Here is a 57671-nt window from a genome sequence, read left to right as displayed (position 1 = left end):
TAATGTTGAAAAGCCTTTACAAGACAATGGGTACTCTACAACCATTTATACCGATATTGCTCCTGAGCCACCGCTCGCAATTGGTGAAAAACTAGTTGATTTTACAAGAAAGCATCATTTTGATTTAGTCATTGGTCTAGGGGGAGGAAGTGCATTAGACTTAGCGAAACTTGCCGCTGTTTTAGCAACACATGATGGAAAAGTGGCAGATTACTTAAATTTAACGGGAACAAAAACTCTTGAAAATAAAGGGTTACCTAAGATATTAATTCCAACTACATCTGGCACAGGTTCAGAAGTGACAAATATATCCGTACTATCACTTGAAACAACTAAGGATGTTGTTACACATGATTACTTATTAGCAGATGTCTCCATTATAGATCCTGCGTTAACGATTTCCTTACCACCAAAAGTGACCGCTGCTACAGGCGTAGATGCTTTAACACATGCAATAGAGGCTTATGTTTCTATAAATGCCAATGAAGTAACTGATGCACTTGCACTACAAGCCATTAAATTAATTAGTGGCTCTATTCGAACTGCAGTGCATGACTCTCAGAATAAACAGGCTCGTTCGGATATGAGTTATGGCAGTTATTTGGCAGGCTTAGCCTTTTTTAATGCTGGTGTTGCAGGAGTACATGCTTTAGCTTATCCACTTGGTGGCCAGTTCCATATTGCTCATGGAGATTCCAACGCAGTGCTATTACCATATGTAATGGGCTATATTCGTCAAAGTTGCGAAAAACGTATGAAAGATATTTTAGATGCAATGGGTATTTCATCTGCGTATTTATCGCAAGAAGAGGCTTCCTATAAATGTGTAGATGCATTAAAGCAACTTGTTCACGATGTTAATATTCCGTCAACATTAAAAGGATTCAATATACCAGAATTAGCACTGGAACAACTAACTGGTGATGCGACAAAGCAAACAAGAATCTTAGCACGTAGTCCGATGCCGCTTAAGCGAGAAGATATCTATACTATTTATCGAGCTGCATTTGATGGAGAAGTTCGAGAACCTCATCTACTATAATGAATAAAAGAGAAACGTTGATTGCGGGCGTTTCTCTTTTTTTAGACTGTTTTCTCAAAGATTGTTTGGATATTTCTTGAATCGAAAATTTAACTAAAGTCCCTGTTAGTGAAATGACTATATACTTTCAGGTAAATAATGTTTATACATTTCCAATGCATCAGTATGCTCTTTTAATACAGCAATGGTTTTATGGTTTGGTTTTGCAAAAATAATAGAATAATCCTCTTCGTTAAGTTCCTTGTTAATTGAAAAAGCTAATTTTTCTTCATCTAATGAAAATTGAGCATTAACACCTGTTTTGTTTCCGCGAGCATCTAATCGTATCCACTTATTATGGGACTTTAAATAAACAGCATTCAAAGCGTGAATCGAATAGCCTTTTTCTGGAGTATCAAACAACATTAAACGCTGATAACAAAAACCTGTTGGAATTCCTTGCGAGCGTAATAGTGCTGCCAAAAGGTTTGATTTTGCATAGCAAATACCTTGTTTATACTTCAATACATCTGATGCGTGACAAGTAACTTTTTTCCCTTGAATATCCCAAGAATGTGATATTTCATCACGAACAAATTCAAAAGCAATTTTTGTTTTTTCAATTTCTGTTTGAGTTGACTTAAAAAGTTCCTCAATTTTTTCTTTAATAATTGAATTAGAGTAATCAACCACATCTAATTCAATTAAATAATCACCTAAATTTTCAGATTCAAATACAAAACCCATAAACCACCAACCCTTTCTGTTGAATTTTTATTTGTGGTTAAGTATTAATATACAACGAAGATAGGTGGTTAGTATATATTTTTCAACTGACGGTACAGTTTAGTTTAATTAGAAAAATGATATATACCATTGCCGAGGAGATAAAATAGAGGGTAGATTGAATCGAACTATATCTAAGAAAACAAAAAGGTCTGCTTTTATGAAAGCAGACCTTTTGTATATGCTAATGGTATTTATATTATCTTATATCGCTATTATAGCACGCATTGTTTTGAATTATAAGACTATTTATTCTGTTGTACATAATATACCATAATATGGAATGCGAAGGGAGGGGAAGGCAATGATTTTTGATCAGCTTTTATATGAGAGGCCTAACATCGTAAAATTTGAAGAAGTGGTATTTGAACTATTAGGAAAGTTTGACTCTGTAAACTCATTCGAAGAGCAATTTAAGCTAATAGATAAGATTAATTCGCTTAGAAATCATGTTTTAACAATGATGACTATTGCGGAGATAAGAGCACAATTAGATACCTCAGATAAGAATTATCAAGAAGAGCAAAAGTTTATCAATAAAAATTGGCCGGTATATGAAAAAGTTGTAGCGAGTTATTATGAACGCTTAATAAGGTCCACATTTAAAGAACAAATTAAGCAAAAGTATGGAAAACAATTACTGAATCTTGCTGAAATTAATGTAAATACTATTGGTTCATCAGTTATTGATAAATTAAAAAGAGAGAACAATCTTATAAGTGAATATACAAGATTGATGGCAAATGCCAAGATTGAATTTAAAGGAGAAGAGAGAAATCTATCTCAATTAGATAAATTTGTTTCATCTCCAGATAGAATGCTTAGAAAGCAGGCTATTGAAAAAAAATATGAACTATTGGAGCAATACGAAAATAGAATTGATGAACTTTTTGATTCTTTAATTCAAGTAAGAACGCAAATAGCAAAAGAGCTCGGTTACAATTCTTTTGTGGAACTTGGATATGCTAGACTTTCTAGGGTTGACTATGGTCAACAAGAGGTGGCTGATTTTAGAAAAATGATTTTGAAATATATGGTTCCTATATCCGAGAAATTAAGGGAAAAGCAACGGATTCGGATTGGGATTGAGAACTTAACCTACTATGATGAAGAAGTGAGGTTTAAAACCGGAGAGGCTATCCTTAAAGGAGATTCTAATTGGATGATAGAAAAATTTAAAACTATTTTCCAACAATTATCTAATCAACCTGGTGAGATTTTCAAGTTAATGCATGAGAATAAATATATGGATTTAACCATTAAAGAAAATAAAGCAAGAGGTGCTTATACTACTTATTTATGTAATGAAAAGATACCATATATCTTTGCAAACTTTAATGGATCAAGAAAGGATGTAAAGGTACTGGCACATGAATTTGGTCATGCATTCCAAATGGCTATTTTTAACCAAAATAACAACATACCAGAATTTATACTTCCCACTAAGGAAGCTTGTGAGATTAGCTCAATTACAATGGAATTTCTTATTTGGCCTTACATGGAAGAAATATTTGGGGATGACGCAATGAATTATAGATATTCACACTTAGAAGATGCTATCTTTGCAATGCCTTATAGGGCTAGTATTGATGAGTTTCAACATTTTATCTATACAAATCCTAACTTATCATCAGTGGAGCGAAAGAAAAAATGGATTGAAATTGAACAAAAATATATGCCATATAAAACTACCTACAATCACTCTTACTTAAAAAAAGGGAACTTTTGGCACCAACAAACTCATTTATTTAAATTTCCATTTTACTATATCGACTATGCAATGGCTCAAATTTGTGCCTTGCAGATTTGGTCAATCGCACAAAAAGATATTTATACTGCTTGGAATGTATATATGGACATATGCAAACAGGGGGGACGTTTATCTTTCCTAGACTTACTTGATCATTCAGGAATCGCCTCACCATTTAAAGAAGAAGCATTTGAAAATATGATAAATTCCATTGATACATGGTTTAGTAAGAATGATTAATTACGACAAAATGCCATTAAAGAATCCCTATATAAAATAATTATAATATCTGATAAAAGTAACAAGTAACTTCTTAGTTAAACGAACGGGGCAGATTAGTTGAAGATAATATCTATATATAACTAATAGCATTTTGTTAATTTTTACATTTTGCTTCCTTATACAAAGATAGTACAATTTCAGTAAGGCTTATATAAACAAGAAGAGTAAGCAATTTTATAAACTTGTGGTGAGAAAATGTATAAAATTAGACATATTAATGTTCCCGTGGAAGGCTCGGATCTATTCGTTACAGCTGAATTCGAAAAGAAAGTTACACTTTGGTCATGGGCTACCAAAAAGAAATTGTCAGAATTTGAAACTATTTTAGATTTTGGTGGGCAAAGAATGTTGTTAATCCCTTTTCCTAGTCCAATTGTAGTTACAGCGGCGTACTCTCGTAAAGGTGTTGCTGCTTACGATGCATTAACTGGAGAAAAATTGTGGCACCGCAAAGATCTTACAAAAGTACAAGATGTTGATAGATTAATAATAGAGGATGAAATAGTTATCGGTTTAGGACGTAGCCAAGGTCCTTATACGATAGTAAATATAAGAGATGGTTCTACTAAGGAACAAATAAGAGGTGTTAGAAGGATCTTTACAGACAACGAAGGTTTAAAAAGGTTTGTTGTAAAAGATTCTCAAGATCAACTTATTGATGTTACCAATAATAAAGTTCTATTTAAGGATAAAATCAATCCTAAAAGCGTTGAATTCCTAGATGAACATTTTGTAGTTAACACATATGAAAAAATTGCTTGCTACGACTTTGAGGGTCAAATTGTATGGCAATATAACTGTCCTGAAGGGCATATTTTTCATAATTTAAGTAGGGATGTCAAAGAAGATGAGTGGCTATTTATTCTCTGGAATTGCCAAACTGGGGGACCAAAATCTATTTGTAGAATAAACGATTCTGGAATATTAGTAAGTAATAAAATTCTGGGTAATGTATTTCTATATGAATTCATAAAGCAAGGTGAATTTGTGATCACCTCTGATGGTGAGGTAAGAAATACGGATACACTTAGTGTTGAATGGAAGTTCTGTAATAAACTAATACAAAATAGTTAGTAATATCATTTATATTGCCAATAGGATGAGAATAGTTTTGGTCTAATTTCGTTAGTGCAAAATGTGAAATGTAACACTTAAAATAACGAGTGGTTTAGTTAAATATTCGATTTACGAAATATCAAACATAAAAACAGAGTTGATTCTACACATTTTGTAGATTGACTCTGTTTTTATGTTTTAACAGCAACAATAATTGATTTATTCTATCCCTTGATTCTTTGCATTTCGGAAGTTTTTCTAATAAATTTCATCACCATAGAGAATTTCTGCAACTTGGAACAGAGAATGCAATGACTGTTAGGATAACCCTTGGTATTTGAATAATATATCTCCATCTATAACAAAATTTGACGCTGTTTCAAAAAAGATATATTATACGAGTAAGACAATTGACTTAAATGAAAGGGGTGAGTAAATATGAAAAAATTGCCTGAAGCAGAATTTGAGATTATGAGGATAGTTTGGGAAAGTAATCCTCCAATTACTACAGGTATAATAATGAGAGAAATAGGAAATGAGAAAGGTTGGAAGATCCAAACCGTAGTATCCCTTATGCAAAGATTAACTGAACGTGGATTTCTTCGCAGTGAGAAAAAAGGTAAGGAGAGATTTTATTACCCTATAGTAGAAAAAGATGCCTATCTAAGTTTTGAAACAGAGCATTTTATGAAGCTCTACCATAAAAATTCCTTTATGAATTTAGTGGGGACACTCTATAAATCCGATACTATTTCTAATGAAGATTTAGCTTCATTAATTAAATGGGTGGAAGAAAAGAGGGATTAATATGCACAGTATCATGGTAGGTTTATTCTTTAAATCAGTAGTTATGTCCTTTATTGGACTACTCTTTATAGCTGTAACGCCTTCCCTTTTAAAACGGTACAGTGCTAGATGGCTTTATTATGGCTGGTTCGCTATCCTTGCAGGTTTTATTTTACCATTTTCAATCAATAATATATCGACCCCAGTTTTCAATCTATCAGAATCGGTGCAAGTACCATCTAAAGAACCTGTTCCAACTAACAGTAGTCAGATAACGCTTGTGTCCTCATCTGTAGATACAGTGACAGCACTTTCTGTTTGGCAGATGGTGATGATAATTTGGATTTTAGGAATCGTTGTATTTTTGGCAGTTCATCTTGTAAGACATTATCGTTTTATGTACATGGTGAAAAGATGGGGGCAAACGATAACTGAACCGAAAACCCTTCATTTACTTGAAAAAGTTAAAAGTGAAATGAATATCACTAAGGAAATCGCATTGAAAGAATGTAGCTTTATCCATTCCCCCATGTTAGTGGGATTTACTAAAAATACTATCTGGCTACCTAATAATGCTTATCGAGAAGAAGAACTAAACATGATATTGAAGCATGAGTTAGTTCATTTAAAACGAAAGGATTTATGGTATAAAGCTTTTGTATTGCTGATTAGTAGTATTCATTGGTTCAATCCATTGTTCTATCTATTCGCTAAAGAACTGGACAACCTTTGTGAACACGCTTGTGATGAAGAAGTAGTAAAAAATACTGACATCCAACTTAGAAAAACGTATAGTCAGACGATACTACATGCTGAGAAATTAAAAAGAGGAGAAGGTGTTTTATCTACAAATTTTCTAGGGAGTACACAAATTCTAAAAAAGAGAATACTCTCCATTATGGATATGAGTAAGAAGAAATCCGGAATCGTTGTGATGGCACTATTAATTTTACTTTCAACAGGTGGAATGGCTGTCAGTTCAGCATTTGCTATTTCCAGTAAGCCGTTGAACTATTTAGACGAAACATTTATGAAAGAATCCATTTTAAATGGTGCATCAAGAGGCAACTTTGCATCAGACAAATTTATTATTTACCCAAAGAATATGGGGGATAGAAAAATTGTGCCACCTGAGCCTACTATAAACAAAGAGCTCTATCGTGATGTGTTTTCAGCGGGTGTCATTGGAACTGAAGCAAGATACCGATACCCGATTGAAATTGTGCATAAACAGAATGGACAAAAATATACAACGGTAATTCATATTGAATATGATTATGAGCTACTAGCACCTGTTGAATATGATGAGCTCAATACCCTTATCGAAGCCTATTTGTTGCCTTTTAATGAGTTAAAGTCTATACCATATGCAGATTTCATCACACCAAATTACCTAGAAAATAGATTGAAAGACTATATGCGAGATATTGATACACAGAATACAGACGCACGAGTGGAATTCACATTTCGTTTTGGTGGCTGGGTAACGAACAATGATCATCTGCCTTTCTCAAGTCAGAATCCTATAGGTACTACACCACGATATATGAAGTCTACACCATAGAAATCGTGTTGTATAGCTGAGTGATGTAGGCTTCTCCCTAATATTATTAAGAAACTTAGCATCTCTCGAACTATCACATATTAAGGGATGTGATACCACCTTCGAATCTAAGTAGAAATAGTTAAAAGGTTGTGTTCACCTTGTTCAACTCCCTTGAAAGAACTTAATCATCTTTTATCTTCTATGGTGAAGTGCTAATTTTTGCGCTACATGGGTGGCTAACGGGGTGCTGTAGTTAAATATTCGATTTACGAAATATCAAACATAAAAACAGAGTTGATTCTACACATTTTGTAGATTGACTCTGTTTTTATGTTTTAACAGCAACAATCATTTAAAAGCCTTTTTTAATATTTCTATGAAGTAGTTTTGGATACAGAATTATAATGAAAAATGAAATTTGTTACAATTGATTAAATTGTTGAAAATAAATCGAACGAAATTGGCAGCTCGACTGTCTAATAAGTAGAAGGGAGTGAATGTGATGGATGAACAAGCATTGGTGAAGCGTGCGATAGCTGGGGATGAAGATGCTTTTTTACATCTAATAAAACAATATGAACAGACGATGTACCGTATGGCATTCGCCTACTTAAAAAATGAGCATGATGCCATTGAAGCGGTACAAGAAGCTACATATCGAAGCTTAAAAAAGATACATACCGTAAAAGAACCAGGTTATTTTAGTACGTGGCTTGTCCGAATTTTACTCAATATTTGCCATGATATGCGTGAAAGAAGCAGACGTCTTGATTTCCAGGAAGACATAGAAATCAGCGATAACGCTCCCAATCACGAGCGCTTTGAAATGACAGATATTATTACAAAGCTACCAAAAGAGCAGCAAGAGCTTATTTTTCTAAAATATTTTCAAGATTATAAAAATCGAGATATTGCTATGTTACAAAATATTCCAGAAGGAACTGTGAAGTCAAGGTTACATGCGGCATTGAAAAGACTTAAACTATATTTTACGGAGAAGGGAGAGCTATAGATGAAACAGGTAGAAAAGCATGACTATGATATTTTTGTCAAAGAACTAGCGAAAATTGACATACCACATGAGCAATTAGAAGAGTCGCGTAGGAACAGTGTCATACGCTTCCAAAAAGAAAAGCGTAATCGACAACGTACATGGAAAAGCATTGTTGTTACTTGTGCATTATTGTTACTTTTTGTAACGTCTATTCGTGTATCTCCAGCTTTTGCTAGTGCCATCGCAAAAATCCCAGGCTTTGCTCCATTAGTTGAGATGATTACGTATGATAAAGGGGTCAAAGATATACTCCATAATAACTATTATGAGGATCTAGGACTGTCACAAACGAAAAATGGTTTATCATTTACACTTCAAGGAGTTATTGCTGATGAAACAGGTATGATTTTGCCTTATACATTTTCAGCGCCGTTCGATGTTCATGATTTAAAGACTAAGAAAATGGAGCTCCGTCTAAATGGTGAGGTATTACCCGCTGGAATAAGTTATAGCTGGTATAGAGAAAAAGAAACATCTTTAATTGAAGATAAATTTGAGTTTTCATTTGAAAATCCTATAAATTATGACAATGCTAATTTTGAATTATATATCCAATTTGCAGATGAAAAACAAACAGAGTTTACGATTCCATTCTCACTTAAAAAGCCAATAGCGAAAACGAAGTCCTATGAATTGAATGAAAAAATGAGCTTTGAAGGACAGCAAATCACCATCAAGTCTGTCTCTATTTCACCGCTCCGTACAGGTGTTACAATCGCTCTCGATCCACATAATGATCAGCGAATTTTAGGATTTGATGATATTCGTCTATTGGATGAAAAAGGGGAGGAATGGACGACAATCAATAATGGCTTAACAGCTACAGGTAATCTAATAGATGGCGAAGAAACATTCTTTATGCAAAGTAATTATTTTAGGGAGCCTAAAAAGTTAACATTATCCATTGGAAAAGTAAAAGCATTGCCAAAAGGTCAGGATTTTATCGAGGTAGATTTTAATCAAAAGAAAGTGCTTTCCAAACCACCTCTCTCTGGCTTAAAAGTTCAAGTTAATAAGCACATGGTAACAATAAATGTTCCAACTTCTTATGAAAATAAAAATATCAGTTTACTTGGTACAGCAATAGATGCAAATGGTGAAACTGTTTATAGTAATTCAGGAAGTTATCATAGACCTGATGATTATGTAATTGAACAAACAGAAACATATGATATAAAGGGAGTTGCCAATCCAGTCCGCATCTATTTCTCACATTATGAAAATTTTTTAGATGGAACTCAAACGGTTGATATTCCATTGAAATAGTCAAACAAAAAAGAATCTGCTCATACAGATTCTTTTTGTTTACATTAAATTTTAAGCTTCAGCATCTGGTGTAAATGAACGTGTCGCTAATTCAGCGTCAAGCATAAAGATTGCGTTAGAATCATTTTCTATGCGTTCAATTTTACGGATTAACGTGTCGAATGTTGATTCTTCTTCCACTTGCTCGTCAATGAACCATTTTAAGAAAGCCATTGTTGCATGCTCGCGTTCGTCTAAAGCGATATCCGATAAATTATAAATACGGCGAGTCACTTCTTTCTCGTGTGAAAGGGCAGTTTTGAAGGCATGTAAAATAGACTCGAAATGATTATCTGGGCTATCGAAGCCTTGGATTGTTGCACGGTAGCCCATATCACTTAGGAAATTATAAAATTTCATCGCATGGAAGCGCTCTTCTTCAGCCTGTACTAAAAAGAAGTTGGCAAAACCATCGTAATCTTGATCTGTGCAATATGCCGCCATCGCCATATAAGCATGCGCAGAGTAAAATTCAAAATTCATTTGTTCGTTTAGTGCTGTGTGTAGTTTTTCAGATAACATAAAAGTTTTCCTCCCTTTGCAGTAAATACCTGCTGCTATTCTTATAGTATACAGCGAAAAAAGGCAATGTTGCAAAACTTAATTGATGTTTATTCTCAATTAGGGAATTTAATCAAATATTTTTTTTATGCGCCAAATTACTTCTAAAAGATTGATAAATAAATTAATGAAATCTAAATAAAGATTTAAAGCCATCCCAACGACCTCAGCATCTGAAACGTGATTATGTCGGATTTGGTTAAAGTCATAAACAGTATAGAGACTAAAAAGTAGTACAGTAATTCCTGCAATAATTAATCCGACCATATTGCTAACCGGTATAAACATAGAGATTAATGAAAATACAATAACGACGATTAATACGGTGAATAAATAGCTTCCCCAATTGGAAATGTCTTTATTCATCATCATACCAATCAGTGCTAACACAATAAAAATAGCTACAGTCGCTACGAAAACAAGTAAAACAAGCTGTTGTCCTAGCTCCGCAATGTAAAATTGTGTTGTCCAAAATAGTAAAATTCCCATTAAAAAGGGGATTGTATACATAATGGAATTAGCAAGCTTCAGGTTTCGTACAAAGATGACAATGATCAGAAGTACAAGCGCAATAATGGATATTGGCATGACAATTGCAGGAGGTAATAATGTTGCTATGTACATTCCGACAACTGTTAATACCCACATAAAAGCAAAGTGTTTTAAGATTTTATTTAAGTTTTGATTTTTAGCATACGCCATATAGAAAAGTCCTTTCTTTTGTAAAATAACTTTTATATAGTAACATACGAATCAACATTGAAAAAGATTCAATCATAAAAAATATGTATTATTATCATAATGTGGTGCTCACTGGGTACCAAGTATCCTGGTTTGGTGAGACAAACAATACCCGGCCTTCGCTAGGACCGGGTAATATTTTTGGGCATTATTTTACATTTTTTCTTTGGTTTTTCACACCAACTAAATAACCACCAAGGGCAATTGCAACTAAGACAATCCAGAAAATGGCCTTCCAAAGTGTTGAGTGTGGAAATTCATGTGGAATTATACCTAGTTTTTCGTGTGCTAATGTTAGAACAGCCAGCTTTACACCAACCCAACCAACGATTAAGAAGGCAGCTGTTTCAAGTGATGGAAATTGATCGAGTATTTTCACGAACCAACGAGCAGCAAAACGCATCATAATAACACCGATAATACCACCTAAAAACATCACGGCGAATTGCCCGGCATTAATGCCGCCAACATCGAAATTTCCGATATGAGGTAGTGTAACTGCAATGGCGACAGCAGCTAATATTGAATCTATGGCAAAGGCAATGTCAGCAAACTCAACCTTCAGTACGGTCATCCAGAAACCAGATTGTTTTTTATTCTCATGAATTTCCTCGGGATTTTGTTTGGCTTTTCGGGAATCATAAATATGCTTCGTCGACATAAATAATAAATAGGCAGCACCTAGAGCTTGAATTTGCCAAAAGTTAACGAGCGTTGTAATAAGAAATAGTGCCGCAAAGCGAAAAACAAATGCTCCCACTAAACCATATAGCAGTGCTTTTTGCTGTTGATTTTTTGGTAAATGCTTAACCATAACGGCCATAACAACGGCATTGTCTGCAGCTAATAAACCTTCCAGTACAATTAATACGATGAGGACCCATGCGTATTCTAGTAAAATTGCCTCCAAGTGTATTTCCTCCTTTATACTTTGAACAGAAATGAATAAACTGCCTTTAACGTATTCTTTGCTTTTTTAGGCAAAATAAAAAGACCCATGCCTAAAAAATAGGCAAAGGTCTTGCTAAGCTGATTAATTGGTTGTTGCACAGAATATCTGTACGCCAAGATATGCCTTCACACCCGATGGTAATAACCATGTAATGACGAATGTGAAATCAGATGCTTTGTTCACATCTGCTAGCTACTCCCCTTTGACATAATTGTCAAAAGCTATTCAATTCTTTATACATGAATTATAGCATGCTGATCACCAATTGCAAATCAAAATGTAAAGCTATGTTAAAAGTTCGGAAAGTTGTTGCTAGGAAAAGCTATTCTACAGTATTCTATTTAAATGATTTTTTGAGGATTGGATAAAAATAAGCATTCAGTATATAAATAACTATAAAGACAATAGCGCAGGATATTTCAAAGGGGATATATATAAACAAAAAGAGGAAGTTATTTGATACATTATCTCATCACCATAACATGTGGTTGATTTCCGTTCCGACTGGGCAATGGGGGTGTCCGGTTCTGAGCCGTTTCACTCGCTGCAAAGTTTCCGGGCTAGTGCGATATTGATCACTCAGTCGTGTGTTGTTGTTGCTGTCGCTGCGCTTTCGCACAAATCAATTGCCACAGGACGTGGCGCTCTTTAGACTGAGTTCCTCTATAATCGGTAGGTGTTTGAATAACCACTGAAAAGGAACTACATCCACATTCATCTTACCACCTTTGGGAGTTTTCTACTGAATGAAGATAATTGGAAAATGTTTTAACAAATATATTCCGCAATTTTTGGTGATGAGTCGATAAATTAAAATATCCTCTTAAATAGTTATGTACATTTAAGGGGATATTTTTAGTTTAATCATTAAATGTTCCCGTAAATGTTTTACGGCCAGAATTTACTTGGTTAACGTCTATTTCTAATTTACTAATAGAACTGGGCGTTAATGGGATCTTTCCATCCTTCTCTAGTCTTTTCCATACTTTCACATTTTTTCGGTATAGATGTTCAGAAAGACGATAAATATCAATATCTTTCGCTAATGCTTCTTTATACGTTGTTCTAATTTCTTTCTTCACTTCTTTTATAATCTTTTTTCTTATTTCATCTTCTGAAACATTAGTTTTTAACCCATTTAAAGTTGCATTTAATTTTACAACTACTTCAAATGTAACTTGATTATTTTTAACAAGTGGTTCAATATCTACCTTTATTTTTTCCAATGTTACCGTTAAAAAATCTGTTTCGTCATCTAACTTAAAGGTTATTTCACCTCTGTGCGTTCTATTATGCATCCATTGCATGCCTCTTGCAGCATCATTCTTAATTAAGCCTTTAAACCCACTTTTTGAAAGAACCCCGACCCCTATAAAGGTAGTATCCTGTCCTTGTTGCTCTGCCGTTTCCCAGTTTTTATTGATCGTTACATAAGGGATACCAATTTCGTGATTTGGTTCATTTAAGCCAATAACTAAATTACGGAAATTAACAGGCTCAACGAATGTTTCTTGATCATCTGTATCTAAAGGCGTACTAAGCTTTGATGATATAAGAGATTTATTCAAAATCGGCGTTAAAAGAAGGATGTCTTTTATAGAATCTTGAGTACAATAGGTCCATATTTGATACCTCGTTTCCCTATACCGCAACACAGTGTCTATAATGGAGAGGGCATTTTTATCTTTCAGTGCTTCCTCGGAGAAAATTATAAATGTCATATGCCCCCAAAACACTTTTTGGTCAATGGATCGAAATAATTTAAAAAGTGCTTCTTCCAACGTTTTTCCCTTCGCTTGTCCAACCTCTGCAGGTACTGTTTGAGGATTAGGATATTCGGATTTTGCAACATTGGTGAAGTTAATTAATTGCAAATATATTTCATACTGACCATCTTTATAATCAATACCAAGTCCATCTACATAATACATTCTTTGAGCTTCATTAATATCCCAACATCCTGAAAGAAGTAGTGAAGTAGCTAAGCCTGAAAGTAAAATGAATTTTTTCTTCATTGCTTCTTCCTGCTTGAGGTACGCGTGTTATCCTGGGGTGCAAGTGCTTTATTGCGCTCAGTGTAGCCCTTTGGTGATAAGCGGAAGATCGATTTTTTAATTGTTGCCCAGTTTAAATCTGTGGCAAGATTCATGTAAGAGTAACCATAAATCCGGATATTACATAAGTAAAGAAGTGTAAAGTATAGTGAGATGAAAAATCCAAATAAACCTAAAAATGCACTAGCAATAATGAACGTAATACGCAATATACTGATGGTTGTGACAAGGGATTGATTGACAAGGGTAAATGATGCAATTGTAGAAATCGCGATAACTACAATCATTTCTGGACTTGTCACACCTGCGCGAATGGCTGCATCACCAATAATTAAACCTCCAACAACGCTTATCGTACCTCCAATAACAGAAGGCAGACGTAAGCCAGCTTCTCGAAACAATTCAAACATTAGTAGCATTATTAGCATTTCGAGAGAGGAGGGGAGAGGTAGACCTGTTTTTGCCTGGACGACTGTTGCTAAAAGTTGGAATGGCAATTGATTTTGGTGATAAGTCGTCAGAGAGAGCCAAAAGGCAGGTAACAGCAAACCAATTAATATGCCAGTAATCCTTAAAAGCCGTTCTATAGAACTGAAAACGATGGGATATTCATTATCTTCAGCGGATTTTAATAATAAAAATAAATTTACAGGTGTGATGACGGCATATGCTACACCATCGACAAAAATGAGAAAACGACCTCTTACTAGAGCCTGAATAGCATAATCAGGTCGTCCGGTATAATCAAATTTTGGGAAAAGCTTCGAGTTTTTGTTAATTCGCTCCATCAGGATATCCCCACTAAAGACAATATCAGTATCTACAGCGGCCAGTTGCTTTTTAATTCCGTGTAAAATATCCATATCGACAATATCGTCAAAATAAAGAATTGCCACTGTTGTTTTCGAACGTTTACCAAGCTCTACTTTTTCTACACAAAATGAATTCGTAGGTAAACGTTTTCGCAATAGCGCAATGTTGACGCGGATGTCTTCAATAAAGTTATCCCTTGGCCCCTTAACGATAACCTCCATCCTCGTTTCTTCGGGATTTCGATTGGGCTTTTTAGCAATGTTACTAGCGTATAAAAGTTCTTCCTCTTCAAAATAAAGCAGTAGAAACCCAGTATATACAAAGGTAATGGCTTCTTCTTTATCTTTGATTTTTTGAAGAGTTGGGACATGAAGTTGTTGTGTAATATTTTCTTCAAAGGTTGTATCAGCTAAATTGTCATAAAGAAATTGAATACGCCGAATAATGACTTCGTTTAGCAGTTGCTGGTCTATCATCGCATCACAGGTAATGAATTGCACCTTTTTTTGATTAAATGTATATTCCTGAAATTGAATATCTGCTGATTTTTGAAATAGTTTTTTTAAAGTGTTTAGGTCTATCGCCTTCTCCTGCTGAGGCATTATGATTCACCACTTTCCATTTCTTGTTTTTTAGGTTTATCCTTTTTAGAAGACTTACCTGAAAAGAAAGCTACTAGTACGAAAAATATGGACAAAAGGAAAAAGAAAATAAAAGTAATTGATAATATATAGTTCCCTTTCACCTTCAAAAATATGTTTTCATTTAAAATAATTAGCGGTAGACAAAGTAGAAAGAAGGGGGGAGCAATCATTTTCCATATTTGCTTCGGATCCCCAGTCATCTTCAATAAATCTGCTATAATATATAAGATGAAGCTAACTCGTATAAATGTTCCTGTAAGCCATTGGTAAATAGAGAAAAAGTCAAGATGCTCAATATAGCGACCAATCGATACTAATCCCCATTCCTCGTAGGCAGGATATCTTTGTTTTGCAGCTTCGGTTGGACCAAATTCAGCAACTGCGGCCACTAGTGGTCCTAAAGTAAGCCCCATTAAAATGATAAGCATGATGCCAAAATGATACCAACGAATGCGCTCTTTAAATTGGTGCTGTAAAAATATAAGCATTAATAATTCAATAAATCCTGATGCCGGGTAAATCATCCCTTTTATAACAGGTTGGAATCCGTGCTCAAAAAATGGACGTAATAACTCGTAATCTTTAACCTGTATATTTGTAAATGCTACGAAAAAACCAAAGACTATTACACCGAATAATACAAAGACATTTAAAATAACAATGGTTTGTAAGCTTGTTGTAACGAGTAAAAGACAAAGAATCGTATAAATGAGTAATAATACAATGACCGGTGTTTCAGGTAAAAACGTAGTGTTTACCCATTGCAATGTTTCGACCATCGTAAAAGCAGCTAGAATGAGTAAAAAAATAACTATAATATAGATGACAATTGTAGAGCCCATTTTCCCGATTTCCCCATCTAACCAGTCTCTAATAGGTTCCTGATTCGTCTTTTTTTGTATATAAACTAAAAGAAATAGCCAGAAGAATATAATAAATGCGGCCATTAAAACAGATGCCCAACCATCTCTCCCTACAACGCCGAGTAGTGGGGGTATAATTGTCACGTGATTTTTTAAGCCGATAACAGTCATAGATAAGAAGACAACATGTAAAATACTAATTGATCCTACACCTTTCATATAAAAACCCTCTAACGTTAATTGATACACTTTAGCTTAGACAAAAAGTGAGGGGATTATAAGTATGACAAACTACTCTGAATAGAGATTTTTAACTTCTTTCAGCGGTTGATAGCGACAGCTACAATTATGCCGAGGCATAATTGATATCGTTCATGAAAAAATATTTTATAGAAAAAAACGAGGTAATTGACGGTTCAAATACCTCGTTTTTTAAAATTATATTTTAAAGGGCAGTAAGTCTCCCCCATAAAGAAGTGAGGTGAGAGACTTACTGCCCGTAAAAGCCCGATTGGTGAAGATTAATAATCCGTGGATATAGAAACCCCCACGGATTTAGGTTTCACTTTATTGCAAATGATTAATGAATATAATTAGAGCTTACAAGATCTTTTTTAAGGACATCGGTTGGGATTTCGAATTCTACAACGCCCATATAGCCAGGTGCCACTTCATATTTATCGAAGGAAATCACAAGTTTCCCTTTATCAGAAATATAAAATTGCTGGTCTGCTTTAATAGCTGTAAAGTTGTCCGTAACTTCTTCATCTGGAAGCCCTGCACCTTTTACCCAGTATACTTTATCTGAGTCAGATGCAGCTTGTTTACGCATCTGTTCAATAATGTTTTCGCTGATCGATTTAATATAACGATCGTCTTTAAATAGCATTGGTAGTGTAATTAAAATTTCATTTTGTTTATCAATTGTATCGTAGTGCATCGTTGTAGAAGATGATGCAACTGTATTGACAGTATAGCGACCAATCGACAAGATTTGGTCATTATCTGTTTTTACGTCGTAGCCACTATCTACACCTAGATGGCCGCCACCGTTAGCCTTTAAATCACCAACTTCGGCAATAAAGTCATTATAAAGAGCTTTGCCTTCTGAACGGTATTTCTCATTTAAAGCATTAGCAAGATCTTTATTTTCTAAGTTTTCGATAGAAGGTACCTTAATGTCTGCATCATACGTTTCTTCTTTTACTTCATATTCAGTCCAAGTTAAGACTTTTACGACACTACCAACAACAGGAATATCTGAAAGTGTTCGTGCCATTGCCGGACTGACATTTAAACCAGCTGTAAAAAGCATTGCAGCTGCCGCAGATCCAAGTAACCATTGTGGTGCTCGTTTTTTTCTTTTCTTTTTACCTTGTTTTAAAGCGTTTTCAACCACAAAATCAAGCTCCTTTGGGATAGATACCTCATTATATTGTTTTTCTAATTCTTTTAATTTTTCATCCATGTGCTGTTTCTCCCTTCACATCTTCTAACTGTATTTTCAATAGTTTTAACGCTTTATAAAGACGTGATTTAGCAGTACTCAGCTTAATGTTAAGGATATTTGCAACATCAGCGAGTTTTAAATCTTCAAAATAATGTAAAATAACAACTTCACGATACATTACGGGTAAGTCATCTAACGCATGTTCTAAATCAACGTTTTCGTAGACATCCTCTTGTGCAGGTGTTAAAAATTGCAATGTATCATCGTCTGTCACTTGTAAGCGTTTATGCTTACGTAAAAAATCTATAGATGTACGTACGACGATTTTGTAAAACCAGCTTTTCATATACTCGACATTTTCTAATCGATCTAGAGAAAGCATTGCTTTTTGAATACTGTCTTGTACAACATCAAGTGCGTCCTGTTCATTTTTCGTATAGCTATACGCGAGCAAATAAAAACGCTCTTTCTGTTCACGAATTAACTGGACAAACACCTCTTCATGTTGAAATGCATTTCTTGTTTTCATGTCCAAAGAAGCTCCTTTATAACATTTTCAAATTGTATACAACTACTAGACGTGTGAAAGGGGAAAAAAAGTTTATCGCATAAAAAACTTATCTTATTTTTGTTAACTTCAAAGATAAGTCATTGGTACTTGGTAATTTACCCCGCATAACTGTCAGTAAAAAATCGATTTGTAATAATCATCAGTGCGGATTAAGAAATCCTCCACTGGTAAAGTTGCACTATGCTGTACATTTTACTGTGGTGAAAAATCATAGCAAATTATAATCCTTTTACAATTGCTTAGAAAGGGGAAAGAGTAAATTGGTCACAATTACAAATAAAATTGGCTGGGGGAGGAAGAGCATCTGAGTAGCTGGAATTGCAATCGAAGAAAATATCCTAAAAATATGATTGAAATGAGAAAGTGTCTCTGGAATTTTTTCTACATGAACCATCTCGTACATATAGTAGAGTGAAAATACAAGCAATTACTCCTTTAGCTGCTTTTTGGCAGGATTTCTTTTATGTATGTTGATTGTATATCTTTCTTTAAGTTTTGCTCTTGGCCCTGGAATAGGTGGAATTTTTTCTCAGAAAGGAACATTAGGTATGAAAAAGTCAAAAGACGCTAAAGATTTAAAAGATAGTTTAATACCATTGGGAATCATTTTTGGTAGTGCTTTCGGTGAGATTTTTGGCATGTACTTCAAACCAAACTTTTTAGTATTTACAATTAGCTTGGGGGCTGGAATAGGTTATTTATTTGGAGTTATTGCTTATGGAATTTATAGTAAGAAAGAATAATTATAGACAGAGAAGTATGAGTAACTGAACTTTAATAGAAGCATGCTGTATTTTTAACATGCTTCTATTTGGTTGATAAATTGATAACTTCTTATACAATTTCATTAATGAAAAATGCCACAGCTAGTTTGATCTTCATTATAACTGCATGGAAAAATTGATAGATATAAGGAATCAATCATGAAAAATAGTCATATGTATTTTTCAAAAGTAATAGAATTGTCACAACGATAAATAAATTACGCACGTACCCGCTACCACGTTTAATGGCAAATTTAGAACCAACAATAGCTCCAGCAATTTGCGCAAGTCCCATTGGTAAACCATAGGCATAATTTATTTGCCCTAAGTATATAAACATAAGAAGGGCGGCGATATTACTTCCGAAATTTAAAAACTTGGCATTTCCCGCAGATTTTAAAAAGTCAAAGCCAACAATTAAAAAGGCAAACAGTAGAAACGAGCCTGTCCCTGGCCCTAAAAAGCCATCATAAAAGCCGATTAAGGTAATGATCACCACGAAAAATGCGTAGCGTTTAGGTGTCAATTTTTTATAGGTAGAAATGCTACCCCAGTCTTTTTTGAAAATAGTATAAATTGCCACAGCTGCTAGCATGACAAGCATAAGTGGCTTTAATACGCTGGGATCCATAAGATGGACAATCCATGCACCAATCATGGAACCTATAAAAACAAAAGGGAACAATTTATAAACGGCTTTAATATCCAATTTTCCGGAGCGATAAAATGTAATGGTGCTCGTTAATGACCCCATGGTGCCCGCTAACTTATTGGTAGCCACGGCTGCAGATGGTGGAAGACCAACAAACATAAGAGCTGGTAATGAAATTAGTCCGCCTCCTCCTACAACAGAATCAATAAATGCAGCTAGAAAGCCCAAAATAATAAGAATGAGTAAAATGTTTACATCTAAATCAAAAGGCACGGTGGTCATCTCTTTTCTATAATAATATTCTGATAGTAGCGAAATGAATCGTGACTGTAAATAGCTCAAATAGTATTTCTCTATTAATTTTGAGAATTAAATATTTTTAAATATTTTAAAATTCTACAAAAATCAAAAATATTCTACTTTGTGTATATATTTTAATGTATTATGTAGGTGATGATGTTTTTTGCGTAAAGGGGACGTGATAGCATTTGAGTTTAGGGAATCATGTAAGAGTATTTATTTGTGTTGTGTTTATGGGGCTACTTGTCGGATATATATATAATGCCAAAAAAGATATAACTGATAATGAATATATCGATACTGTAAAAGAAGGGTATTTGGGGGGTTTTTCAGAAGTATCTGTGCGTAATGCATTTAATTATGCATTTTTCGAACCATATTGGCGATATTATCAGGCAAAAACAGGCGAGCATGTTGTCGAATTATCAGGTGATATTACATTTGAAGATGAAAAAGGACATGCCATTTTACAGTTCGTAGTGGATGAAAAAACAAAGCAATTTTCTATTTATGCAATGAAATTTAATGATGTCGTATTGAGTCCCAAACAAAACCGGTTGCTTATTGGCATGGTTTATGACACATGGCATGCAAATCGGCTTGCCTATGAGTAAGGTCTTTTGCTTTGTAAAAAGAACTTCCTATATTACAGTAAGGAGGAATGCTTAGACAGAGAGGGTGTTTTCAATGAGATTAAGTATTTTAGATCAAATGCCTATACCAAAAGATCATACTGCTGAGGAGGCTTTTCAGCGTACAGAACAAATAGCGCTCTTAGGTGAAGAACTTGGCTATCATCGTATGTGGTTAGCGGAGCACCATAATAGCCATTCACTGGCAAGTTCAGCTCCCGAGGTTACAGCTGCTTTCCTAGCAGCGAAAACAAAACGTCTTCGTATCGGTACTGGAGGCGTGATGATGATGCACTATTCTCCATATAAGCTGGCAGAGGTTTTTAAAACATTAAGTGGCTTAGCGCCGAACCGTATTGATTTTGGCGTCGGCAGAGCCCCTGGTGGTGACCATGCCTCTATTTATGCACTAGCAGAGGGAAGAAGACAACGTTTTACAGAGCAATACGATAAGCTCGAAATAACTTTAAAACTGATGAATAATCAAAAAACAGGCGAAGATGTCTATGATCAAGTGATAGCGGCCCCAGCTAATATCCAATTACCTGAGGCTTGGTTACTTGGGTCTAGTGGTCAAAGTGCTATGCAGGCAGGAAGATTAGGTGTGGGCTATTCATATGCGCAATTTTTCACTGGCAACATGTCAAAGGATATATTTGATACGTATAGAGATTACTTTATACCTTCCTATTACATGGAGAAGCCACAAATTATCGTTACTTATGCGGCGACAGTTGCAGATACACTAGAGGAAGCGGAATATTTGGCAAAGCCGATTGATATTACACGCCTCCATCTCATGAAGGGACAAATCATTCAAGCGATGTCGCCTGAGGAAGCAAAAGATTTTCCACTTACGGAGTTGGATAAAATGACAATCGCTAATAATCGAAAAGCCAATCTTGTCGGAACTCCTAAGGAAATTGCTAAATTTTTAGTAGCAGAGCAAGAGCATTATGGATTTGACGAGGTAATGCTAAACTGCAATCAATACGCACTAGAAAGTCGCATGAATACTTATAAGCTAATTGCAAAGGAATTAATATGAATCACACAGTGTTAGTGGCATTAAGTAAAACCTACTAAACAACAAGAGAAGCTCCTAATTTGCTAGCGAAAAAACTATATGAATCTTGTAAAAGGCAGTACTGCAAATAATCAAGAAAAATCGAGTTGAATTCATGTGGTAGTAAAAATATAAGAAGTTTTTATGAAAAATAACATAAAAGAAGCGATGTTTAGTTCGGAAACATCGCTTTTTTCATATAAACTTATTTGCCTTCGAAGACTTTGTGTAGGTCTTTAAAGAAATTCATGATTTTATAAATAACAAAATACGTTTTGATGTTATAAAGAGGTTTAGTAGTGCGTCCATGCTATAATGTTAGTAATAAAAAAGAGGTGATCTCTGATGAATCGAAAAGCAATACGAAGAATTCCGTTAGAAAAGTTTTTTGATTTAAAGGTTGATTTTGCCTTCAAGCAATTGTTCGGTAATAAAAAGAATAAAAAAATTACTATTGTCTTTTTGAATGCGATTTTAAAACTTACCGGACGAGATACTATTAAAGAAGTAACGTTCATTCAGCAAGAATTGGGCGGTGAATTTCAGAATGATAAACAATCTCGGCTCGATATTCTTGTGAAAACACAAAATGGTGACTTTATCAATGTGGAAATTCAACTATCCAATCAGCAAGATATGACAAAAAGAACGCTATATTATTGGGCAAAAATGTATGAGTCACAACTAGTTAGAGGTATGGGCTATAGTGAATTACGTCCAACCATTACGATTAATATATGCAATTTTACAATGTTTAAAGACAACAAAAATTATCATAGTACTTATCATCTGTATGAAGACAGAACATTATCAAGGCTAATGCCAGAAGAAGATGTGCTGGAAATTCACTTTATAGAAATGAACAAGTTTATTGCTCTTTGGCATGAAGAAAAATTGGATGCTCTTGATGACATATTAATTCGATGGTTGTTATTACTTGGTATGGTCGATGGTCGCAAAAAGAAAGTATATGCAGAGATTTATCGTGAATTGGAGGGGTTAGCGATGAAGGATGAAAACTTACGTGCAGCATTTGATACATGGGAAGAAATTAGCCAATCCCCTGAAACAATTCTTGCTTACCAGTCACGCTTAAAGTATATCCTAGATGAAGAAGCCCGCTACATTGATGGAATCAATAAGGGAAGAGAACAAGGATTAGAACAAGGTCGTAAACAAGAACGAATAGAGTTAGTGAAAAAATTACTTAAACGTCATGAACCGATTGAAGAAATAATGGATTTAATAGGCTTATCGAGAGAAGAAATTGAAAGAATAAAAAGTTTAAATTCACCTCAAGAATAAGCACAGAAAACCATTAAAAGGAAATTAGTAAGTTTAAATGACTCTTTTCAATGGTATGCTTTAATTATATAAGGATATGAAAAATCACACATATAAAGGATCACTTTTTCTTATAGTTGTTGGCAAGGGAAAGCTATCGACATCAGGACTTAACAGAACATATATTGTTAAAGCAAAAATATCATAAATCCTATAAAAAATGTCCAATGCAAATGTATGCATTGGACATTTTTTCTTTTTACACTCTAGCAGAGCCACTAACAAACTTCGTATCTTTATAATACATATTTTGAACAAGAACGTTAGGACCTAAGCATTTTACTGCGGGACAGTGACAGTTTAGTGATTTCGCCAAATCTGTTGCCATCCATTTATCGAAAATCGCTGGTAATTCGTCGTTTACAATATTGCCTAGCGCAGGTGTGTCGCCAAAGTCTGTTACAATGACATCACCTGTAAAGATATTGACATTTAAGCGAGAGCGACCATCTGGGTCATTACGCATCGTCACGTTTTTTTCTTCTCTTAGTCGTTTTAGAAGCTTTTGATCTTCTTCATTCATGCTGCATGGATAGAAAGGTAACGTACCAAATAGCATCCAAGTGTTTTCATCTCGAACATCGAGTAGATGATGAATCGCCTCACGAGTTTCCTCAAGTGATAAAGATGTAAGGGCACTAGCAAAATCTGAAGGGTACATCGGATGTACCTCGTGGCGTGCGCATTTCATTTCGTTGATGATTTGGTTATGGATATGCTCTAAGTACGGTAGAGTTTTCTTGTTTAACATTGTTTCCGCCGATACCATTACGCCATGTTCTGCTAGCATTTTTGAGTTATCAATCATGCGTTGGAACAAAGCTGCACGTTGTTCATAAGTCGGTTTTCGCTCCATCATGGCAAAGCCTGTTTCAACGAATTCATCGATAGTACCCCAGTTATGTGAAATATGTAGTACATCTAAATATGGTGCAATCAGTAAATAACGTTCGGGTTCCAATGTTAAGTTGGAGTTGATTTGTGTTCGCACGCCACGTTCATGCGCATATTTCAATAAAGGCAATACATAGTTTTGAACGGATTTCTTAGACATCATCGGTTCTCCACCAGTGATTGAGATTGTTTTAAGGTGTGGAATTTCATCGAGACGCTTTATGATTAGCTCAATTGGTAAAGCATCTGGATCTTTAGTTTGTAAAGTATATCCAACTGCGCAGTGTGAACAGCGCATATTACAAAGAGTCGTTGTTGTGAATTCAATATTAGATAGGGTCATATGCCCATGTTGTTCAACATCTAAATACGCTTCCCATGGATCAAAGGCAGGCGTAATTTTTTGTAGAGTCGTCATAATTCGTACATCTTCCTTTCTAGCATTCTATTGTCTCATATTCGCTGTTATTTTCAAATACGAAATTATCGAAAGGGCTATTTTTAGGCAAGATGATCATTTTTGTTACTCAATGAAGGAAATATTTTTAATAACTTACCTTCATCTAAGATTTCCTAAAATTCTGTAAAATAGAGTGATAGATAGATTTGCTGTCATTTTTCTCAAAAAACGATATGATAGAAGGAGTGAAATGGTAATACAGCACCAAAGAAAGTAGGAAATGACATGACTAAGTATGAAACATTATTGTTTGACGTGGATGACACATTATTAGATTTTGACTTAGCTGAAAATGCAGCACTTGACCGTTTATTTAAGCAGGAAAATATTGCAGTAACTCCAACGATGATTGCTCGTTATAAAGAGATTAATGAATCTATGTGGCGTGCTTTTGAACGTGGTGAGGTGTCTAAAGAAGCACTACATAACACTCGATTTTCAATTGCTTTAAAGGAATTCGGCGTAGAAGTAGATGGAGAGTATTTTGAGGCAATTTTTCAAAAATATTTGAAAGAGGCACATCATTATGTAGACGGTGCCTACGAAGTAATTGAACAGCTTGCAGATAACTATGAGTTATATGTCGTTTCAAATGGTAAAACAATTACCCAAAATAAACGACTAGAGGATGCAAATTTAGCACAATTTTTCAAAGGCATTTTTGTCTCGGAGCAAACAGGTTATCAAAAGCCAATGCCAGCTTTTTTCGATTATGTTTTTGAACGTATCGATCATATAAATAAAGATAAAACCTTGATTATTGGTGATTCCTTAACATCTGATGTTAAAGGTGGACTACAAGCTGGAATTGATACATGCTGGTTTAATATACGTGATATAGAAAATACAAGCGATATTCAACCACAATATGAAATTAAAAAGCTTCATGATTTACACTTGTTGTTAGATAACAAAGTGGCGATATTTTAGGTAAATATTTATACTACGCTTCAACTGTTCGTAAGCTCGATCAATTGAAGTGTAGTTTTTTGGATAGAACAATTCTCTGAAAACACTATATTCTTGATAGTTAAATCCAATGTGATTGTAGATGAAAAGAAGGGAGAAATAAGATGAAGGGGAAAATTTCAAAGGGTGTATTGGTTGGATTGTTAGGCGTATCATTGGCCATTCCAATGCAGGCATATGCCTATCAAGAGCCAACCAGTTATGTACATATGAAAACGCCAAATATGACGGTGTACTCTGCATATGGTGCTACAATTAATGCATCAGAAAAAGGAGATATTTTTAGTATTAAAGCAAATATTGTCAATAACCGTCAGCCATTAGAAGTGGAAATTTTTAAGAATGGTCAGGATGGGGTCTTAAAACAAGTTGCTAAAAAAGGAGAATTGGAGCCGGTTGCTTATCGAGATTTAAATGACCGAGTCATTGCCACTATTCATAATAATGCAGAATTGAAATTTGATAATTCACCGCCTAATTATTTTCGTGATATAGGGAGATCATCGTATAGTTCGTATATTACTACTTTATCGAATAGGGGTATAGTTCAAGGCAAAACAGCTGATAATTTTGGTGTTAATGATTCGTTAACACGTGCTCAAGTTAGTGCATTATTAACTCGTGCATTCAGCTTTCAACAAGTACAAACAAAACAATTTAAAGACATTGATGTCAAAAAATCTTGGTATGGAGGTTATGTTGGTGCCTTGCATTCGTTAGGAATCATAAACGGAAAAACGCCAACTATATTTGATCCAAATGGAAAAATCACACGCCAGCAGGCAATTTTAATGCTTGGTCGAACATTAGAAGCTGTTGATTTTGTCCAAGAAGAAGAGTATGTGATTTTACCGTATCAGGATGGCTACTATCTTCATGAGGAAGCATTGCGTCACACTGAGACTTTGTATGCAATCGGTGCTCTAGATATCAATACAAATCTATTACCAAATCAATTTATTACCCGTGGAGAGTTTGCAAAAATGTTAGCAGTGACTTTACTCGCAGCTGGAAGATTGTAATTATTTACAATCAATTTCGCCTTGGCGTAATCGTTGCTGACGCTTCGCTTTCGCACAGAAATACTTACTGAATAAAGATAAATTTTGCCGAGCGTAACAACGTCTCGGCTTTTTTTGTTGAGATATATTTTCAATGGAACGGATAGAAGAACTAGAGCAACGGAGCGAACGTCAGAGGAAGCTAGACATTGTGCTCATGTATAAAAATCTATAGAACGGGCAAAACCTTTTATGAGACTAGTTTCTATGGAAGGGGAAAATACGATGAATACTGTTTTAACTGTAAAAAAACGCGATAAAGAGCGTCAATCATCATTAACTCAACTTAGACAAAACGGTGCTATTCCGGGCGTTGTATATGGCTATCAAATGGAATCAACAGCAGTATCACTGGATGCCAGACAATTTGCAAAAATGTTAGCTCAATTCGGCAATAAAAATGTTTTTCAATTAGATGTAGACGGTAAACAGATCAACGCAGTGTTAACAGAAGTACAACGTTGTGCGTTAAAGGGTAATGTTAAGCATGTAGATTTCAAGTCCATTAATATGGCAGAGGAACTAGAGGTTGATATTCCTGTAACGGTTACTGGTAAAGCTATTGGAGTTGCAGATGGTGGATTCCTATTACAGCCTAATCGTGAAGTTCGCATAAAAGTAAGTCCAACAGAAATCCCTGAAACAATAGAGGTTGATGTGACTGATGTAGCCATCGGGACATCACTTTATGTAGGAGATATTCGCGAAAAGTTTACCTTTGAAATTTTACAAGAAGATGATTATACATTAGTGACGATTACGCCGCCTGCTGCTGAAAATGTGCAGGAGGACATAGTAGATGGAACCCCTGAAGTAATCGAGGCTACTGGGAAAAATACAGAGGAATCGTAAAAAGAAAAAAGCTACATCATTCCATCAGATTCGCCTAATGGATGATGTAGTTTTTATTATGTGTTTTAACAGATTTTTTAGATTTTATTTATATAAATAGGTTTACTGCATTCAATACTCTAGTTTTGTATAATGGAGGAGAAAGGGTGTGATAGTATGATAGAACAATTTTTGACTTCGTATTTTGTCAAAAATGGGGAACACCTTGAAGTATCTCCAAAGTATATTACAGATACAATTAAGCAGTATACGGTAGTAAAACAAACTGCACGAACGTATCGCAATGTATCGTTTTTAAAGGTAGGGCAACTAACAAAAACAAAGCCATCACAAGAGCTTCTAAATTATAAATTCACAAAAAATGCAAAGCGAAATCTAACAGAAGATTTTTCTACAATTCAAAGCTGGATAGAGGAAGGGTGGATTATAGAAGAAATTGTTTTTGCACAAGATGGACGCACCGCAAAAGCAATCCATTACCGAATTGGACCAAGTTTAAAGTGCTATTTTGAAGCACAGAACGAGCAGCAGACGCAAAGGCTAGAAAATTATGCATTGCAGTTGCAAAAAAGTGCTAACATACTACCGATAAAAGAACTTCAACATGCTGTGCAACAATTAAATGAATTTGTATCAATGCCGATTGAAAAATTAGCACATACGACAAAATTAATGTCCCATTGGTCGATTGAAAAACGATTGCGTTTTTTACATTTTTCAATCGGCTTTTTCCAATTGGCAAATGAAGGAGTACTGTTCGATTTTAAAGAAATAGGTGCAACGCTTTTTGATAAAATTGGTGGCTCAAAAGTTTTCGACCGTGAGCAAAAGGAATTTATCGAAGAGCTAGAGCGTGTCTTCTCTGTACAAACAGGCGATTGCGGATTAATTAGTTTAGGTAAAATTACTCCTGTCTTTTTTGCAGGTGAGTTAACGGGGACATTTAGCCATTATCAACAAGGCGTTATTCATGCATTAACCGATGACGCCATTCTAAAAGATACTTATAAAACAGAGGCGAACATTATTTGGCTTGTTGAAAATAGAGCTATTCTAACACGAATGGCAAAGGAAACGAGCTTTTTGCAGATTACTAATTCATTTATTTTATGTTTAGATGGTCAAATAAGATCTGCGCATAAAATGTTGATTCGTCAGATAGTCGCCACTCAAACTGTGATTGTTTGGACAGATTTTGATAGTGCAGGCTTAACAATAGCTATGCATGCAGTACAAATGATTAATACACCGTATAAAATCATTGCTAGGGATAATCAGATTTTTTCTGATATTGAAGTCTATAAAAATTGGCTACTTGGTGAGCTTGAAGTAGCTGAACACGAACAAGAGCAGCAATTAGGAGATGTAGAACAATGGATGAAATGGATACAGTAAAGCGTGCACCAATCTCTATTTTTAATGTTGAATCGAACACAGCTGAGCTTAAAACATCAATGCGTGATATTGCCTCATTGGCTGGAGTATTAAACGAGCTTGGGAGCCAGCAAATTTATGAGTCACCGCTTGAAATCTTGCGCTTTCTGAATACGATTCAGCTTTTATATGAAGAATCTTTAGGCTTAGCAGACGTAATTGAAGATACAGAAATGCTGTATTATCGCTATCGCAATACATATATCGACGATGCACCACCAACTATTAAGCAGCTTGATCACATAATTTACATTTTGGCACGAAATAGCTGGCTTACAAAGCAAACGCGTCAAATAAAATTATTAGACCGTGGTAAACGGATGATGGATGCACTTATTCGTCTTGCGAACGATTCATTAGCCTATTATTTACAGGATGATATTGGACGATCACTCTTTCAAGCACGTCGAGATGCGGAGCTTAGTGCAGCTTATGATGATAATGGAATCTCAGGTGGCAATAAAATTGCATCTATGATTCACAATGTTGAAGATGCAATTCAAAAACTGGAACATCGTCAATTAGAATTTTTTGCTGATCGAAATGCTTTACCACAGCTTGAAATTATTCATCAGCTAATGCAGGAACTTGAAATAAAAATGCAAGAGCGACTTAGTCAATTCCAAACAGTAGAAGAGAGCTTAGTGATGAGTGATCTAGTACAACGTGGGACAACAGTTTTATCAAAGGGAACAGCGCTTAGTCTAGGAATGCTTACGAAATATATTCGCTTTGTAACGATGCAGGATACGCCTCTCTCAGATTCGATTTCACCAGAAAAGATACGTACTTTTATATTAAATATGTACAACCCACCAATCGATTCAAATATCCCAAATGCGTACGATTTATTTAGTTTTATGGAGCAAGCACAGTATAAGGATGAGGAACTGGACGGTATTTGGATGCCAATTAAATTTGCAGCTCCAATAGGTGGACAAGATATTGATGAAGCTATTCACTATTTAGAAAACTATGAGCCAAAAGTAAATGATCCAATAGAGACTGAGGAGGAAATCGACATCGACTTTGAAGAAACGTTTGTTAAAGGTGAATCCGTTCAACAATTGTTTGAAGATGCAGCTTGGCAAATGACGAAGGCGGTTATTAATACGGATGTAATCGAACACTATTTAGACGTACATGGCGAAAGTGAACTAGAGGAAGTAATAATTGAATCCAGCTCTGATGAATGGGGAGACGCAATTCGATCACTTTTAGCTGTATCAGCTTTAACGAGTAAACAAAAGGTGAATATGAAAGAAGTATCGGATACAAAACAATTCGATAAACGATGGGAGTGGGTAGAAGATGACGACAGACGATTTACATTACAACAATATAAACGCACAACTCGCGACAATGAGTAATTTACGCGCCTACTTATCGGCAGAGGAAGAGCTAGCATTCATGCAGTTATTATTTTCATCCTCTGCAAGTGTCCTAGGCAGCAATTATGGTTTACGGCGTAAGGATTTAGAAAAGCTATTAAACATAAAAAATGATGACAATGCTTTCTATTCTTTTATCGAGCGTGTAAATGCAGCAGTACATCGCTACTTTCGTGTAATTTATGATGAAAAAAGAACGCGCGTGATCGTGATGATGCGAGTTTCTGCTAAGGATGCAAAGTCGACATTAAGCAAAGAGGCACTGGCCATTTTACTGTATATGTTTTATCAGCAGGAAGTGCTAAATCATGAATATACATTAGTACAGCAAATATTAACAGATTTCGGACATGAGCTGTTAAATGCAAGTGCTAAATTATTAAAAAACATCGACCAACTGAAAAAAATCGGTGCAGTAGAAGAAAATGACATTTCAAAAAATGAAAAAGCTTACTCGTTAACAGCGATTGGTGTACATATGTTTTCAGATTCATTTTTACGAAGAACAGCTGAATTTGCCCAATCTACTCAACTAAATAAAGAAGAAGTATTGAAATTTTTCAAACGCTATAATCTATATATTCGGGAGGATGCACTATGATTCCCTATCGTCTGCAGTTCAGTGGTATACGTGACTATAAGCCAACGCGCATTTTATTTGGTCAAGCTAATGATCATATCCTAATCACGGGTCCAAATGGCACAGGAAAATCGACTATATCCTTTTGTATGGGAGCGGTATTATATTCGTCAAAAATTGATTTAGAGGGCTTGCGCTCAAATAATTTGCCAAGTCATCAAAGATGGAAAGGAATGGTAGAGCTAACCTTTAAAAATGAAGGGCCTTCTCGAATTGACGCAGCACCTTTTGTTTCGTTTCGTTTAATGATTGAGCAGGAAGCAAATCGGGGCGCATTGCAGCGTGAATATCATGTCCTAACAGGAGAAACAGAGGATACTTTGACTGTCAGTGATATTTATCGTTCAGGTGATGTAAACCAACGTAATTTTACAACATATAAAGAAGATTTACAGTTTAAATACAAAATTGACTCAGATTTATTTTATTTGATTTGGTATCAACAAGAAGTAAATCAGTTTGCAGTTATGGCACCAGAAGAGCGTTTTCGTCGATTTAGTGAAATGCATAATATTACTGAAATCCAGCAGTCGTGGGAAACGGCTATTGAAGGTGTTAAAGAGCTAGAACAAGAACTTGTAGCTGCAAAAACAGTCGTTAAGCAGGCTGAATTTAATCTGAAATTAGCAAAAGAAGAATTTGATCGTTTGAAAAATAACAAGGCTCGTCTATATGAAGCAGGAAAAGCGCATATCCTTAATACCATGTCACTTGTACAATTATACAACAATCAAAAGCAAGAACTTGTAGAGAAACAGAAAAAGCAATCAGACATTCAAATAGATATAGAAGAAAAGATTGGAATAATAAAGAAGCAAATCGAAAAAGCAAAACTCTTATTACAAGATTTGAGTAAAAAGCAGCTGCAAATGGATGAGGAAAAGCGATCAAAATCAACATTGCTTGAACAGTTTTCCAAGAAACGAGAGACCTTAATTGTGACTGAGCATGAATTAAAGAATCAACTCGTTCATACAGAAGAACAGCGTAAACAGCTTCGATTTACAGAGGATGTAACAAAAGCAAAATTCAATGATGCACAGCGAAACATAGCTATAATTGAACAGCAATATAAACAATTTCAGCAGCAATTAACAAATTTGGTTATGCAAAAGGATGAGCTGAATGAAAATCGATTAACCCTTAAATGGGAGCTAGAGAAAATTGAAAAAGAGGAACAGGAAGCAATCGCACTTCTATCAGAGCATACGAGTGCCCACCAAGTACAACAAAAAATTACACATCTTGAAGTGCGGATTCAAAATTATTATAAGAAAAAAGTTTCCTTAGAGCAGAAACTTGAAAATACAACAATTGAAATTACACAACGTGAAAACAATCAAATATATTCAACTCGTCAATTAGCGGGCTTACAACAATTCAAGCAACGAGACATCTCAGCTTATACATTCCGAGATTTAGTTACGTTAGATGAAGGTGCCACAATAGAACATGAAAATCGTTTAAATTCAATTAAATACACCATTTTTTATGATGCAAAAGAGAAAGTAGCGTTTAATGATTTGTATCATGTGTCGTTACGTTCCATTGTACCAGAACGTTTTACAACTAGTTTACCAGCGCAAAAACTAGTTATTCGACAAGGAATATCGGAAAAAGAACAAAATTTTGCGGTAAAAGCATTATGGTGGGCGCAGCAATTTTTCGAGATCCAAGTGCCAAAAAAGATCCAAGGTGAATTATTAGTGGACGAGCACGGCTATCGAGGTGCGCAAGAAAAAAATACAGTTATTTTAAATGATAAAATGTTGACAGAGCAGTTACACACAATGCGTCAATTAAGAACACAGCTTGAAACACAGTTATCAGAAGCGACAACACAATTTAAAGAAGATCAAATTAATTTGCAAATGTTAAATAGCATTATAAAGGATGTACAGAAGGCAGAAGCAAGTGTTATAGATGCTGAATTTAAGCATCATAAGCTACAATACAAAACAAAGCTAGACGAACAGTTTGCAACGCTTCAGAAACTAGAAATACAGACGACAACAGCACTACAAAACGAGCAAGAGAAAAAAATAGCTATCCAATTTGAATTAGAAAAGCTAAACACCGAGCTAGATATTTATGAGCAACTTGGAGTTTTAAAGAAAGTTCAAGAACAGCTTGCAGAAACGAAATCAAAGTTAAAAGACATGAATGATACTATTGATGAGACGAATAGCAAACTTAATCAATTAAAGGATGAGAGCTATAAACTTCATGATGTTTGTAGACAGAAGGAAAGTGATATTCGATCGCTTGAGCGTGATTTAACGGATGCGGAAAATGAAGTGCAAGGTACGAAGAAGCTGCTTGTCAAATATCAGGAAGAATTTGAAGTGGCAGAAGCCTCCATTTTACAAGAACAGCTTCGTTTGGAAGAGCTAGCAACAATTATTCCGGATATTTTTGCTGCAGTGCAAGAAGTACCTCTATCATTAAATAGTACTATTCCAAAGTTGAAGAGTGATAATACCACAGCCCGTATCAACTTTGAAAATGCACGAGTAGAAGATGTAAATCCAGAGGCAGAGCGTAATTATATTGCAGTAAAAGATGACTTTAACCTAAAAAAAGAGACAGTAGATCAGACACAGGAATACTTAGAAATCCACAGAAATCGAGCATTAGAAAATGAGAATCGTCTTGAAACAACCATTAATATGAATGTCCTTAAAATTAATAATTTATTTTCAAAATATATGGATGAATTTCAATTTGAAGGGAAAATTGAGTATGAACGTTTTGAAGATAAAAAAGGTCGTACAATTTTTAAATTGTATATTAAAGCACGAAAAATTGGACATAGTGGTCGTTTGGATGATGTTGGTACAAAGGCCAGACATGGTAAGCTTGGAAAAGGTGTGTCAGGCGGAGAAGAGTCATTAAGCTCATTATTATTTGCACTTGCTTTGCTACAAAATTTAAATACTTCACCAAGCTTCATCGTCCTAGATGAATTTGATAGTGCTTTAGATGAAGAACGGAAAGAAAAAGTGTTTGATTTATATGTAAACGAATTACAACGAAAGCTTATTATTTTATCTCCTAAGGCTCACGATGACCATTATTATAATAAATTTTCAACCGTTGTTGTCGTCGAGCACGATTCAGCAGTACCGATTAGTCGTACAAAAACGATTCGATTGCTCCCGCATTAGATAAGAACCTGAGAATATATGTAATAAGAGCCATTTTGATAGTATCCCCTTAAGTAGAAAATGTTACTGTAATCTGTAGTTATCATTCTACTTAAAGGGGATTTTTCGATGCTTAGAAAAAATAATTCATATACAAATGATTTTAAATTAGAAGTTAGCTCCTTGCAGTTTACTCTATAAGTTTCTGTATGGATTGGCGATAACGGAAATACGTGACTAGGTACATGCTGCCAGTTGCTAAAAATAGCAATGGTGGGATAGTGCGCATGATGGCGAATGGTGTTTCAAATAAAAAAGGAAATAGAAAATCAAAACCCTTTGCATCCCATAAACCTGGCGTAAAATAAGCATCTTTTATATTGAAAAAGTAATAATAATTGTCATTGGAATAAAAAATCATTAACCATATAAAAGAGAGAACTGCCCAATTGCTGGCATGCTTCATCAATCGTTTGTATTTAGCAATTTGCGAATCATTATCAGAAAATAATTCATCGTTGCCATCTTTTCTTTTTAACCAATAATAAGTGCCATCATATGATTTTTCCTTTAATGCTTGCCATCCAAAATCCTCATATAACTGTTTATAGTTAGTTCGTTTTTCACTCCGAAGATCTTGCTGATAATCAATACGGATAACTTGTTCGAGATCAGCTGTCTTTTTAAATGTATAAAATCCGCCAGAACTCACATTTGTACAAACCCAACCGTTGGACAACATATTATTTAACCATTGCTCTTCCTTTTCAATATCAAAAAAGATTTTAAACTTTATCATGTCCATCAACTCCCTCATATAAAGATAAAATTCGCTGCAATCGTTGTTGCTCGACCGCCAATATTTCTAGTCCCTCAGCTGTTGTTTGATAAACTTTGCGCCTTGTATCCTGGGTCTCTACAGGCGAAATCCAATGATATTTCAACAGATTTTCAATTGCTCCATACATAGTGCCAGCAGCAATCCTTACACTACCAGCGCTCATTTCCTCGATTTTTTGCATCATTGCATAGCCATGTAACGGTTCACGTAAGGCGAGTAGAATATAATGCATGGTTTCAGATAATGGTAGTAATTTATGTTTTTTCACAAGTTCACCTCATATACAGTTCAACTATATAGTTTGATTATATATAGTTGAACTGTATATTTCAACTGAATAAAAAAAGACAATGCATTATTTGCATTGTCTTGTAAGCTTAAATCACAGCGCTTTTCACGCCAGTCCATTTTGTAAATAATTTCTCGTTAAATGTTAGTGCGAATTGTATAATTGGCCCAAGACCAAAAGCCATTAGAGCTGTTCCAACCCCAATTGGCCCGCCAAGTAAAAAACCAAGTATAGCAACTGATACTTCCAAAGTTGTTCGTGCACGTGTGACACTCCAGCCCAGCTTATTAACAAATAGAAGCATCAATGTATCTCGAGGACCGATTCCTAAATTTGCCACCATATACATACCGCAGCCCCAGCCAAGTAATATTAAGCCAGATACATAAGCGAATAGCTGCATCCAAAAACCATCTATATCTGGTATCCAATAGTTAAAAATATCAATAAAAATACCTGCTAAAAACATATCTATAAATGTGCCTGGCAGTGGAAATCTCTTCGTGATAACCATATCAAATGCTAAAATGGCTAGTCCGACGAGAATTGACCAAGTACCAATGGTTAATCCTAATGTATTAGCTAGCCCAATATGTAACACATCCCACGAACCAACACCAAAAACCTGACCTTTAATTGTTAACGTTATACCTAAGGATAAAACTAAAATACCTGTTAAAAAGAACAGACACCGTGTGAAAAAAGCTTGCTTCATCATTATAACCTCATTCTAAAAATTCGTGTTGTCTAACAAAATATTATAGCAATAAATTTATAAATAAGCCGAAGATTGTCATTTCACATTTTTCAAAAAATAAGGTTAGACTCGCTAAAAAAGGACAAAATAAAGGAAATCAGAAAGGATGAGATGACATGACCTCTGTACGAGATGAAATATTAGAAGTTTTAAATCGGGAAAAAATAGGAACGATGGCAACAGTTGCGAATGGCAAACCGTTCTCACGCTATATGACATTCCAACATGAAGATTTTGTTTTGTACACAGTAACGAATAAACATTCTGAAAAAATGGAGGAGCTTCGTAAAAATCCATATACACATATATTGTATGGATACGAAAATAGAGGCTTTGGTGATACGTATGTTGAAATTGAAGGAAAGCTAACAGAAATTCTAGAGGATGGAATAAAAAATAAGTTAGCAGAATTTTTTACAAGCATTTTCGTTGGTAATCATGATGAAATGATTACACTAAAAATCGAACCAATTCGTATGCGTTTGATGAATAAAAAAGGGGAACCACCTAAGGAACTCGAATTTACAAACGACCATTAAGCTGTGGTCGTTTTTTGATTATTTATTGAAAATGAAGAAAATATTCATTGTTAAATGATAAATCTTAACTTGAATTTAGGCGAGTGTTCATGCATGATAATTCAAAAAGAAAACAGGGGTGCAGAGAATGACAACAGCTTGCACAAAATATATTAACAACGTAAGGAAAAATTGAGGCGGATTTTATTTTACGTAATGCACAAATTGCAGATGTTTTATCTGTGCGAAAGCGAAGCGTCAGCAACAAAGCGCTCAGTCGGAACGGAAATCAACCCCTCGTTTTGCCGAAGGGGCATACTACTATTTATTAGGACACCTTAATTTTCACCAAGATTTCCTCGACCATTTTGTTTACAACATAATGAAACGACCTAAAAGCATAGCCGCTTTCAGGTCGTTTTTTAAATGGGATAAATACGTGCTTTTAATTTCTTATTTAATATGGATGCCTGCGTCAGTGCTTGTTCATCATGAATTATCTCACCAGGTTTGTTTGCTTCACCGATAATATATGAGGAGAACGGCATCTTTAAGAAGTCAAAAATATATTGGAATTGTTGAATCATTGGTAGACCCTTTATATATGGGTCGTCACCACCGACAGCAAGAACAATGGCTTCTGTAGTTTGTAGTTTCTCTTTTAGCTGTGGAAACCGCTCATCTCGGATAGCTTGACTCAGTCGATCCACCATGTTCTTCATGATTCCCGACATGCTGTACCAATATATCGGTGTTGCAAAAATAACGAGATCGCTTGTTAAAAATGCATGGATAATTTGATCATAATCATCATCTACAAACTGAAAGCCATCGTTATCATGACGTAAATCGTTGATGGGCTCAATCGTTAATTTTTTTAGATCTATTTTTACATGATTTATGCCATCTAATACATAATCAGCTAGTTGTTCACTATTACTACCGGCTCTAGAGCTTCCGATAAAAGTGGTAATATTCATTAGAATCCTCCTCTATTCTTCAGACTATAACAAGTGTAAACTTATATTTATTATCGATAAAGCAGAATCTTTCGATGAAATATATCGAAAAAAACGATTTAGAGGTGGGAAAGATGGATCTTAAACAACTGCAAACGTTTTTAACAGCTTCAGAAACGTTAAGTTTTACCCAGACTGCACAGCTACTAGGCTATGCTCAGTCGAGTATTACAGCACAAATTAAATCGCTTGAAGAAGAGCTTGGTGTAGTTCTTTTTGAGAGGCTTGGAAAACGCATTACCCTTACAGAGGAGGGCAAGCGATTACAACAGTATGCTCAAAAAATGTTAGATTTAAATATGGATATGAAAAAAGCTGTATTAAATGAAAAAGCACAAGCAGTGTTAAAAATAGGTGCACAGGAAAGTCAATGTGTGTACCGTCTGCCGAGTATTTTACAACAATTTCAGAAAGCCCATCCGCAAGTAAAAATCATTTTTAAGCCTGTCAATACAACCGAAATCGCCAAAGAATTATTGCAGTCAGGCAATCTAGATATCGCGTTTATTACAGATGCGTATAAGGAAACACCCATGTTACATCGTGAGCGACTTATTCGAGAGCAATTAGTATTTGTCAGTGCTTCTACTAGTAACAACGCGGAGAAAAAGGTATTTTCTGTACAGCAACTTTCAAATGAAACGATGCTTTTGGCGGAAAGCGGCTGCTCCTACCGTAATCAATTGGAAGTACAGCTTCAGCAGGAAGGTGCGCTACCAATACAAATGATTGAATTTGCAAGTATTGAAGCTATTAAGCAATGTGTGATGTCTGGTTTAGGTATTACATTCTTACCCAAAATGGTGGTGGAGAAGGAATTAGAAAACAATCGTTTAAAAGAACTGACTACATCCATGAATTTAGCTGATATTTTTACGGATATCGCTTGGCATAAGGATAAACACATATCTCCGTATCTCGCTGATTTTATAGAGATTGCCATGAAGATGTATAAGCAGTTTTAAAGGTATATTTTGTTGTACCAGACTTCGATTTAGAATCCATTTTGATTGATTTTTTAAAATAATTAAAAAAGTGCGAATGATTTTTTTATCCATTTCGCACTTTTTAGTTCTTTTCACTAAGAAAGAGTATTATTGTGATTTATAAAAGTACCTCAAGGGTGTTTCTTTATTTTCAGTTGGCCTATGGAAAACTCATTGTTTCTTTAAAGTGCCAGAAAAATTAGTTCCTTCATCATGCTCTGTACGACAATCTACCTCGGTAATTTTAAGCGCATTATTAAGGCGCTCAAATTCTAATACACAACGATTGCCATTTGAGGATTTGTTCATCACAGCCTTAGTGCTAGAATTAATCGTTGCTGTCCCGTCGACACTCCCTGTAGCTGTCCCATCATTGGCAGTAATAAATATAGTAAAGCTTTTGCTTGTTGCGTTTGAAATATAGACATCACGACGATTAAAATCAGTTGAGCCTGTACCCCATTTATAGTAATACGAATAGTTACCATCCCAAGCACTTTTAGAAGGTGTTATCAGCTGCATTGTTTGATCTAGCTGACTTTGACCATTTTTCGCTCGTGTATTTAAAGAAGCCTTACTCGTATTTTCATGAATGGCCTGTGCGTCCTCTGAAATTTCATAAAAATTTCTTTCATCCATACGGTGTAGCATTGTCACGACTTGAGCTCGTGTCATATTGTTAGATACGCCAAAAAATTTCTGTAAATTGCGGTTTTCATACTGGAAGTTTTGACCAGTGGAAATATAATAATCGATTAAAAACTTTATGGATTGATCTAATCCACTTTTACCATTAGCTAAATGTGTAATTGCCTGTGCCACAACACCTCGCTTCACACTAGCTGCGCGAATATTATTATCGAAATATCCGTTTAATGGAACACCGTAGCTCGCAAGACGATTATAATATTCGTCAGACCCGTTTGCAGCAGGGGTTTGTTTTTTTAACTCATCATAAGGTGATTCAAGCTCATAAAAATTAGCAAGTAGTTTTGCGAATTGTTGCTCTGTGATTGTTGCATTGGGCTTAAATGTACCATCTGGATAGCCATTAACGATATCATATTCCTCTGCCCACATGATGGCTTCATAGGCATAGTGATCTTCTGGCACATCTTTAAAGCCAGCAGCTTGTACAGTGTATCCAGTTGCCACAACAAGTAGGGGAAGCAATAAAGTGCACACTAATTTTTTCATTAGTCACAGTCATCCTTTCTTTCTAGTCATGTTAATAGTTTGAAGGATATGGATATAAACTGCAAATTTTTCTAGTTTATAAACTAAAGAAAACTATTCTTTTATGAAAGAAGGAATAAAAAGAGATGTTGAATAGTTTTAATAAATACCTTCAAAAATGGATGCCTATTTTAACACCGCTTAGCTTAGTGATTGGTGTGTTGTTTGAGAACGTAGGGCATCAGCTCTTATTTTTAGTGCCGTGGTTGTTTGCTTTTATGACATTTGCAGGTAGTTTAAGCATGAATTTTGAAGGAATAAAAAATCTTAAAAAATACCCAACAGCTATATTAATTGTTATTGCATTTTTACACCTACTCATGCCAATTTGGGCTTATTTTGTATCAAACATCATCTTTCAAGATCATCTACTAACAATTGGTTTTGTTATAGCAGTCGCTATACCAACAGGAGTAACTAGCTTTATTTGGGTTAGTATTTGTAGGGGGCATCTTACATTGTGTCTTGCAATTATTTTAATCGATACACTCATTTCGCCCGTTGTCATTCCTGCATTACTTCATATTGTTGTAGGGCAAACAATCGAAATTGATACAGTTGGTCTCATTCTAGATTTACTTTGGATGATTGTTGTGCCTTCTCTAATAGGTGTAGCGTTAAATGAGTTTACTAAAGGTGAAATTGAGCTGACACTAGATAAGAAATTAGCCCCTTTTTCAAAACTTAGCTTATTTAGTATTGTAATGATTAATAGTAGTGCAATTGCACCGTATATTAAAAATATTAATTTGGAGCTTGTTAGTGTTATTTTGGTCGTATTTCTACTTGCTGTATCAGGATATGCTTTTTGCTTAGTGTTAGGGCATATACTTTGGAAGGATAAAAGTATTGTTACGATGTTCGTTTTTACAGGAGGGATGCGTAATATTGCTGTAGGGGTTGTAGTAGCGACTACATACTTTCCTGCAAAGACGGTTATGCCTGTAGTGTTTGGTATGCTATTTCAGCAAGTTTTAGCCTCGTTTTTTAGCCGAGTAATGGAAAAGTATCAGCTGAAATATGCGGAAGGTTAAATATAGGTTAAATGCAAAAATATTCGTGATTGTTCGGGAAGAAGCGAGTATGTAAGAATTCAGTGCTGCTATCATCGACTGTTAGTAAAGCGTTGCATCATTTTGTAACAATTAATGATGGTGCTAAAAATTTTGATGCAAAATCATCAAGTGAAAATAAAAAAGCAGAAGGTTTCCATTATGCTACCTTCAGAATATGATGAAGATAAGCAATATCCATGTTATTTAAATGTAGGATGGGGGAGATATGTCATATCAAAAAATATAAATTCGAGAGTAAACACCAGCACTTTTTATACAAGAAATTTTAGTGTTTTATGCTTGTTGGAAGTATTTGAGTACTAATTATGTCACTTAAGAAAGAAGAGTGCATGAATGAAAGAGTTAGATGATCTAAAGCTAACGATTCTTCCGTTAATTATTTTGCTAATTCTTATACTTTTATGGAAACTGACCGAGTCTGTTGGTGCAGGGATGATGGTCATTATTTTCTGGATAGGCTGGCGTCGCCTTGTAAGAAAATTAAAATAAATTGAAAGCGAGATATCTTGCTAATTTTTCGTAGACCCAGTTTTGACGTGCCTCATAAATGCCTGATTTGCCTTAAAACTCCCATAAAGCTTTATGTAAAAACATAACGTTTATCTATTGTATGTAGCTTTGTAATTTTGATTAAATTAACAATATCAACTTTGATATAAGGACAAATTCAAAGAGCATGTTTTGAAAAAAGATTAATCAAAACATGCTCTTATTTTATGTGGCAAATAAAATTTATTATAAAAAGTTTGATTATTTTTGATACGCTTGTTGCACTAAAGCCCCTGTTAGTTAATGAAAAATTAAAACAATTTTTATGTGTTCATACAACTTAATCGTTCATTCAATGCACCTCTTCCTTGAGTTTGAATAGCCTTGTATATTATTTACTCTCTAAAGTAATTAAAATTATTTTAAAGAGTAAATTTTTATTGCGTTATAACTCCATTTAATTTACTATATAGAGTAAAGGAGGGGAATTGTGGAAAAATGGATGACTTGAGATTAAACGTAAGCTTATTACGCAGGAAAGTACCGAATTTAACAAGTGCAGCCCGGCAAGTTGGCTTGCGATCAGCAACCGTTTCTAACCTATGCACGGGAAAAATACCTGTTGGTAGAGCCGAGGTTCGGACTTTAGTTGCACTTGCATCATTAGCCGATTGCAGCTTGGATAATCTGATTATCAGAGGGGAGAAAATCGAAATGATAGAAACTAAAATCAAAACTTTAGATTTATTTGCTCCTTTAGCAAAAGGAGGTACTGTCGGATTGGTTGCACGCCCTGGAATGGGGCAGCTCGTTGTATTAGCAGAATTACTCTATCGATTTAAAAATGAAGCATATAAAACAATCCTTTTAATGCCTGAAGGTGAACATCAAGGATTAAATGACCTTGTTGAAAATGTAGAAATCATTACAAACACCATTGAAGACACGTATGAGAGTATTGCGAATATTGGTGGAGACAAGGATATTATGTTCGTTGCAGACAGAACCCATGTTATAACAGGAGGAATCCAACAACTGCAGGAGAATCTCCAAGGGATTGGAATTCATTCTGTTACAACTTTCCTTGTAGATTTAACAGGTGAAGTTGTTGATGAAGATTTACCTTATGGACCACTTGAAACCTTTTGGCAGTTTGATGCTGATCTTGCTGCAAGACACCGCTATCCAGCTGTTAATCCTCTTAGTTCAACATCAACTGTTCTCGAAGGAGCACATTTAGATCAGGAACATTTCACAATTCAACAAAAAGCCCTAAAACTTCTTCGCCGTTATCGGGAACTACGTTCATTAGTGAATGCTAGTGGGATTGAACGGATTCCGGCCTCTGAGTTACAAACATATCAAAGAGGAGAGAGACTTGAAGCATATCTAACTCAGCCTTTTTATACTGCTGAGCCCTTTACAAATAAACCGGGCCAATCTGTCAGCCTTAAGGATACTTTGAATGATGTACAAGAAATTATGAACGGTGCTTTAGATTCTAGAGATGCATCAGAATTAGTGTTTATTGGGAGTCTACAATCCTAGAATAGGGTAAGAGGTCTTTTCTATTGTTTTGAAAGTTTCTTCTTCGACTAACCTAACCTGTAAGTTTAAGTGCATTTCTTTATAAACAATCAATCTTTTTATAAAAGCTACACGGACATCGTTTGATAATGGAATCAAACGATGTTTTTTATCGCTTTCCTGATGTGATCGATAAGGCGATATTACATAATTAAAGAACTAAATATATTCAAGACATACATATAATTAAATTATTGTAAAATGACTATGTGTTAATATTTGTAATTTTGTTACGATTTATTAATTAATGATACAACAAGGAGATACAGCATGTGGCGTAATCGGAATGTATGGATAATTTTATTAGGTGAATTTGTTGTAGGTCTTGGTTTGTGGGCTGGCATTATAGGGAATCTAGCTTTTATGCAAAAAGTCGTTCCGTCTGACTTTCAGAAATCATTAATTATTTCTAGTGGTATATTGGCGGGTTTAGTTGTAGGTCCGTTGGCTGGGCGTATTATTGACAAGTCGATGAAAAAAACAGTTATACAGCGGGCTAGTGTAGGGCGAATTATAAGTGTTTTATTTATGTTTATGGCACTTTATACAAATTCGGTTATTTGGATGATTCTTTTTTTAATTACGTTGCAAATAGCAGCCGCTTTTTATATGCCTGCTCTACAATCTATTATTCCAATGATCGTTAAGGATAAGGATTTAATTACATTAAATGCTTGGCAAATGAATGCTCGAACGATTTCAAGGATTATTGGTACTGCTGCAGCGGGATTCATGCTAAGTTTCTTTGAGCTGAAATGGTTGTACATCATTTCATTTATTGTCTATATAATGATGTTTGTTATTACGAACTCCCTACAATTAGATGAAACGGCAAATCAATCGTCGGCAACTAAAGAAAATGGCGACTTTAAAGAAGTGTTACCGATGGTGAGGGAGCACCCTGTTGTTTTAATGACACTTGTCTTAATGTTAATTCCAACATTATTTTTAGGTTCCTTTAATTTAGTTATTATGAAAATTTCTGAGATTCATCATTCAACGACAATATCAGGATAAAGTTTGTTTTATTAGAATCGTTTTCTTCTGTTTTGGCGAAATAAAGCATATCTGTAATTATTTTTTCATTCTATCAACTTGTTTGTTAATGGTTGCAAGATAAGTTCCATCATCCATATCATCTTCAATTCCACTGGAATATACTCTAACTAATGCTAAGGGAGTTTTAAGCTCATGTGTTAAACCTATCATAAATTGCTTTAAGTCAATGTTCCGTCTAGATAGATCCTGCTGCGCTTTTTCTAGTGCTTTACTCATCTTATTAATACTTTTTGCAAGATCCTCGATTTCATCTCCTGTCAGAATTTTAGCCTGTTTAAAATCCAACTCGCCAATTTCTTTTACAACTTTTTTGAGTTCATTTAACGGTCTTGTTAGTTTTCGAGATAGAAAGGTAGTAATAACAATAATTACCAAGACGCTGACTATCAAAAAGAATATGTTAAAACGATTAATAAAATAAGCTATATCAATAAAATTAGCCATAGAGGCTCCAATCATAATTAGCGATAAAACTGGACTTTTGTTTTCCTTAATTATAAACCTTGCCGACAATCTTATCCTCATCAACTTTTTGTAGTACTTTTTCGGAAACCCAAATATATTAAGTGCAATATGTTCTCTTGCAAGTTGCTGTTTTAAATTTTCATTTAGGACATTAATATTATCTTCTAGTGATATTAAGAATAGTTACATCAAATTGATGCTCGACCAAACTCTTATCTTCAAATTCCTTTTACGCTGAAAAAGCATTCGTTACTTTTTGGTTCAATTGATGAAGATAATATTTTGGTAGAAAAAATTGACATACCGCAAGTGAGATGCTAAATGTGATGATAACAACAAGAGTTGTATAAATAGTTAATTTTGTTCCAATTTTCCGTTTCATTCCCTTGTGCTATATCCAACACCATGATGCGTTTGGATAATATCCTCTCCAATTTTTTCACGTAGACGCCGAATATGTGTATCTACCGTTCGTGGATCACCCTCATAGTCTATTCCCCATACTAAATGTAGTTGATCTCGCGATAATATTTGTCTTCTATTTAGGCTAAATATACGTAAAAGCTAGTATTCGTCTTTGTTAAAATCAATTCTTTTCCGGATTTCCAAACACGTTTGCCTGAAATATCAATTGAAATATCGTATATTCGTTGAATGGATTCCAGTTGCAACAATTTTTTCGCCCTCATTAATAAAACTTTTGGAAAAAATGGATTATTTACATAATCATCAGCACCATCAGATAGGGCAATAAATTCATCTTCTCCTGTATCTCTAGGTCTATAAAAATGAATGTTGTTAATGTGCGATTTTTGTACTGCTGTAGAAGGGTTAAAAAGCTAATTCGATAGATTGGAGTAAGGATTGATAGTTACTTTACCATATTTAGCCGATTTCAACTCAAGTGTTACACAATAATGAAAGAAATATAAAGAGGCTGGAACTTAAGTGTTTTCAAAATTTAAAGCGCGAAAAATCAATGTCTAAAATTGATTTCTCGCATTTTTTTAATGTTTTGAGCAGTTATATATCAACCTCGTCGTTTTTGTGCTAGGCAAAAGTAAAAAATGTGTAAATTTTTTAGAAGAAAAAACCTTCTTTCGAGAAATTTTTGTAAAGGGGTTGATTTTTTTTCGTATTGGGCATATATTTTTCTTTAAGGAAACAAAATATCATTCAGGAAATAAAAATGTGTGAATGAAAGAATCGGATAATTTGAAACTGACGATTTTTTCGTGAGATATTTCATTAATTTTCGCATTTTATGGAAAATAACCGAGTCTGTCGAAGCGGGAATGATGACAATTGTTTTCTGAATAAGCTGGCGCCAGTTTGTAAAGAAAATCAGATAAAATAGGCTATTGGTGATATGAACTAGATGTTGACAGCATTCGATTTGGTGGGTATAGCAAACAATTGACCTTCTGAAAAAAGTGATAACAGGAAGTAGCGCGTTATTGCCCGTAAAAGATGTCTAGTTGTCAGAATGATCTTATCAACTACGGATTATGCCTAAAATATAAAGAGAAAGAAGAGGTATTGAAATTCATGAAACGCTTTTTAGGAGTACTTGTTTTATCATTTTCACTATTGCTATTTGGTTGTTCTACTGAAATAGAGGGTGAAAAGAAAGGAGTTGTGGTTGCAACAACTGGTCAAATTGCAGATGCAATTAAAGAAATTAGCGGCGATCATTTAAAGGTAACAGCTTTGATGGGACCAGGGGTAGATCCCCATTTATACAAAGCTACACAAAGTGATTTGTCAAAATTAGATAAAGCAGAAGTTATTTTTTATAACGGATTACATCTAGAGGGGCAAATGCTTGATATTTTTGAGCAAATGTCAAAAAACAAAACTGTGCTCGCTGTTGGTGAAAAATTAAATAAGAAGGATCTACTTGTTAGTGATGATGAAACTTTGATACATGATCCACATATTTGGTTTGATATTGAACTTTGGAAAGGAGTCGTACAGGCAATCGGAGACCAACTTCAGGAAGAATATCCGCAATATAAAGAGGATTTTGAAAAAAATGAGGAAGCTTATTTGAAAAAGCTTGATGAATTACAAACATATGCAAAGGATCGAGTAAACGAAATCCCAGAAAAGCAGCGTATATTAGTAACAGCCCATGACGCGTTTAATTATTTTGGTAGAAGTCAAGGATTTGAAGTGCGTGGCTTACAGGGGCTAAGTACAGATTCAGAATATGGTGTGAAAGATGTGCAAGAAATGGTGGACTTTTTAGTGGTAAACAAAATTAAAGCCATTTTTATTGAATCAAGTGTCTCCGATAAAGCAATGAAAGCTGTTATTGAAGGTGCAAAAGAAAAAGGTCATGACATTGTGATTGGTGGAGAATTGTTCTCGGATGCTATGGGTGCTGAGGGAACAAAAGAAGGTACATATATCGGTATGTATCAACATAACATCGATACAATCGTCGATTCATTGAAGTAGGTGAAAAATATGAATGCATTAACAGTTGAAAATTTATCAGTCGCATATGATAAGAAAATAGTATTAGAAAATGCCTGTGTTTCAGTTCCTACGGGACATCTCTCAGCCATTATAGGTCCAAATGGAGCGGGGAAATCTACATTTTTAAAGGCCATCTTAAATCAACTACCAAATAAGGTAGGAAGAGTTGAAATTCTTGGGAAAATTTTTGAACCAAAAAGCTTAGTAGTTGGGTATGTTCCTCAGCGCAATGCTGTAGATTGGGATTTTCCAACTAATGCTCTTGATATTGTACTAATGGGACGTTACGGACATACTGGATTATTTAAAAGACCAACTAAGAAGGATAAAACTTTAGCACAACAGGCTCTTGCTAGTGTAGGCATGCAGGATTTCGCTGACCGTTCTATCGGTCAACTTTCTGGCGGACAACAGCAACGGGTGTTCTTAGCAAGAGCGCTATCCCAAAATGCAGATATTTATTTCTTAGATGAACCATTTGCAGGGGTAGATGCTGCTACAGAAAAAACGATAATCGATATTTTAAAAGATTTAAAAGCTCAAGGCAAAAGTATTTTTGTCGTACATCATGATTTACAAACAGTAAAAGAATACTTTGATTATACAATTCTTTTAAATAAAACAATTTTAGCATCAGGAGCAACAGAAGATGTTTTTACACCGGAGCAATTACAAAAAACTTATGGTGGTAAACTGTTCATGCTACAAAATGTATAAGGAGGGAGAATATGTTAAGTGGTAACTTACTTTGGGTACTAATCGGTACGATGTTACTTGGAATAGCTGCAGGTATAACTGGGACCTTCTCCTTCCTCCAAAAGCAAAGTTTGGTAGGCGATGCGGCGGCACATGCTGCACTGCCAGGAATCGCACTTGCCTTTCTATTAACAGGGCAAAAAGAATTACCTATATTAATGCTTGGAGCTGGCATTACATCTGCTTTGTCTGTGTATTGTATACAATGGATTGTTTCTTTTTCGAAGTTGAAAGCAGATGCAGCGATTGGGTTGGTTTTAACTGTATTTTTTGGGATTGGCGTTGTATTTTTAACAGTTGTCAATCGAAGTCCATTAGGCAATCAAAGTGGTCTAAATAATTTTATTTTTGGGAAAGCAGCGACGATGACAAAAGCTGATTTAATGTGGTTACTTTTAAGTGCAACCATAATTATTGTGGTCAGCCTGCTTCTTTATAAAGAATGGAAGCTCCTTATCTTTGACCCTGTTTATGCCAAGGGAATTGGCTTACCGATTGAAGCTTTAAAAGCTACCCTAACTGTTTTAATTGTCATGACTATTGTCACAGGCATACAGGCAGTGGGTGTAATTTTAATGTCGGCATTATTAATCATTCCAGCCGCTAGTGCTAAATTATGGACAAGAAAGCTGAGCTCAATGCTTGTACTTAGTGCAGCAATTGGTGGAGTGTCAGGTATTACTGGAACCTTTATTAGCTCAATACGAACAGGATTATCGACAGGTCCTATTATTGTATTAGTAGCAGCTGCCATTTTCTTTATTTCCTATTTCATTAGTCCAGCTGGGCAATTTAATAAATATCGTAGGAAAATGCAGTTTCGAAAGCAAGGTGAGTTAGGTTGATTGAATTTTGGGTTGTTTTTACCGGCATATTAGTCGGAATTACATGCGGGATTGCAGGTGTCTTTCTAATTTTACGAAAAATGTCGATGATAGCAGATGCGATTAGTCATACAGTATTGTTTGGCATCGTCATGGCTTATATTATTACTCAAACATTAAATGGCTTTTGGATGTTAATTGGGGCAGCATTCGCAGGAATTCTGACGGCCTACCTTGTGCAATTACTAAATTCCTCTGGCATTCAGGAGGACGCTGCCATTGGTGTTGTCTTTACGTCCTTGTTTGCTGCAGGTGTTCTACTCATCACATTATTTGCTGGTAATGTACATTTAGATGTTGAGCATGTATTAATGGGTGAAATTGCATTTGTACCTTGGGATAGATGGACATTACTGTCAATCACAATGCCAAAGGCCGTATGGATGCTATTGTTTGTACTGATAGTTAACATTGGGTTCCTTCTATTATTCTTTAAGGAAATGAAGTTAACTACCTTTGACCCAGTTTATGCTGCTTCCATCGGTTTACCAGTAATTTTTCTACATTATGGCTTTATGACAACCATTTCCTTTACAACCGTTTCTGCATTTGATAGTGTCGGCGCGATTTTAGTTGTCGCTATGTTAATAGGACCAGCTGCCACCTCCTATTTAATAAGCAAAACGATTAAACAAATGTTTATGTATAGTATGCTATTTGGGGCTGCAGCATCGGTAATAGGCTATTATTTAGCGAAGCTTTGGGATACGTCCATTGCAGGGATGATGGCAACAACCGTGGGTTTAATATTTATCATTGTATTAGTAGGTCAAAAAATCGCCGAGCGCCGAAGAAAATCGCTCGTTAGTCAATTAGAAGCTATGTAAAGATGAAACATCGTTTGATCATGTATCAAATGATGTCAGCTTGTCGACAAAAGAATAAATATAAATTAGTGTGTATCAATAAATAGTTGATTTTCACTCCGAGTGACGCTTTCCACGGGCTTGGCTTCAATCTCCACATCAACAGTAAGAGTCGACAAGCTGAAACCAAAATAATATGATGGCTATGCTTTACACTATATAAAAAACTAGCCTTACCACATAAACTTCAGGAGGAAAATGTGACAGTATCGACGCTCCTCACAGAATGCTAAATGGTAGGTTTGCTTATTAAAATTATCATAAAGTTTTATACAAAAAAAGTAACGTTTATCTACAGTCTGACATCGTTTGATAATAGAATCAAACGATGTTTTTTGTCATTTGCCTGTTGATTATTTCAAACTTTTGCCTGATTTTTACTTTCTATAAAAATAGTATACTGTTTAAAGCAATTCGAAAAGGCAAGAAAACATAATGAAAGGTCTAAACGGAATACATATTTATAGAGTAGAAAATATTTTTTAACATTCATAAAAATACAATTATTGTAAAACGCCTCTGTGCGAATATTTGTAATTTTATTACTATGTAATGATTACTAAATGAAACAACAAGGAGATACGCATGTGGCATAATCGGAATGTATGGATAATTTTATTAGGTGAATTTGTTGTAGGTCTTGGCTTGTGGGCTGGGATTATAGGGAATCTTGCTTTTATGCAGGAGGTCGTTCCGTCTGACTTTCACAAATCATTAATTATTTCTAGCGGTATATTGGCGGGTTTAGTTGTAGGTCCGTTGGCTGGGCGTATTATTGACAAGTCGATGAAAAAAACAGTTGTACAGTGGGCTAGTGTAGGGCGAATTATAAGTGTTTTATTTATGTTTATGGCACTTTATACAAATTCGGTTATTTGGATGATTCTTTTTTTAATTACGTTGCAAATAGCAGCCGCCTTTTATATGCCTGCTCTACAATCTATTATTCCAATGATCGTTAAGGATAAGGATTTAATTACATTAAATGCTTGGCAAATGAATGCTCGAACGATTTCAAGGATTATAGGTACTGCTGCAGCGGGATTCATGCTAAGTTTCTTTGAGCTGAAATGGTTGTACATCATTTCATTTATTGTCTATATAATGATGTTTGTTATTACGAACTTCCTACAATTAGATGAAACGGCAAATCAATCGTCGGCAACTAAAGAAAATGGCGACTTTAAAGAAGTGTTACCGATGGTGAGGGAGCACCCTGTTGTTTTAATGACACTTGTCTTAATGTTAATTCCAACATTATTTTTAGGTTCCTTTAATTTAGTTATTATGAAAATTTCTGAGATTCATCATTCAACGACAATATCAGGATTATTATATACAGTTGAGGGCATAGGTTTTATGCTAGGTGCAGCTGGTTTGAAATTTATTACAGAACGGCTGAACACTGGAACACTACTTTTTATATTAGCATTTATCATCGGTTCGATGGAGCTAATGCTAATATTCTCGGATATTAAAATTTTGGCATTAGTGGCTTTTGGAGTTTTTGGTTTTTCAGTAGGCTGTTTTTTCCCAACGACAATGGTGATTTTTCAAAAGCAAGTGCCAAAAGATTTTCATGGGCGATTTTTCTCATTTCGTAATATGATTGATTCTGTCATCTTTCAGGTCGTCTTATTATCAACAGGCATGATGCTGGATTTAGTTGGTTTAAGTGGATTGGGGCTTGTTTTTGGAATTATTAGCTTAAGTTTAACTATCACTTTTTTACTTTATTCAAAGAAAAAGAATGTTGTTATGCATGCTCATTAAATATAACCAGAAAAAGAACTGTCAAATCTGTAAGCGGTTTTTGACAGTTCTTATTTCTTAGTTAAGTCTACATTTTTATTGATTTTCCGAACGGGAATGCCCAATCCATCAGGTGTGGGATGAGCGTGAGCTTGGATAGGGAGTGCCACTAAAACCAGAAAGATTTGTGGTGCATCTAGTATCCGAAAATCCCACTCTTTTTTGTATGTATATTGTGGTTTATAAAAAAACTGATACATTGTGTAGGTGAACGAATATAGAAGAACAGACACAACCGTATGATTATTTACTATCATTTCGTTATTTGTCCCCGGTACAGAAGAAAGATTTTTCTTCGTGCAGATGTAGGGGAAAGTAGAAAGAAGGTGTTGAAAGATGCTTGGAAAAGCACAAGAAGTGACAGACAGTTATATTGATTCACCTGAAAAGCTAAAGGGCTTATATAAGCGAGTGCTAATCGTAGTTAGTCTCTCACAAGTTTTTGGTGGGGCAGGGCTAGCAGCAGGTATTACGGTAGGGGCACTTTTAGCTCAACAAATGCTGGGAACGGATGCTTATGCAGGAGTACCATCCGCTTTATTTACTTTAGGATCGGCAGGTGCGGCTTTAGTTGTAGGGAAATTATCACAACGTTATGGGCGTCGCACAGGTTTATCAACAGGTTTTATTGTTGGAGGACTCGGTGCAATTGGTGTAGTAATTGCCGCCATGATGAATAGTGTTATTTTATTATTCGCTTCTCTAGTAATCTACGGTGCAGGGACTGCAACAAATCTACAGGCTCGCTATGCAGGGACAGATTTAGCCAATAATAAACAACGAGCAACGGCTATCAGTACAACAATGATGATGACAACGTTCGGTGCTGTGGCAGGGCCAAATTTAGTAGATTTTATGGGGAAATTTGCTGTATCCATTGGTGTTCCGGCGCTTGCAGGTCCATTTATCTTATCTGCAACAGCATTTATTTTAGCGGGTCTTGTCCTTTTTGTTATGTTGCGTCCTGATCCGTTAGAAATAGCAAAAATGATAGAAGCGAACAAACGAGAGAATGAATATGGAAATAAGATGGAATCCCTTAGTGAAAAAGCTATCAATAAAAGAGGTCTTACAGTTGGTGCAACGGTTATGGTTCTTACTCAGATCGTAATGGTTGCTATCATGACGATGACACCAGTACATATGAAACATCATGGTCATGGTTTATCGGAAGTAGGAATTGTTATAGGATTTCATGTTGGTTCCATGTATCTTCCGTCGCTCGTAACAGGTATTCTTGTTGATAAAATTGGACGAACAGCCATGAGTATAGCTTCGGGAGTGACGTTGTTATGTGCAGGTTTAATAGCAGCATTCGCACCGAGCGATTCTATGGTTCTTTTAATCGTAGCTCTTTCTTTACTTGGATTGGGCTGGAACTTTGGTTTAATTAGTGGTACTGCTCAAATTGTTGATTCGACAGAGCCTTCCACTCGTGCGAAGACGCAAGGAAAAATTGATGTTTTAGTTGCATTAGCAGGAGCTTCAGGTGGTGCTCTTTCGGGGATGGTAGTGGCTAATGCGAGTTATGCGACATTATCTTTAGCTGGAGGTCTATTATCTTTAATCCTTATTCCAGTTGTCATTTGGTCAAGAAAAGCTTGAGATAAATTATTGATACTAAAATTTTTAATGGTTATTAAAATAGTTTCTAAGTAACCAATGTAATCTTTTTTTTAACATGCAGTAAAATCAAGAATTTAGTGTGAACTTAAATAAAATTTTATTAAAAAATAACTTAATTTAAGGTTCTTTTGTTGGCATTCGGTACTCCGAAATGTAAATCAAAAGAACCTTTTCCTCTTAATAAAAGCAAATAACTATGTAATTAGCTATTTGTTTTATAATCTGCTTCTGTTTGATTACATGCCTTAATTACCTCATTAAAGGCTGCTATAATTTTCTCAATTGTATATCTCGCTTCGAGTAATTCATTAGTTGTTTGTTCTAATTTATTTTGTAGTAAGGCTCTTACCTTTTTGATTAAAACTAAATAACTTTATTAATTCGAATCAAAAGATGGAATGAGTTATAAAACAGTAGCGAAAGAATTAAAAGTTGATTCAATGGTAAGACGTTGGGTTTCAGATAAGAAACTACTAAAGTGCCGCAGTAGAGAATTCTAATATGCGATAAAAATTCCTCAAATAGCCGTTTTTAATGGACTTCTGGTTAATTCAAATCTTTTAAATACCAGGCATTCATAGTAGAATGTTCAGAACCTGAGAGTGGCTCATGTAAAAGTGTAAATCCAAATTTTTTATATACCATACATGCAGTTTTTAATTGATGCATTGTTTCTAAGTAGCACTGTGCATAATGTTTAGATGCAAATGACAAAGCTGTTTCCATTAGCATCTTTCCAAATCCTAAACCTTGTGTTTTTGTACTTAAGTATAGCTTTTGCAATTCACAAACTTTATCATGTTCGTTAAGAGGTGCTATACCAATTCCACCAACTACCTCTCCTTCCATTTCTACTACCCAATAGTTTGCATGTTTTAAATTATTATAATATTGGTGAAGGTCGTTAAGTTGAGGGTCAAAATAAGCTGTCCCAGGAATCGCTAATCCAAGTGATTTTAGTGAATCTTGTATTATTTCCTTTACCTTTGCATTGTCTTCTTTTCTAATTTTTCGAATAATCATATTATATAATCTCCTTTAATTCGGTAATAATAAAGATAAGATTGCGAAAGATTTTTTGAAAATGGCATCCCTAAAACATGGACAAAGTCCACATTTTAAGGATATAGTTATATTAATGTTAAAAGTGGACAAAGTCAACTAAAGGAGAATATATGGATAAAGAGATTATTTACGATATCAGACAATTCAATAGATTTTACACAAAGGTACTTGGTTTATTTAATAACCAAATTCTTGATACAGATTATTCACTGACTGAAGCACGAATACTATTTGAAATAAGCGAGAGAACTGAGTGTATTGCGAATATTCTCGTGCAAGAACTTAATATTGATAGAAGCTATATGAGCAGAATTTTACGTAAGTTAGAGAAGGAAGAATTAATAGAGAAAAAAAGCTCAACGATTGACAGTAGAAAAAACCTTCTATTATTGACAAAAAAGGGAGAAGAATTGCTAGAGAAAATTAATATTCAGTCAGATCAACAAATAATTCAATTGTTTAGTGGACTAACGGATAGTGAAATTAATGTAATTCGTAACTCGATGATGGTAATAAAAGAAAAATTTCATAAAAATAGATTTTAAAAGTGTTTAAATATTCAACGGATTTTGGAAGAGATGTTTAACTATTCGTATTCGTTTTTTAAAATTGAAACAAGTACTGCTCAAAAAGTCGATTCAACTGGGCCTTCCTCTCGCGCAAAAACAAAAGGTAAAATAGATGTTTTAGTTGCACTAGCAGGGGCTTCAGGCAGTGCTATATCAGGCATGGTAGTGGCTAATGTAAGTTATGCTACATTATCATTAGCTGGGTGTCAAAGTAACCAATGAGTTGCAAGAGCTTAAGATACAGCCTCCATTTTTGGCTGCTGTATCTTAAGCTATCGTGCAGATTAGTTAATACTTTAACGTCAAGCATTTGTTTATGTTTTAAACTTTACATATGGGAATCTTTATGATATGGTACTTATTACTAATATTGACAAGAAAGAGGTGAAAGCAATGATAACAGTTTTTAGAATTTTGTATGGTAAAAATGCAAAAATTGGAAATGGTTTGGCGTACAAAGGGAGTAGTCTGTCCTTTTTTAAGCCAAATAACCATACAAAAACAGTTATCGGAGCTTTTTCTCTACGGCAAATAAACTCTAATTCAATGACATAATGTCCTTGTTTATTTGTGCGTGATTTTATTTAAGCATAACACCGATAATTGTGTCGGTGTTTTTTTTGTGCCTAATTTTTATAAAAAGGTTAGATGATAACTCCCTTCTATTTACTCAAACAAACCAGAGTTTTATGGAAGGATGAGAAAACATGCAACAAAAAAACAAGTATATAAGAATTCAAGAGTTCTTGATGCAGAATAAATTTCCTAATTTTAGAATGAATCAAATCTCAAATGCTATATTCCAAGGGAGAATAAATAATTTCAATGACATAACGGTTCTTCCTAAATCCCTAAGAAAAATGTTAATTAAGGAGTTTGGAGAATCGATTTTAAATATTGCTGCTTTAAAGGCACAACATTCTGAACAAGTTATAAAAGTCTTATTTGGAATTTCAGGAGACGAAAAAATAGAAACGGTAAATATGAAATATAAAGCTGGTTGGGAGTCATTTTGTATATCCTCGCAGTGCGGTTGCAATTTTGGTTGTAAATTTTGTGCAACAGGAGATATAGGTTTAAAACGCAACTTAACGTCAGATGAAATTACTGATCAAATTTTGTACTTTCACTTAAAAGGACATTCAATTGATAGTATTTCTTTTATGGGAATGGGAGAAGCATTAGCTAATGTGCAAGTTTTTGATGCTTTAAATGTACTTACAAATCCGGAGTTATTTGCTTTAAGTCCTCGCAGGTTATCTATTTCGACTATAGGCATTATTCCGGGCATAAAAAAAATGACTGAAAACTATCCGCAGGTCAACCTGACGTTTTCATTACATTCTCCTTTTAATGAACAACGTAGCAAGTTAATGCCAATTAATGAACGCTACCCATTATTGGATGTAATGGACACATTAGATGAGCATATACGTGTGACCTCAAGAAAAGTTTATATTGCTTATATTATGTTGCCTGGAGTTAATGATTCTATTGACCATGCGAAAAAAGTAGTAAGCCTTTTAAGAGGTAGATATAAGAGAGGGAACTTGTTTCATGTAAACATCATAAGATATAACCCTACTGTTAGTTCACCTATGAGGTTTGAAGAAGTAAATGAGAATCAAGTTGTAAACTTCTATAAAGAATTAAAGTCAGCAGGAATTAACGTTACCATTAGAAGCCAATTTGGTATTGATATAGATGCTGCTTGCGGGCAGTTGTATGGAAACTATCAAAAAACAATAACCAATAAATAAGGGTGAGAGTAATGTTTAGAACGTGGGAAGTACCCTAATAATTTATTACTAACAATAAATTAAATTATTAGGAGGATATTTATGATAAAAGGAATCTTAGGGAGAAAAATAGGCATGTCTCAAGTGTTTAGTGATAGTGGAAATCCCATAGTTGTGACGGTTGTCGAAGTGGAAGAGAATGTGGTGTTACAGAAGAAAACCTTGGAAAATGACGGATACGATGCAATCCAAATTGGATTTTCTGATAAAAAGAATCCAATCAAAGCGGAAATTGGAAGAAGTCAAAAGGCAAATACCGTTCCTAAAAGATATGTTAAAGAAATTCGTGGAGCATCATTAGATGTTGGAAAACGTATTAGTGCAGATATATTCCAAGAAGGCGACATAGTAGATGTTACTGGTATATCTAAAGGAAAAGGATTTCAAGGTGTCATTAAAAGACATAGATTAAGTGGCGGTCCTGCATCTCACGGTTCAAGATTCCATCGAGCTCCTGGTTCCATCGGTGTAATCGCCAAAAATGATGGCATGAAAGTATTCAAAGGAAAGAAAATGCCCGGACGTATGGGTGGAAAACAGACCACTATTCAAAATCTTACAATCATAAAGGTTGATAGTGAACGCAACCTATTGTTAATTAAAGGAAATATCCCTGGAGCTAAAAAGTCGTTTGTAAAAATAGAAACTGCAATTAAAAAATTGACTGAAAATGGTGATGATTAGTGATAAACAAACAAAATAATTCCAGCCAAAGTATAAGTAGAGAGGATGTAGTTATTACGGATTTTTTGATGTTGACTGACAATGAAAAAATCCAACTACCATTCATCGTGGCAAGAGTTAACGATTATGAAATAAATTTAAACTATTTAAATATTGAGCTGATTAACGACATGAAGTTGGGTATCATACCTTCTGAAATGTCTTCATCAGACCTTCTTGAGTGTTATTATTGTGCTCTTGAATCAGTCATTGAACATGAGCTTATTGTACAAAAAATGAATGAGGATAGAAGCATTTCCGGATGGAAACCTGATAAAGAACAAATTACTGATTGTATGCAAGAATTATTTGACGAGTTTGGAATTGATGAATCAGAAGATTACTCTAAACTGGAGATTGAACAATTAGTATTGCAAGAATTGCGTATGCAACGATTTATTGATAATCAGTTGGGAGACAACAGTGTATCCAAGGAAGAAATTGAACATGAATACCAAAAATCACCTGAAAACGGAGATATGCAAAAGGAATACATTCGTGTCATCCTTGAATATGAAAAGCGTGAAGAGAAATATAAAGCCTTTGTTCTCGAATTGAAAAAAGCAGCGTCAATTGAAGCTTTTTTATAATTTCACTTTTCTATAATGAGTATACGTCCTAAACCTTAATTACATTCTAATGAAGTAGAGACGGGAAGGATATACCAAAGCTCTGATCATTTTGTTAGATTAGGTTTGTATAAGAATATTTTGTATAAATCTTATTTTAAACCAACAAATACTAACTCAATAGATTGGAATAAGGATTGATAACTACTTTACCTCTTTAGACGATTTCAAATCAAGCGTTATACAATAAGAGAAAGATTGAAGAGGCTGGGACATAACTAGCTTCAATTAGTGAGAAATCCGAATTTGAATGAATTCAAATTCGGATTTCTCTATTTTTTATGTTGTCTCCATAT

Annotated in this window: 53 protein-coding genes and 1 pseudogene (1 of these 54 running past the window's edge); 35 read left to right on the top strand and 19 right to left on the bottom strand. The window is 34.8% G+C overall.

Annotated features, from left to right (window positions below; genetic code table 11):
* Positions 1-1042: the 3' portion of an iron-containing alcohol dehydrogenase gene (locus tag ABH966_RS17050; RefSeq protein WP_370080411.1), read on the top strand. 140 nt of this gene lie to the left of the window's left edge; only the last 1042 of its 1182 coding nucleotides appear in the window; its start codon lies beyond the left edge, outside the window; it ends in the stop codon at positions 1040-1042.
* Positions 1043-1159: 117 nt separating this feature from the next.
* On the opposite strand, the gene ABH966_RS17045 is transcribed toward ABH966_RS17050, so the two are convergent.
* Positions 1160-1768 (bottom strand): transglutaminase-like domain-containing protein, encoded by a 609-nt coding sequence (locus ABH966_RS17045; RefSeq protein WP_370080409.1) that lies wholly within the window; start codon positions 1766-1768, stop codon positions 1160-1162.
* 343 nt (positions 1769-2111) lie between these two features.
* Here ABH966_RS17045 and ABH966_RS17040 point away from each other — a divergent pair, with 343 nt between their 5' ends.
* From ABH966_RS17040 to ABH966_RS17015, 6 genes are all read left to right on the top strand, one after another.
* A complete protein-coding gene (locus tag ABH966_RS17040) occupies positions 2112-3797 on the top strand; it encodes a M3 family oligoendopeptidase (protein WP_370080408.1) in 1686 nt (561 codons plus the stop codon).
* A 237-nt stretch (positions 3798-4034) separates the two neighbouring features.
* Entirely contained in the window at positions 4035-4913 is an 879-nt protein-coding gene (locus tag ABH966_RS17035) for a PQQ-binding-like beta-propeller repeat protein (protein ID WP_370080406.1), read from the top strand.
* A gap of 420 nt (positions 4914-5333) precedes the next feature.
* Entirely contained in the window at positions 5334-5702 is a 369-nt protein-coding gene (locus ABH966_RS17030; protein WP_370080404.1) for a BlaI/MecI/CopY family transcriptional regulator, read from the top strand.
* A 1-nt stretch (position 5703) separates the two neighbouring features.
* Entirely contained in the window at positions 5704-7245 is a 1542-nt protein-coding gene (locus ABH966_RS17025; RefSeq protein ID WP_370080402.1) for a M56 family metallopeptidase, read from the top strand.
* Between the two features lie 484 nt (positions 7246-7729).
* Positions 7730-8239, top strand: a complete 510-nt coding sequence (locus tag ABH966_RS17020) for a sigma-70 family RNA polymerase sigma factor (protein ID WP_370080400.1) — start codon at positions 7730-7732, stop codon at positions 8237-8239.
* Entirely contained in the window at positions 8240-9547 is a 1308-nt protein-coding gene (locus ABH966_RS17015) for a DUF4179 domain-containing protein (RefSeq protein ID WP_370080398.1), read from the top strand.
* 51 nt (positions 9548-9598) lie between these two features.
* Here ABH966_RS17015 and ABH966_RS17010 read toward each other — a convergent pair whose 3' ends face one another.
* The 8 genes from ABH966_RS17010 to ABH966_RS16975 all read right to left on the bottom strand — a co-directional run bounded on the left by ABH966_RS17010 (position 9599) and on the right by ABH966_RS16975 (position 18193).
* On the bottom strand, positions 9599-10108 hold the full coding sequence (locus ABH966_RS17010) for a ferritin (protein WP_370044429.1): 510 nt from the start codon (positions 10106-10108) through the stop codon (positions 9599-9601).
* Between the two features lie 108 nt (positions 10109-10216).
* Positions 10217-10849, bottom strand: a complete 633-nt coding sequence (locus ABH966_RS17005) for a Bax inhibitor-1/YccA family protein (RefSeq protein WP_370080396.1) — start codon at positions 10847-10849, stop codon at positions 10217-10219.
* 187 nt (positions 10850-11036) lie between these two features.
* Entirely contained in the window at positions 11037-11798 is a 762-nt protein-coding gene (locus tag ABH966_RS17000) for a TerC family protein (RefSeq protein WP_370080394.1), read from the bottom strand.
* A 902-nt stretch (positions 11799-12700) separates the two neighbouring features.
* The gene (locus ABH966_RS16995) at positions 12701-13855 is read right to left on the bottom strand and encodes a Ger(x)C family spore germination protein (RefSeq protein WP_370080392.1); all 1155 of its coding nucleotides are present in this window, start codon (positions 13853-13855) and stop codon (positions 12701-12703) included.
* Positions 13852-15309, bottom strand: coding sequence for a spore germination protein (locus tag ABH966_RS16990; RefSeq protein WP_370080390.1), 1458 nt, complete (start codon positions 15307-15309; stop codon positions 13852-13854). Before ABH966_RS16990 ends, ABH966_RS16995 begins: the two co-directional genes overlap by 4 nt.
* Entirely contained in the window at positions 15309-16433 is a 1125-nt protein-coding gene (locus ABH966_RS16985) for an endospore germination permease (protein WP_370080388.1), read from the bottom strand. Before ABH966_RS16985 ends, ABH966_RS16990 begins: the two co-directional genes overlap by 1 nt.
* A 361-nt stretch (positions 16434-16794) precedes the next feature.
* Positions 16795-17682, bottom strand: a complete 888-nt coding sequence (gene rsiV / locus ABH966_RS16980) for an anti-sigma-V factor RsiV (RefSeq protein WP_370080386.1) — start codon at positions 17680-17682, stop codon at positions 16795-16797.
* The gene (locus ABH966_RS16975) at positions 17675-18193 is read right to left on the bottom strand and encodes an RNA polymerase sigma factor SigV (protein ID WP_100543794.1); all 519 of its coding nucleotides are present in this window, start codon (positions 18191-18193) and stop codon (positions 17675-17677) included. Before ABH966_RS16975 ends, rsiV begins: the two co-directional genes overlap by 8 nt.
* 509 nt (positions 18194-18702) lie before the next feature.
* Between ABH966_RS16975 and ABH966_RS16970 the strand changes: the two genes are divergently transcribed.
* Positions 18703-18978 carry a hypothetical protein gene (locus ABH966_RS16970; protein ID WP_370080384.1) on the top strand — a complete coding sequence of 92 codons (276 nt, stop codon included), beginning with the start codon at positions 18703-18705 and terminating at the stop codon, positions 18976-18978.
* 178 nt (positions 18979-19156) lie between these two features.
* On the opposite strand, the gene ABH966_RS16965 is transcribed toward ABH966_RS16970, so the two are convergent.
* Entirely contained in the window at positions 19157-19924 is a 768-nt protein-coding gene (locus ABH966_RS16965) for a sulfite exporter TauE/SafE family protein (RefSeq protein ID WP_370080382.1), read from the bottom strand.
* Positions 19925-20139: 215 nt separating this feature from the next.
* On the opposite strand from ABH966_RS16965, the gene ABH966_RS16960 reads away from it, so the two are divergent.
* The 3 genes from ABH966_RS16960 to ABH966_RS16950 all read left to right on the top strand — a co-directional run bounded on the left by ABH966_RS16960 (position 20140) and on the right by ABH966_RS16950 (position 22954).
* Positions 20140-20565, top strand: a complete 426-nt coding sequence (locus ABH966_RS16960) for a hypothetical protein (protein ID WP_370080380.1) — start codon at positions 20140-20142, stop codon at positions 20563-20565.
* Between the two features lie 73 nt (positions 20566-20638).
* The gene (locus ABH966_RS16955) at positions 20639-21631 is read left to right on the top strand and encodes an LLM class flavin-dependent oxidoreductase (RefSeq protein ID WP_370080378.1); all 993 of its coding nucleotides are present in this window, start codon (positions 20639-20641) and stop codon (positions 21629-21631) included.
* A gap of 363 nt (positions 21632-21994) precedes the next feature.
* The gene (locus ABH966_RS16950) at positions 21995-22954 is read left to right on the top strand and encodes an Rpn family recombination-promoting nuclease/putative transposase (RefSeq protein WP_370080376.1); all 960 of its coding nucleotides are present in this window, start codon (positions 21995-21997) and stop codon (positions 22952-22954) included.
* A 238-nt stretch (positions 22955-23192) separates the two neighbouring features.
* Here ABH966_RS16950 and yfkAB read toward each other — a convergent pair whose 3' ends face one another.
* The gene (yfkAB, locus tag ABH966_RS16945) at positions 23193-24305 is read right to left on the bottom strand and encodes a radical SAM/CxCxxxxC motif protein YfkAB (protein WP_370080374.1); all 1113 of its coding nucleotides are present in this window, start codon (positions 24303-24305) and stop codon (positions 23193-23195) included.
* Positions 24306-24572: 267 nt separating this feature from the next.
* Here yfkAB and ABH966_RS16940 point away from each other — a divergent pair, with 267 nt between their 5' ends.
* The 7 genes from ABH966_RS16940 (at position 24573) to ABH966_RS16910 (ending at position 33861) form a co-directional block, all read left to right on the top strand.
* Entirely contained in the window at positions 24573-25277 is a 705-nt protein-coding gene (locus tag ABH966_RS16940; protein WP_370080372.1) for a YjjG family noncanonical pyrimidine nucleotidase, read from the top strand.
* A gap of 143 nt (positions 25278-25420) precedes the next feature.
* A complete protein-coding gene (locus tag ABH966_RS16935; protein WP_370080370.1) occupies positions 25421-26338 on the top strand; it encodes an S-layer homology domain-containing protein in 918 nt (305 codons plus the stop codon).
* 264 nt (positions 26339-26602) lie between these two features.
* Positions 26603-27229 (top strand): 50S ribosomal protein L25/general stress protein Ctc, encoded by a 627-nt coding sequence (locus ABH966_RS16930; RefSeq protein ID WP_370080368.1) that lies wholly within the window; start codon positions 26603-26605, stop codon positions 27227-27229.
* 156 nt (positions 27230-27385) lie between these two features.
* On the top strand, positions 27386-28624 hold the full coding sequence (locus ABH966_RS16925) for a DUF2399 domain-containing protein (protein ID WP_370080366.1): 1239 nt from the start codon (positions 27386-27388) through the stop codon (positions 28622-28624).
* On the top strand, positions 28603-30033 hold the full coding sequence (locus ABH966_RS16920; protein WP_370080364.1) for a hypothetical protein: 1431 nt from the start codon (positions 28603-28605) through the stop codon (positions 30031-30033). The genes ABH966_RS16925 and ABH966_RS16920 overlap by 22 nt, the downstream gene beginning before the upstream one ends.
* Positions 29975-30655 (top strand): hypothetical protein, encoded by a 681-nt coding sequence (locus ABH966_RS16915; RefSeq protein ID WP_370080363.1) that lies wholly within the window; start codon positions 29975-29977, stop codon positions 30653-30655. Before ABH966_RS16920 ends, ABH966_RS16915 begins: the two co-directional genes overlap by 59 nt.
* Positions 30652-33861 carry an AAA family ATPase gene (locus ABH966_RS16910; RefSeq protein ID WP_370080361.1) on the top strand — a complete coding sequence of 1070 codons (3210 nt, stop codon included), beginning with the start codon at positions 30652-30654 and terminating at the stop codon, positions 33859-33861. The genes ABH966_RS16915 and ABH966_RS16910 overlap by 4 nt, the downstream gene beginning before the upstream one ends.
* 169 nt (positions 33862-34030) lie before the next feature.
* On the opposite strand, the gene ABH966_RS16905 is transcribed toward ABH966_RS16910, so the two are convergent.
* The 3 genes from ABH966_RS16905 to ABH966_RS16895 all read right to left on the bottom strand — a co-directional run bounded on the left by ABH966_RS16905 (position 34031) and on the right by ABH966_RS16895 (position 35685).
* Positions 34031-34639 carry a DUF2812 domain-containing protein gene (locus ABH966_RS16905; protein ID WP_370080359.1) on the bottom strand — a complete coding sequence of 203 codons (609 nt, stop codon included), beginning with the start codon at positions 34637-34639 and terminating at the stop codon, positions 34031-34033.
* A complete protein-coding gene (locus ABH966_RS16900) occupies positions 34626-34913 on the bottom strand; it encodes a PadR family transcriptional regulator (RefSeq protein ID WP_370080489.1) in 288 nt (95 codons plus the stop codon). The genes ABH966_RS16905 and ABH966_RS16900 overlap by 14 nt, the downstream gene beginning before the upstream one ends.
* A 145-nt stretch (positions 34914-35058) precedes the next feature.
* Positions 35059-35685, bottom strand: a complete 627-nt coding sequence (locus ABH966_RS16895; RefSeq protein ID WP_370080357.1) for a YczE/YyaS/YitT family protein — start codon at positions 35683-35685, stop codon at positions 35059-35061.
* A 158-nt stretch (positions 35686-35843) separates the two neighbouring features.
* On the opposite strand from ABH966_RS16895, the gene ABH966_RS16890 reads away from it, so the two are divergent.
* Positions 35844-36266 (top strand): pyridoxamine 5'-phosphate oxidase family protein, encoded by a 423-nt coding sequence (locus tag ABH966_RS16890; RefSeq protein ID WP_370080355.1) that lies wholly within the window; start codon positions 35844-35846, stop codon positions 36264-36266.
* 401 nt (positions 36267-36667) lie between these two features.
* On the opposite strand, the gene ABH966_RS16885 is transcribed toward ABH966_RS16890, so the two are convergent.
* Positions 36668-37225, bottom strand: a complete 558-nt coding sequence (locus ABH966_RS16885) for a flavodoxin family protein (RefSeq protein WP_370080353.1) — start codon at positions 37223-37225, stop codon at positions 36668-36670.
* A gap of 113 nt (positions 37226-37338) precedes the next feature.
* Here ABH966_RS16885 and ABH966_RS16880 point away from each other — a divergent pair, with 113 nt between their 5' ends.
* Complete coding sequence (locus ABH966_RS16880; protein ID WP_370080487.1) at positions 37339-38229, top strand: LysR family transcriptional regulator; 891 nt, start codon at positions 37339-37341, stop codon at positions 38227-38229.
* A 192-nt stretch (positions 38230-38421) separates the two neighbouring features.
* On the opposite strand, the gene ABH966_RS16875 is transcribed toward ABH966_RS16880, so the two are convergent.
* Positions 38422-39447: an S-layer homology domain-containing protein gene (locus tag ABH966_RS16875; protein ID WP_370080351.1), complete on the bottom strand. Its 1026-nt coding sequence runs from the start codon at positions 39445-39447 to the stop codon at positions 38422-38424.
* A gap of 125 nt (positions 39448-39572) precedes the next feature.
* Between ABH966_RS16875 and ABH966_RS16870 the strand changes: the two genes are divergently transcribed.
* The 4 genes from ABH966_RS16870 to ABH966_RS16855 all read left to right on the top strand — a co-directional run bounded on the left by ABH966_RS16870 (position 39573) and on the right by ABH966_RS16855 (position 43655).
* On the top strand, positions 39573-40520 hold the full coding sequence (locus ABH966_RS16870; RefSeq protein WP_370080349.1) for a bile acid:sodium symporter family protein: 948 nt from the start codon (positions 39573-39575) through the stop codon (positions 40518-40520).
* Between the two features lie 375 nt (positions 40521-40895).
* Positions 40896-41051: a hypothetical protein gene (locus tag ABH966_RS16865; protein WP_370080347.1), complete on the top strand. Its 156-nt coding sequence runs from the start codon at positions 40896-40898 to the stop codon at positions 41049-41051.
* 498 nt (positions 41052-41549) lie between these two features.
* A complete protein-coding gene (locus ABH966_RS16860; RefSeq protein WP_370080345.1) occupies positions 41550-42599 on the top strand; it encodes a P-loop NTPase family protein in 1050 nt (349 codons plus the stop codon).
* Positions 42600-42908: 309 nt separating this feature from the next.
* Positions 42909-43655, top strand: a complete 747-nt coding sequence (locus ABH966_RS16855; RefSeq protein ID WP_370080343.1) for an MFS transporter — start codon at positions 42909-42911, stop codon at positions 43653-43655.
* Between the two features lie 57 nt (positions 43656-43712).
* On the opposite strand, the gene ABH966_RS16850 is transcribed toward ABH966_RS16855, so the two are convergent.
* A complete protein-coding gene (locus tag ABH966_RS16850) occupies positions 43713-44210 on the bottom strand; it encodes a HAMP domain-containing protein (RefSeq protein WP_370080341.1) in 498 nt (165 codons plus the stop codon).
* A gap of 330 nt (positions 44211-44540) precedes the next feature.
* Entirely contained in the window at positions 44541-44693 is a 153-nt protein-coding gene (locus ABH966_RS16845) for a winged helix-turn-helix domain-containing protein (protein WP_370080485.1), read from the bottom strand.
* A gap of 1017 nt (positions 44694-45710) precedes the next feature.
* On the opposite strand from ABH966_RS16845, the gene ABH966_RS16840 reads away from it, so the two are divergent.
* From ABH966_RS16840 to ABH966_RS16815, 6 genes are all read left to right on the top strand, one after another.
* A complete protein-coding gene (locus tag ABH966_RS16840) occupies positions 45711-46625 on the top strand; it encodes a metal ABC transporter solute-binding protein, Zn/Mn family (protein ID WP_370080339.1) in 915 nt (304 codons plus the stop codon).
* Positions 46626-46634: 9 nt separating this feature from the next.
* Complete coding sequence (locus ABH966_RS16835; RefSeq protein WP_370080337.1) at positions 46635-47363, top strand: metal ABC transporter ATP-binding protein; 729 nt, start codon at positions 46635-46637, stop codon at positions 47361-47363.
* Between the two features lie 11 nt (positions 47364-47374).
* Positions 47375-48247 carry a metal ABC transporter permease gene (locus tag ABH966_RS16830; protein WP_370080335.1) on the top strand — a complete coding sequence of 291 codons (873 nt, stop codon included), beginning with the start codon at positions 47375-47377 and terminating at the stop codon, positions 48245-48247.
* Positions 48244-49113, top strand: a complete 870-nt coding sequence (locus ABH966_RS16825) for a metal ABC transporter permease (protein ID WP_370080333.1) — start codon at positions 48244-48246, stop codon at positions 49111-49113. The genes ABH966_RS16830 and ABH966_RS16825 overlap by 4 nt, the downstream gene beginning before the upstream one ends.
* A 624-nt stretch (positions 49114-49737) precedes the next feature.
* Positions 49738-50925 carry an MFS transporter gene (locus tag ABH966_RS16820; protein WP_370080331.1) on the top strand — a complete coding sequence of 396 codons (1188 nt, stop codon included), beginning with the start codon at positions 49738-49740 and terminating at the stop codon, positions 50923-50925.
* A 375-nt stretch (positions 50926-51300) separates the two neighbouring features.
* Entirely contained in the window at positions 51301-52569 is a 1269-nt protein-coding gene (locus ABH966_RS16815) for an MFS transporter (protein WP_370080329.1), read from the top strand.
* Between the two features lie 567 nt (positions 52570-53136).
* Here the strand turns inward: ABH966_RS16815 and ABH966_RS16810 are convergent.
* Positions 53137-53613 (bottom strand): GNAT family N-acetyltransferase, encoded by a 477-nt coding sequence (locus ABH966_RS16810; protein WP_370080327.1) that lies wholly within the window; start codon positions 53611-53613, stop codon positions 53137-53139.
* 152 nt (positions 53614-53765) lie between these two features.
* Between ABH966_RS16810 and ABH966_RS16805 the strand changes: the two genes are divergently transcribed.
* The 5 genes and pseudogenes from ABH966_RS16805 to ABH966_RS16785 all read left to right on the top strand — a co-directional run bounded on the left by ABH966_RS16805 (position 53766) and on the right by ABH966_RS16785 (position 57336).
* Positions 53766-54200, top strand: a complete 435-nt coding sequence (locus tag ABH966_RS16805) for a MarR family winged helix-turn-helix transcriptional regulator (protein ID WP_370080325.1) — start codon at positions 53766-53768, stop codon at positions 54198-54200.
* Positions 54201-54269: 69 nt separating this feature from the next.
* Positions 54270-54446, top strand: a pseudogene (locus tag ABH966_RS16800) (MFS transporter); the annotation flags it as partial.
* 485 nt (positions 54447-54931) lie between these two features.
* On the top strand, positions 54932-55984 hold the full coding sequence (locus ABH966_RS16795) for a Cfr family 23S rRNA (adenine(2503)-C(8))-methyltransferase (RefSeq protein WP_370080323.1): 1053 nt from the start codon (positions 54932-54934) through the stop codon (positions 55982-55984).
* Between the two features lie 81 nt (positions 55985-56065).
* Entirely contained in the window at positions 56066-56707 is a 642-nt protein-coding gene (gene rplC, locus ABH966_RS16790) for a 50S ribosomal protein L3 (protein WP_370080321.1), read from the top strand.
* Positions 56707-57336: a hypothetical protein gene (locus ABH966_RS16785; protein ID WP_370080319.1), complete on the top strand. Its 630-nt coding sequence runs from the start codon at positions 56707-56709 to the stop codon at positions 57334-57336. The genes rplC and ABH966_RS16785 overlap by 1 nt, the downstream gene beginning before the upstream one ends.
* Positions 57337-57671: the final 335 nt, after the last annotated feature.

The sequence above is a fragment of the Lysinibacillus sp. RC46 genome (assembly GCF_041262385.1).
In the GTDB taxonomy this organism is placed as follows: Bacteria; Bacillota; Bacilli; order Bacillales_A; family Planococcaceae; genus Lysinibacillus.
This window is presented reverse-complemented; position numbering and strand designations above follow the sequence as displayed.

Coding starts and splice junctions, on each gene's coding strand:
- ABH966_RS17045 (WP_370080409.1), bottom strand. CDS start 1,768: ATGGGTTTTGTATTTGAATCTGAAAATTTAGGTGATTATTTAATTGAA.
- ABH966_RS17040 (WP_370080408.1), top strand. CDS start 2,112: ATGATTTTTGATCAGCTTTTATATGAGAGGCCTAACATCGTAAAATTT.
- ABH966_RS17035 (WP_370080406.1), top strand. CDS start 4,035: ATGTATAAAATTAGACATATTAATGTTCCCGTGGAAGGCTCGGATCTA.
- ABH966_RS17030 (WP_370080404.1), top strand. CDS start 5,334: ATGAAAAAATTGCCTGAAGCAGAATTTGAGATTATGAGGATAGTTTGG.
- ABH966_RS17025 (WP_370080402.1), top strand. CDS start 5,704: ATGCACAGTATCATGGTAGGTTTATTCTTTAAATCAGTAGTTATGTCC.
- ABH966_RS17020 (WP_370080400.1), top strand. CDS start 7,730: ATGGATGAACAAGCATTGGTGAAGCGTGCGATAGCTGGGGATGAAGAT.
- ABH966_RS17015 (WP_370080398.1), top strand. CDS start 8,240: ATGAAACAGGTAGAAAAGCATGACTATGATATTTTTGTCAAAGAACTA.
- ABH966_RS17010 (WP_370044429.1), bottom strand. CDS start 10,108: ATGTTATCTGAAAAACTACACACAGCACTAAACGAACAAATGAATTTT.
- ABH966_RS17005 (WP_370080396.1), bottom strand. CDS start 10,849: ATGGCGTATGCTAAAAATCAAAACTTAAATAAAATCTTAAAACACTTT.
- ABH966_RS16995 (WP_370080392.1), bottom strand. CDS start 13,855: ATGAAGAAAAAATTCATTTTACTTTCAGGCTTAGCTACTTCACTACTT.
- ABH966_RS16990 (WP_370080390.1), bottom strand. CDS start 15,309: ATGCCTCAGCAGGAGAAGGCGATAGACCTAAACACTTTAAAAAAACTA.
- ABH966_RS16985 (WP_370080388.1), bottom strand. CDS start 16,433: ATGAAAGGTGTAGGATCAATTAGTATTTTACATGTTGTCTTCTTATCT.
- rsiV (WP_370080386.1), bottom strand. CDS start 17,682: ATGGATGAAAAATTAAAAGAATTAGAAAAACAATATAATGAGGTATCT.
- ABH966_RS16975 (WP_100543794.1), bottom strand. CDS start 18,193: ATGAAAACAAGAAATGCATTTCAACATGAAGAGGTGTTTGTCCAGTTA.
- ABH966_RS16970 (WP_370080384.1), top strand. CDS start 18,703: ATGTTGATTGTATATCTTTCTTTAAGTTTTGCTCTTGGCCCTGGAATA.
- ABH966_RS16955 (WP_370080378.1), top strand. CDS start 20,639: ATGAGATTAAGTATTTTAGATCAAATGCCTATACCAAAAGATCATACT.
- ABH966_RS16950 (WP_370080376.1), top strand. CDS start 21,995: ATGAATCGAAAAGCAATACGAAGAATTCCGTTAGAAAAGTTTTTTGAT.
- yfkAB (WP_370080374.1), bottom strand. CDS start 24,305: ATGACGACTCTACAAAAAATTACGCCTGCCTTTGATCCATGGGAAGCG.
- ABH966_RS16940 (WP_370080372.1), top strand. CDS start 24,573: ATGACTAAGTATGAAACATTATTGTTTGACGTGGATGACACATTATTA.
- ABH966_RS16935 (WP_370080370.1), top strand. CDS start 25,421: ATGAAGGGGAAAATTTCAAAGGGTGTATTGGTTGGATTGTTAGGCGTA.
- ABH966_RS16930 (WP_370080368.1), top strand. CDS start 26,603: ATGAATACTGTTTTAACTGTAAAAAAACGCGATAAAGAGCGTCAATCA.
- ABH966_RS16925 (WP_370080366.1), top strand. CDS start 27,386: ATGATAGAACAATTTTTGACTTCGTATTTTGTCAAAAATGGGGAACAC.
- ABH966_RS16920 (WP_370080364.1), top strand. CDS start 28,603: ATGGATGAAATGGATACAGTAAAGCGTGCACCAATCTCTATTTTTAAT.
- ABH966_RS16915 (WP_370080363.1), top strand. CDS start 29,975: ATGACGACAGACGATTTACATTACAACAATATAAACGCACAACTCGCG.
- ABH966_RS16910 (WP_370080361.1), top strand. CDS start 30,652: ATGATTCCCTATCGTCTGCAGTTCAGTGGTATACGTGACTATAAGCCA.
- ABH966_RS16905 (WP_370080359.1), bottom strand. CDS start 34,639: ATGATAAAGTTTAAAATCTTTTTTGATATTGAAAAGGAAGAGCAATGG.
- ABH966_RS16900 (WP_370080489.1), bottom strand. CDS start 34,913: ATGCATTATATTCTACTCGCCTTACGTGAACCGTTACATGGCTATGCA.
- ABH966_RS16895 (WP_370080357.1), bottom strand. CDS start 35,685: ATGAAGCAAGCTTTTTTCACACGGTGTCTGTTCTTTTTAACAGGTATT.
- ABH966_RS16890 (WP_370080355.1), top strand. CDS start 35,844: ATGACCTCTGTACGAGATGAAATATTAGAAGTTTTAAATCGGGAAAAA.
- ABH966_RS16885 (WP_370080353.1), bottom strand. CDS start 37,225: ATGAATATTACCACTTTTATCGGAAGCTCTAGAGCCGGTAGTAATAGT.
- ABH966_RS16880 (WP_370080487.1), top strand. CDS start 37,339: ATGGATCTTAAACAACTGCAAACGTTTTTAACAGCTTCAGAAACGTTA.
- ABH966_RS16875 (WP_370080351.1), bottom strand. CDS start 39,447: ATGAAAAAATTAGTGTGCACTTTATTGCTTCCCCTACTTGTTGTGGCA.
- ABH966_RS16870 (WP_370080349.1), top strand. CDS start 39,573: ATGTTGAATAGTTTTAATAAATACCTTCAAAAATGGATGCCTATTTTA.
- ABH966_RS16865 (WP_370080347.1), top strand. CDS start 40,896: ATGAAAGAGTTAGATGATCTAAAGCTAACGATTCTTCCGTTAATTATT.
- ABH966_RS16860 (WP_370080345.1), top strand. CDS start 41,550: ATGGATGACTTGAGATTAAACGTAAGCTTATTACGCAGGAAAGTACCG.
- ABH966_RS16855 (WP_370080343.1), top strand. CDS start 42,909: ATGTGGCGTAATCGGAATGTATGGATAATTTTATTAGGTGAATTTGTT.
- ABH966_RS16840 (WP_370080339.1), top strand. CDS start 45,711: ATGAAACGCTTTTTAGGAGTACTTGTTTTATCATTTTCACTATTGCTA.
- ABH966_RS16835 (WP_370080337.1), top strand. CDS start 46,635: ATGAATGCATTAACAGTTGAAAATTTATCAGTCGCATATGATAAGAAA.
- ABH966_RS16830 (WP_370080335.1), top strand. CDS start 47,375: ATGTTAAGTGGTAACTTACTTTGGGTACTAATCGGTACGATGTTACTT.
- ABH966_RS16820 (WP_370080331.1), top strand. CDS start 49,738: ATGTGGCATAATCGGAATGTATGGATAATTTTATTAGGTGAATTTGTT.
- ABH966_RS16815 (WP_370080329.1), top strand. CDS start 51,301: ATGCTTGGAAAAGCACAAGAAGTGACAGACAGTTATATTGATTCACCT.
- ABH966_RS16810 (WP_370080327.1), bottom strand. CDS start 53,613: ATGATTATTCGAAAAATTAGAAAAGAAGACAATGCAAAGGTAAAGGAA.
- ABH966_RS16805 (WP_370080325.1), top strand. CDS start 53,766: ATGGATAAAGAGATTATTTACGATATCAGACAATTCAATAGATTTTAC.
- ABH966_RS16795 (WP_370080323.1), top strand. CDS start 54,932: ATGCAACAAAAAAACAAGTATATAAGAATTCAAGAGTTCTTGATGCAG.
- rplC (WP_370080321.1), top strand. CDS start 56,066: ATGATAAAAGGAATCTTAGGGAGAAAAATAGGCATGTCTCAAGTGTTT.